Annotated in this window: 54 protein-coding genes and 5 pseudogenes (2 of these 59 only partly in view); 34 read left to right on the top strand and 25 right to left on the bottom strand. The window is 66.0% G+C overall.

Annotated features, from left to right (window positions below):
- Positions 1 to 163, top strand: partial view of a TetR/AcrR family transcriptional regulator gene (locus C5E41_RS19150; protein WP_104377176.1) — the 3' end only. Its footprint begins 488 nt before the window's first position; only the last 163 of its 651 coding nucleotides appear in the window; the start codon falls outside the window, past its left edge; it ends in the stop codon at positions 161 to 163.
- Positions 164 to 320: 157 nt separating this feature from the next.
- Here the strand turns inward: C5E41_RS19150 and C5E41_RS19145 are convergent, their stop codons facing one another.
- Complete coding sequence (locus C5E41_RS19145; RefSeq protein WP_104377175.1) at positions 321 to 500, bottom strand: hypothetical protein; 180 nt, start codon at positions 498 to 500, stop codon at positions 321 to 323.
- Positions 501 to 604: 104 nt separating this feature from the next.
- Here C5E41_RS19145 and C5E41_RS19140 point away from each other — a divergent pair, with 104 nt between their 5' ends.
- Positions 605 to 901 carry a putative quinol monooxygenase gene (locus tag C5E41_RS19140; RefSeq protein WP_104377174.1) on the top strand — a complete coding sequence of 99 codons (297 nt, stop codon included), beginning with the start codon at positions 605 to 607 and terminating at the stop codon, positions 899 to 901.
- A gap of 44 nt (positions 902 to 945) precedes the next feature.
- Here the strand turns inward: C5E41_RS19140 and C5E41_RS19135 are convergent, their stop codons facing one another.
- Positions 946 to 1716, bottom strand: coding sequence for an SDR family NAD(P)-dependent oxidoreductase (locus C5E41_RS19135; RefSeq protein ID WP_104377213.1), 771 nt, complete (start codon positions 1714 to 1716; stop codon positions 946 to 948).
- Between the two features lie 5 nt (positions 1717 to 1721).
- Positions 1722 to 2540 carry an enoyl-CoA hydratase/isomerase family protein gene (locus C5E41_RS19130; RefSeq protein ID WP_104377212.1) on the bottom strand — a complete coding sequence of 273 codons (819 nt, stop codon included), beginning with the start codon at positions 2538 to 2540 and terminating at the stop codon, positions 1722 to 1724.
- Positions 2541 to 2625: 85 nt separating this feature from the next.
- On the opposite strand from C5E41_RS19130, the gene C5E41_RS19125 reads away from it, so the two are divergent.
- From C5E41_RS19125 to C5E41_RS19115, 3 genes are all read left to right on the top strand, one after another.
- Positions 2626 to 3438, top strand: a complete 813-nt coding sequence (locus C5E41_RS19125; protein WP_258081072.1) for an enoyl-CoA hydratase — start codon at positions 2626 to 2628, stop codon at positions 3436 to 3438.
- A gap of 299 nt (positions 3439 to 3737) precedes the next feature.
- A complete protein-coding gene (locus C5E41_RS19120; RefSeq protein WP_104377173.1) occupies positions 3738 to 4979 on the top strand; it encodes an acyl-CoA dehydrogenase family protein in 1242 nt (413 codons plus the stop codon).
- Between the two features lie 48 nt (positions 4980 to 5027).
- Positions 5028 to 5654 (top strand): TetR/AcrR family transcriptional regulator, encoded by a 627-nt coding sequence (locus C5E41_RS19115; protein WP_258081071.1) that lies wholly within the window; start codon positions 5028 to 5030, stop codon positions 5652 to 5654.
- A 115-nt stretch (positions 5655 to 5769) separates the two neighbouring features.
- Here C5E41_RS19115 and C5E41_RS19110 read toward each other — a convergent pair whose 3' ends face one another.
- From C5E41_RS19110 to C5E41_RS19100, 3 genes are all read right to left on the bottom strand, one after another.
- A complete protein-coding gene (locus C5E41_RS19110) occupies positions 5770 to 6672 on the bottom strand; it encodes an acyl-CoA thioesterase (RefSeq protein WP_104377171.1) in 903 nt (300 codons plus the stop codon).
- A gap of 130 nt (positions 6673 to 6802) precedes the next feature.
- Positions 6803 to 8944, bottom strand: coding sequence for an acyl-CoA dehydrogenase (locus tag C5E41_RS19105; RefSeq protein ID WP_104377170.1), 2142 nt, complete (start codon positions 8942 to 8944; stop codon positions 6803 to 6805).
- Between the two features lie 32 nt (positions 8945 to 8976).
- A complete protein-coding gene (locus tag C5E41_RS19100) occupies positions 8977 to 9735 on the bottom strand; it encodes an SDR family NAD(P)-dependent oxidoreductase (RefSeq protein WP_104377169.1) in 759 nt (252 codons plus the stop codon).
- A 204-nt stretch (positions 9736 to 9939) separates the two neighbouring features.
- On the opposite strand from C5E41_RS19100, the gene C5E41_RS19095 reads away from it, so the two are divergent.
- The 3 genes from C5E41_RS19095 to C5E41_RS19085 all read left to right on the top strand — a co-directional run bounded on the left by C5E41_RS19095 (position 9940) and on the right by C5E41_RS19085 (position 13332).
- On the top strand, positions 9940 to 10248 hold the full coding sequence (locus C5E41_RS19095) for a hypothetical protein (protein ID WP_104377168.1): 309 nt from the start codon (positions 9940 to 9942) through the stop codon (positions 10246 to 10248).
- A 35-nt stretch (positions 10249 to 10283) separates the two neighbouring features.
- Positions 10284 to 11786 (top strand): class I adenylate-forming enzyme family protein, encoded by a 1503-nt coding sequence (locus C5E41_RS19090; RefSeq protein ID WP_104377167.1) that lies wholly within the window; start codon positions 10284 to 10286, stop codon positions 11784 to 11786.
- Positions 11787 to 12051: 265 nt separating this feature from the next.
- Positions 12052 to 13332, top strand: coding sequence for an FAS1-like dehydratase domain-containing protein (locus C5E41_RS19085; protein WP_104377166.1), 1281 nt, complete (start codon positions 12052 to 12054; stop codon positions 13330 to 13332).
- A gap of 500 nt (positions 13333 to 13832) precedes the next feature.
- Here C5E41_RS19085 and C5E41_RS19080 read toward each other — a convergent pair whose 3' ends face one another.
- From C5E41_RS19080 to C5E41_RS35755, 3 genes are all read right to left on the bottom strand, one after another.
- On the bottom strand, positions 13833 to 14030 hold the full coding sequence (locus C5E41_RS19080; protein WP_104377165.1) for a hypothetical protein: 198 nt from the start codon (positions 14028 to 14030) through the stop codon (positions 13833 to 13835).
- An 84-nt stretch (positions 14031 to 14114) separates the two neighbouring features.
- Positions 14115 to 14909 (bottom strand): FadR/GntR family transcriptional regulator, encoded by a 795-nt coding sequence (locus tag C5E41_RS19075; protein WP_258081070.1) that lies wholly within the window; start codon positions 14907 to 14909, stop codon positions 14115 to 14117.
- A 46-nt stretch (positions 14910 to 14955) separates the two neighbouring features.
- Complete coding sequence (locus C5E41_RS35755; protein WP_104377163.1) at positions 14956 to 15342, bottom strand: hypothetical protein; 387 nt, start codon at positions 15340 to 15342, stop codon at positions 14956 to 14958.
- A gap of 225 nt (positions 15343 to 15567) precedes the next feature.
- Here C5E41_RS35755 and C5E41_RS19065 point away from each other — a divergent pair, with 225 nt between their 5' ends.
- Genes C5E41_RS19065 through C5E41_RS19055 form a run of 3 tightly spaced genes read left to right on the top strand, consistent with a single transcriptional unit; the run spans position 15568 to position 18695 of the window.
- Positions 15568 to 16611, top strand: coding sequence for a phosphotransferase family protein (locus C5E41_RS19065; protein ID WP_258081069.1), 1044 nt, complete (start codon positions 15568 to 15570; stop codon positions 16609 to 16611).
- Positions 16612 to 16650: 39 nt separating this feature from the next.
- On the top strand, positions 16651 to 17955 hold the full coding sequence (locus C5E41_RS19060; RefSeq protein ID WP_104377161.1) for an acyl-CoA dehydrogenase family protein: 1305 nt from the start codon (positions 16651 to 16653) through the stop codon (positions 17953 to 17955).
- Entirely contained in the window at positions 17952 to 18695 is a 744-nt protein-coding gene (locus tag C5E41_RS19055) for an SDR family NAD(P)-dependent oxidoreductase (RefSeq protein ID WP_104377160.1), read from the top strand. Before C5E41_RS19060 ends, C5E41_RS19055 begins: the two co-directional genes overlap by 4 nt.
- On the opposite strand, the pseudogene C5E41_RS19050 reads toward C5E41_RS19055, so the two are convergent.
- Together C5E41_RS19050 and C5E41_RS19045 are read right to left on the bottom strand one after the other, a co-directional pair.
- Positions 18650 to 19036, bottom strand: a pseudogene (locus C5E41_RS19050) (SDR family NAD(P)-dependent oxidoreductase); the annotation flags it as partial. The gene C5E41_RS19055 and the pseudogene C5E41_RS19050 sit on opposite strands and share 46 nt — an antisense overlap.
- A gap of 37 nt (positions 19037 to 19073) precedes the next feature.
- Entirely contained in the window at positions 19074 to 19688 is a 615-nt protein-coding gene (locus C5E41_RS19045; protein WP_104377158.1) for a TetR/AcrR family transcriptional regulator, read from the bottom strand.
- 207 nt (positions 19689 to 19895) lie between these two features.
- On the opposite strand from C5E41_RS19045, the gene C5E41_RS33365 reads away from it, so the two are divergent.
- The 3 genes from C5E41_RS33365 to C5E41_RS19035 all read left to right on the top strand — a co-directional run bounded on the left by C5E41_RS33365 (position 19896) and on the right by C5E41_RS19035 (position 22691).
- Positions 19896 to 20126, top strand: coding sequence for a hypothetical protein (locus tag C5E41_RS33365; RefSeq protein WP_146097602.1), 231 nt, complete (start codon positions 19896 to 19898; stop codon positions 20124 to 20126).
- 26 nt (positions 20127 to 20152) lie between these two features.
- Positions 20153 to 21685, top strand: coding sequence for an AMP-binding protein (locus C5E41_RS19040; RefSeq protein WP_181063307.1), 1533 nt, complete (start codon positions 20153 to 20155; stop codon positions 21683 to 21685).
- 256 nt (positions 21686 to 21941) lie between these two features.
- Complete coding sequence (locus C5E41_RS19035; RefSeq protein WP_439956428.1) at positions 21942 to 22691, top strand: enoyl-CoA hydratase-related protein; 750 nt, start codon at positions 21942 to 21944, stop codon at positions 22689 to 22691.
- 38 nt (positions 22692 to 22729) lie between these two features.
- On the opposite strand, the gene C5E41_RS19030 is transcribed toward C5E41_RS19035, so the two are convergent.
- The 5 genes from C5E41_RS19030 to C5E41_RS19010 all read right to left on the bottom strand — a co-directional run bounded on the left by C5E41_RS19030 (position 22730) and on the right by C5E41_RS19010 (position 28258).
- On the bottom strand, positions 22730 to 23959 hold the full coding sequence (locus C5E41_RS19030; protein WP_104377155.1) for a CaiB/BaiF CoA transferase family protein: 1230 nt from the start codon (positions 23957 to 23959) through the stop codon (positions 22730 to 22732).
- A gap of 37 nt (positions 23960 to 23996) precedes the next feature.
- Positions 23997 to 25655 carry a thiolase C-terminal domain-containing protein gene (locus C5E41_RS19025; RefSeq protein ID WP_258081068.1) on the bottom strand — a complete coding sequence of 553 codons (1659 nt, stop codon included), beginning with the start codon at positions 25653 to 25655 and terminating at the stop codon, positions 23997 to 23999.
- Between the two features lie 37 nt (positions 25656 to 25692).
- Positions 25693 to 25929 (bottom strand): hypothetical protein, encoded by a 237-nt coding sequence (locus tag C5E41_RS19020; RefSeq protein ID WP_104377154.1) that lies wholly within the window; start codon positions 25927 to 25929, stop codon positions 25693 to 25695.
- A gap of 14 nt (positions 25930 to 25943) precedes the next feature.
- Positions 25944 to 27134, bottom strand: a complete 1191-nt coding sequence (locus C5E41_RS19015) for an amidohydrolase family protein (protein WP_104377153.1) — start codon at positions 27132 to 27134, stop codon at positions 25944 to 25946.
- 272 nt (positions 27135 to 27406) lie between these two features.
- On the bottom strand, positions 27407 to 28258 hold the full coding sequence (locus C5E41_RS19010) for a FadR/GntR family transcriptional regulator (protein WP_181063306.1): 852 nt from the start codon (positions 28256 to 28258) through the stop codon (positions 27407 to 27409).
- Between the two features lie 311 nt (positions 28259 to 28569).
- Between C5E41_RS19010 and C5E41_RS19005 the strand changes: the two genes are divergently transcribed.
- The 3 genes from C5E41_RS19005 to C5E41_RS18995 are packed head-to-tail and all read left to right on the top strand — an operon-like array spanning position 28570 to position 31720.
- Positions 28570 to 30039 carry an aldehyde dehydrogenase family protein gene (locus tag C5E41_RS19005; RefSeq protein ID WP_104377151.1) on the top strand — a complete coding sequence of 490 codons (1470 nt, stop codon included), beginning with the start codon at positions 28570 to 28572 and terminating at the stop codon, positions 30037 to 30039.
- A complete protein-coding gene (locus C5E41_RS19000) occupies positions 29970 to 30908 on the top strand; it encodes an NAD(P)-dependent oxidoreductase (protein ID WP_104377150.1) in 939 nt (312 codons plus the stop codon). Before C5E41_RS19005 ends, C5E41_RS19000 begins: the two co-directional genes overlap by 70 nt.
- A complete protein-coding gene (locus C5E41_RS18995) occupies positions 30905 to 31720 on the top strand; it encodes a mycofactocin-coupled SDR family oxidoreductase (protein ID WP_104377149.1) in 816 nt (271 codons plus the stop codon). The genes C5E41_RS19000 and C5E41_RS18995 overlap by 4 nt, the downstream gene beginning before the upstream one ends.
- A gap of 133 nt (positions 31721 to 31853) precedes the next feature.
- Here the strand turns inward: C5E41_RS18995 and C5E41_RS18990 are convergent, their stop codons facing one another.
- The gene (locus C5E41_RS18990; protein ID WP_104377148.1) at positions 31854 to 32939 is read right to left on the bottom strand and encodes an NADH:flavin oxidoreductase/NADH oxidase; all 1086 of its coding nucleotides are present in this window, start codon (positions 32937 to 32939) and stop codon (positions 31854 to 31856) included.
- Positions 32940 to 33051: 112 nt separating this feature from the next.
- On the opposite strand from C5E41_RS18990, the gene C5E41_RS18985 reads away from it, so the two are divergent.
- From C5E41_RS18985 to C5E41_RS18970, 4 genes are all read left to right on the top strand, one after another.
- Positions 33052 to 33834, top strand: a complete 783-nt coding sequence (locus tag C5E41_RS18985) for an enoyl-CoA hydratase/isomerase family protein (RefSeq protein WP_104377147.1) — start codon at positions 33052 to 33054, stop codon at positions 33832 to 33834.
- A gap of 43 nt (positions 33835 to 33877) precedes the next feature.
- Complete coding sequence (locus C5E41_RS18980; RefSeq protein WP_104377146.1) at positions 33878 to 35065, top strand: acyl-CoA dehydrogenase family protein; 1188 nt, start codon at positions 33878 to 33880, stop codon at positions 35063 to 35065.
- 84 nt (positions 35066 to 35149) lie between these two features.
- On the top strand, positions 35150 to 35572 hold the full coding sequence (locus C5E41_RS18975; protein ID WP_104377145.1) for a TetR/AcrR family transcriptional regulator: 423 nt from the start codon (positions 35150 to 35152) through the stop codon (positions 35570 to 35572).
- Between the two features lie 178 nt (positions 35573 to 35750).
- The gene (locus C5E41_RS18970; RefSeq protein ID WP_104377144.1) at positions 35751 to 35933 is read left to right on the top strand and encodes a helix-turn-helix domain-containing protein; all 183 of its coding nucleotides are present in this window, start codon (positions 35751 to 35753) and stop codon (positions 35931 to 35933) included.
- A 454-nt stretch (positions 35934 to 36387) separates the two neighbouring features.
- Here C5E41_RS18970 and C5E41_RS33955 read toward each other — a convergent pair whose 3' ends face one another.
- Positions 36388 to 36612, bottom strand: a complete 225-nt coding sequence (locus C5E41_RS33955) for a hypothetical protein (RefSeq protein ID WP_181063305.1) — start codon at positions 36610 to 36612, stop codon at positions 36388 to 36390.
- Between the two features lie 805 nt (positions 36613 to 37417).
- Between C5E41_RS33955 and C5E41_RS18960 the strand changes: the two genes are divergently transcribed.
- Entirely contained in the window at positions 37418 to 38044 is a 627-nt protein-coding gene (locus C5E41_RS18960) for a TetR/AcrR family transcriptional regulator (RefSeq protein WP_104377142.1), read from the top strand.
- Positions 38045 to 38113: 69 nt separating this feature from the next.
- Here the strand turns inward: C5E41_RS18960 and C5E41_RS18955 are convergent, their stop codons facing one another.
- The 3 genes from C5E41_RS18955 to C5E41_RS18945 all read right to left on the bottom strand — a co-directional run bounded on the left by C5E41_RS18955 (position 38114) and on the right by C5E41_RS18945 (position 42233).
- Positions 38114 to 38986, bottom strand: coding sequence for an IclR family transcriptional regulator (locus C5E41_RS18955; RefSeq protein ID WP_104377141.1), 873 nt, complete (start codon positions 38984 to 38986; stop codon positions 38114 to 38116).
- A 106-nt stretch (positions 38987 to 39092) separates the two neighbouring features.
- Positions 39093 to 40073, bottom strand: a complete 981-nt coding sequence (locus tag C5E41_RS18950; RefSeq protein WP_104377140.1) for an SGNH/GDSL hydrolase family protein — start codon at positions 40071 to 40073, stop codon at positions 39093 to 39095.
- A 105-nt stretch (positions 40074 to 40178) separates the two neighbouring features.
- A complete protein-coding gene (locus tag C5E41_RS18945) occupies positions 40179 to 42233 on the bottom strand; it encodes an NAD(P)/FAD-dependent oxidoreductase (protein ID WP_146097599.1) in 2055 nt (684 codons plus the stop codon).
- 112 nt (positions 42234 to 42345) lie between these two features.
- Here C5E41_RS18945 and C5E41_RS18940 point away from each other — a divergent pair, with 112 nt between their 5' ends.
- The 8 genes from C5E41_RS18940 (at position 42346) to C5E41_RS18900 (ending at position 48853) form a co-directional block, all read left to right on the top strand.
- Positions 42346 to 43122, top strand: a complete 777-nt coding sequence (locus C5E41_RS18940) for an SDR family NAD(P)-dependent oxidoreductase (protein WP_104377138.1) — start codon at positions 42346 to 42348, stop codon at positions 43120 to 43122.
- A gap of 483 nt (positions 43123 to 43605) precedes the next feature.
- The gene (locus tag C5E41_RS18930) at positions 43606 to 44379 is read left to right on the top strand and encodes an SDR family NAD(P)-dependent oxidoreductase (protein ID WP_104377137.1); all 774 of its coding nucleotides are present in this window, start codon (positions 43606 to 43608) and stop codon (positions 44377 to 44379) included.
- 61 nt (positions 44380 to 44440) lie between these two features.
- Complete coding sequence (locus C5E41_RS18925) at positions 44441 to 45235, top strand: SDR family NAD(P)-dependent oxidoreductase (protein WP_104377136.1); 795 nt, start codon at positions 44441 to 44443, stop codon at positions 45233 to 45235.
- Between the two features lie 45 nt (positions 45236 to 45280).
- Positions 45281 to 46267, top strand: coding sequence for a cyclase family protein (locus C5E41_RS18920; protein ID WP_104377135.1), 987 nt, complete (start codon positions 45281 to 45283; stop codon positions 46265 to 46267).
- Between the two features lie 298 nt (positions 46268 to 46565).
- A complete protein-coding gene (locus C5E41_RS18915; RefSeq protein WP_104377134.1) occupies positions 46566 to 46898 on the top strand; it encodes a lipoyl domain-containing protein in 333 nt (110 codons plus the stop codon).
- Between the two features lie 22 nt (positions 46899 to 46920).
- The gene (locus C5E41_RS18910; protein WP_104377133.1) at positions 46921 to 47514 is read left to right on the top strand and encodes a cupin domain-containing protein; all 594 of its coding nucleotides are present in this window, start codon (positions 46921 to 46923) and stop codon (positions 47512 to 47514) included.
- A gap of 285 nt (positions 47515 to 47799) precedes the next feature.
- Positions 47800 to 48300: an AMP-binding protein gene (locus C5E41_RS18905; RefSeq protein WP_104377132.1), complete on the top strand. Its 501-nt coding sequence runs from the start codon at positions 47800 to 47802 to the stop codon at positions 48298 to 48300.
- Positions 48206 to 48853, top strand: a complete 648-nt coding sequence (locus C5E41_RS18900) for an enoyl-CoA hydratase-related protein (protein ID WP_104377131.1) — start codon at positions 48206 to 48208, stop codon at positions 48851 to 48853. The genes C5E41_RS18905 and C5E41_RS18900 overlap by 95 nt, the downstream gene beginning before the upstream one ends.
- Positions 48854 to 48975: 122 nt before the next feature.
- Here C5E41_RS18900 and C5E41_RS18895 read toward each other — a convergent pair whose 3' ends face one another.
- From C5E41_RS18895 to C5E41_RS18880, 4 genes and pseudogenes are all read right to left on the bottom strand, one after another.
- Entirely contained in the window at positions 48976 to 50601 is a 1626-nt protein-coding gene (locus C5E41_RS18895; RefSeq protein WP_104377130.1) for an AMP-binding protein, read from the bottom strand.
- Between the two features lie 108 nt (positions 50602 to 50709).
- Positions 50710 to 51072, bottom strand: a pseudogene (locus C5E41_RS18890) (nuclear transport factor 2 family protein); the annotation flags it as partial.
- A gap of 395 nt (positions 51073 to 51467) precedes the next feature.
- Positions 51468 to 52082, bottom strand: a pseudogene (locus C5E41_RS35185) (transposase family protein); the annotation flags it as partial.
- A 659-nt stretch (positions 52083 to 52741) separates the two neighbouring features.
- A pseudogene (locus tag C5E41_RS18880) lies at positions 52742 to 53722 on the bottom strand (IS701 family transposase); the annotation flags it as partial.
- Between the two features lie 309 nt (positions 53723 to 54031).
- On the opposite strand from C5E41_RS18880, the pseudogene C5E41_RS35985 reads away from it, so the two are divergent.
- The 4 genes and pseudogenes from C5E41_RS35985 to C5E41_RS18865 form a co-directional block, all read left to right on the top strand.
- Positions 54032 to 54403 (top strand): annotated as a pseudogene (locus C5E41_RS35985) (aromatic ring-hydroxylating oxygenase subunit alpha); the annotation flags it as partial.
- Between the two features lie 18 nt (positions 54404 to 54421).
- Positions 54422 to 55378 carry an RHO alpha subunit C-terminal catalytic domain-containing protein gene (locus tag C5E41_RS18875; RefSeq protein WP_258081067.1) on the top strand — a complete coding sequence of 319 codons (957 nt, stop codon included), beginning with the start codon at positions 54422 to 54424 and terminating at the stop codon, positions 55376 to 55378.
- A gap of 2 nt (positions 55379 to 55380) precedes the next feature.
- Complete coding sequence (locus tag C5E41_RS18870) at positions 55381 to 55743, top strand: 2Fe-2S iron-sulfur cluster-binding protein (RefSeq protein ID WP_104377126.1); 363 nt, start codon at positions 55381 to 55383, stop codon at positions 55741 to 55743.
- A gap of 8 nt (positions 55744 to 55751) precedes the next feature.
- On the top strand, positions 55752 to 56470 hold the 5' portion of the coding sequence (locus tag C5E41_RS18865) for an FAD-binding protein (RefSeq protein ID WP_104377125.1). It continues 916 nt past the right edge of the window; only the first 719 of its 1635 coding nucleotides appear in the window; its start codon is at positions 55752 to 55754; its stop codon lies beyond the right edge, outside the window.

The following is a 56470-nucleotide window of genomic DNA, read 5'->3' as shown; positions in this document are numbered from 1 at the left end:
CCTGGCCGATGCCGGAATTGCCGACCACGAGCGCACCGCGCTGTTCGTGCAGACGCTGGTCCTCGGCATGACCTCGCGCTATCACGACAGCGGTACCGTGCCGACCGCGGCCGACCGCGAGCATCTGGTGCGATTCTGCCTGCGGGGCATCGCCATAGCGTGAGGGCGGCGCCGTCCGGCCTGGTCAGTGACGCCCGTCTGCGCGCAGGGCGCGCACCAGGATCGGAACCTCCGCGAGCGCACGCATCGCGAGTAGGCGAGTCCGGCGATGAGGGAGGCGCCCGCGACATCGTCGAGTAGCAGGTACGGGCGGGGTGCGCCTAGATATCCTCGATCGTGCGCGTCACGGAATTGACGCGGGCGCGCATGGCGTCCTCGCCCAGCACAACCGGTTCACCACCGTCGCTGGGCGTCAACAGGTCTCGTGCGCGCCCGAGCAGCCGGAGCTGGGTTCCGGGCCCGTCCGGCCACTGCATATCGATGGTCGAGGTGCGCCGCACGGACCCGGGGCGACGTGGAGGAGTGGGTTCGGCCGAGTTTCGGATCCTGGTCGGACTTACACTGTTTCGCGGTAAGCGGACAGATCGAGAGTCGAGGAAAGAACATGGCATTGATCGCAATTCTGGAGCTGGCGTTCGCGCCGGACAAGCTGGACGCCGCGCGTGAGGTGATGTCTCGGGTGATCGCCGAGACTCGGGCATACGAGGGGTGTCAGGGCGTGGACGTGGTGATCGACATCGCCGACGAAACCCGCTGGCGGTTCATCGAGACCTGGGCCTCACCCGAACACGACGCCGCCTATCGCGCGTGGCGGGCCGGAGAGGGCGCCATCGCCGACCTCGGCCCGCTGCTCGCCGGCGCACCGGTGCTGACCCGCGGAGCGGTCGACCCCACGATCTGATCGGTAGGGTCGTCTCCGGCGGCGCCTCTTGCCTCGGCCACGACTCAGGGGGCGACCTGCGCTCTGCCGCCGTGGATTTCGATGCGCTGGCCGGAGATCTGGGCCGCCCGCTCGGAGACCAGGAACGACACCAGATTTGCGACGTCGTCCGGTCGCGTGACCCGGCCGAACGGCATTCCGGCATCCAAGCTCGCGGCATCCTCGGTCCCGGCCACGGCATTCGCGAGGCGGTCGCCCATCTCAGTGGCGACCAGCCCGGGAGCCACGATGTTGACTCGGATACCGTGCTTCTGCTCTTCGAGTTCCAAGGTTCGGCCGAGTGCCTCGAGTGCGGCCTTGCCCATCATGTAGGGCGCGCCGCCGGCTGTCGGATTGGTGGTGGCGACACTGGACATCAGTACTACAGCGCTTCGTTCGTTCACCCGCAGCAGCGGTGTCAGGGCGGCGCACAGATAGAACGCGCCGAGTGCGTGCACGGACACGACGCGGATCACTTCGGCCGGATCGGTGTCGGCGACGAATTTGCCCCGGCTGGCGATGCCCGCGTTGTGAATCAGGGCGTCCGCCCGGCCGAAGTCTGCTCGCACCGATTCGGCGAACGACGCCGTCGCGGCTTGGTCGGCCGCGTCCACCCGGTACATGCGGCACCGTCGCCCCGACTGTTCGATCAACTGCGCCGTCGTATCGGCCGCCGCCTCGTTGCGGTTCCAGGTCCCCGCGACATCGAATCCATCGGCGGCCAAACGCAGTGCGATGGAGCGGCCGATGCCACGTCCGGCACCGGTGACCACCGCGACCTTGGTGTCGTTTACCATGGCGCTCAACGGTTTCCGTAGACAGGGGCCCGGCGTTCGACGTACGCGGTCATCGCCTCGGACTGGTCCGCCGTCGCGGTGGTGAGTACCTGCTGCCGGTTCTCCATTTCGATCGCGGTGTCCAGTGAGGGGATCTCCAGTGCCAGCCACATGCCACGCTTGGTCAGGGCCAGCGACATCGGTGGTGCGGCGAGTAGCGAGTCGATCGCCGTGTTCACTCGTTCGAGCAGTTGCTCGCCCGGCACGACGTCGGCGAGCAGGCCGATGTGCAGCGCCTCGGCCGCATCGAAACGCCGCCCGGTGAGCATCAGTTCGTGAGCTCGGCCGGCCCCGACGAGCCGGGGCAGCATCCACGAGGTGCCGATATCGCAGCCGGAGAAGCCGACGCGGATGAACGAGACCGCGAATATTGCGCTGTCGCTGGCGATTCGGATATCGCAAGCGCTCACGAGCGCGAGTCCGCCGCCTGCCGCCGCGCCGTTGACCGCCGCCACGAACACCTGCGGCAGGCGGCGGATCTTCTGCACGAGGGTGGCGATCCGGGTCTGCACCAACATCGAGGTCTGGACGGCGCCGAGCCCCTCCGATCCGGGAACCTCGCCGAACCCGCCGAGGTCGAGGCCCGCGCAGAAACCGCGGCCGGCTCCCGTCAGCACCACCACCCGGGTTCGGTTGTCGGTGGCGAGCCGGTCCAGTTCGGCATGCAGGGCGTCTACCAGCTCGACCGTCATAGCGTTGAGCCGGTCCGGGCGGTTGAGCTTCAGGACGATCACGCCGTCTCTGGGCTGCTCGACCTCGATCAGCGGTTCTGGTGCGGTGTGCATGCGATCACGATACATAGATAACCTAGATAAACAAGTAGAGGTAGGCTGGTCGAAGAACCCGGCCGGAGCTCATCGAGGAGTGCATATGATCCACGCCGAACCAGCGATGGAATCGATCCTGCTCACCGAACAGCATGGTGGTGTCCGCGTTCTCACCCTGCATCGTCCGGAGGCGCGAAATGCGTTGACCAGCAGTCTGATCGTTGCGTTGCGTCGCGAGCTCGCCGCTGCCGACGCCGATGATCGAGTGGACGTGGTCATCCTGACTGGGGCCGACCCCGCGTTCTGTGCGGGATTGGATCTGCGTGAGCTGGGCGCGACCGGGGGCAATGCCGCCCGGATCGCTGATGCGGAGGTGCCGGTCGGCCATCCCTGGCGTCCGCTGTCGAAACCGGTGATCGGCGCTGTCAATGGTGCGGCGATCACCGGGGGCTTGGAGCTGGCGCTCGCGTGCGACTTCCTCATCGCCTCGGAGCGTGCGCGGTTCGCCGACACCCATGCCAGGGTCGGAGTGCTGCCCGGCTGGGGTCTGACGTCCCGGCTGCCCGCGGCGGTGGGGCGCGGCTTCGCCCGCCGGATGAGTCTGTCGGGTGACTTCGTCGATGCCGCGACCGCGCTGCGCGTGGGCTTGGTGACCGAAGTGGTGTCGCATGACCAGTTGCTGCCGACGGCGATGGATGTGGCGGTCTCGGTGGTCGGCAATGATCAGGCCGGCGTCCGGACGCTGCTGGAGTCCTACCGGCGCGCCGAGGATCATCTCGTCGATCCGGCGCTGGTCGTGGAGGACGCGACCTCGCGCGCCTGGATGGCGGAGTTCGAGCCGTCGCGTGTCGCTGATCGCCGCACCGCCGTCATCGGCCGGGGGCGTGCGCAGAATCAGGGGGCGCAGCGCGTGTAGGGGTTCGCGGGATTGCTCGGGCGGGCCTGCGCATTCCCCGGTGGCGGCGTGAACGATCGGAGGTCCCCCGCTCGCCCGTCGCGGTGACACGTGAAGAAGTCAGATCGGACTGTTGAAAACTGCTGGCCTACCCCTCTGTTCGCAAACTGTTGCTTAACAGTTTGGTGCAAAGCGATGTATAGCGAATTGGAGAAGGCTCGAAAACAGTCACCATTGACTGATATGCTTCCAGGTATCTACGGTGGATAGGCATCGACTAGTTCGACCGCCACGAATTCCACCGAGCCGGAAGGCATCTCATGACCCAGAACGCCGCCCTGGAAACCACGGTTCGCCGCACGCAGGATTCGATGTGGCACGACACGTGGCTTCCCACCGAGACCGTCGCCCTGCGCGCGGAAGCGCGAGCGGCGGTGACTCGGGTGGTCGCGCCGGTGGCGCGCCGGATCGGGGAGCAGGTCGAGTCGGCGGACAGCTTCCCCTGGGACGCCTTTCGCGGACTTGCCGATGCCGGGCTGTTCGCTCTGCCGTTCGAGGCGAAATACGGTCGCGGCCTGGAATTTCCGATGCTCGGCACCTGCACCGCAACCGAGGAGATCGCCTACCACTCCTCGTCGATGGCGGGGGTTTACGACGGGCAGTGCATTCTGGTGCCCCAGGCCCTGAGCTTCGCGACCGAGGAACTGCGATCGCGGTTGCTTCCGGCGCTGGTCTCGGGATCGGAGGCCTTTTCGTTCGCGACCACCGAGCCCAATGCGAGCAGTGACCTGTCGGTGCAGGCACTCGAGACCGTGGCGACCCCGGCCGAGGGCGGATTCCGGGTGAACGGGCGCAAGCGATGGATCACCAACAGCGTGGTCGCATCCTGGGCGGCGGTGCTGTGCCGTAGCGGGGACCGGATGAACATGCTGATGATCGACCTGCGCAATTCCGCCGGAATTCGGATCGGCGCCCCCGACCTGAAAATGGGACATCGCGGCCAGCTCACCGCGGACATCGTCTTCGAGGATGTCTTCGTGCCCCGCGCGAACCTGCTCGGCGACCCCGGCGCCGGATTATCGGTAGCGCTGTCGTGCCTGACCCGCGGCCGGATCGGGATCGGTGCCGCCGGTGTCGGTGTCGCGCAAGCCGCGCTCGACCTGGCCGTGGACCGCTTGCGCACCCGTAATCTTTTCGGTGGGCCGCTCGGCAAGATGCAGTACTGGCAGTTCAAGATGGCCGAGCGTGCCACCGAGATCGAGATGGCCCGCAGCCTCTATCAGAAGGCCGCGATCCGGTTGGACCACGGGGACCGGTCGGCCGAACCGGAGGCGGCCATGGCCAAGGCATTCGGGACGCGGATCGCGGTGGACACCGTGCGTGATTCGATCCAGATCCACGGCGGCTACGGGTTCGCCCGCGAGGTGGCCGAGACCGGCGAGTCGGTGCGGCTCGAAGAGCTCTACCGGGACGCCAAGATTCTGGAGATCTTCGAAGGCGCCAACGAATTACAGCAGTGGGTGATCGCCCGCCGTTTGATCGGTCGCGACGTCACGGGATGATGATCGCTGATCGATGCCGAAGCGGGAGGCGGACGGGTGGACATTACGGTGCGCGAACAGGAACGTAGCCGGATCAGCAAGCTGCAGATTCTCGATGCCGCGGTCCGGGTCCTGGTCGACAGCGGATACTCCGGTGCCACCACCTTGGCCATCCAGAAGGCGGCCGGCGTCTCGCGGGGCCGGCTGCTGCATCACTTCCCGTCCCGGGACGGACTGTTGGTCGCGGCCGTGCACCATCTCGCCGCCGAGCGAGTCCGCCACCTCGGCTCGCGCACGGACTGGCCGGCCGAGGAGCATGCGCGCATCGCCGCCGCCGTGCGGACCATGTGGATGACGTATCAGCAGCCGTACTTCTGGGCCTCGATGGAGCTGTGGCTGGCGGCGCGCTCGAACGCGCGGCTCAGGGCCGCATTGGTTCCGGAGGAACATGTGATGGGGGCGATGGTGCGCTCGGCAACGGACAACTTCTTCGGGTCCGCGCTGGCCGCGACGCCCGGCTACGCCGCCGTCCGGGAGACGTTGAATACGAGCATGCGCGGGGTGGCGCTGACCTACGCGGTCGAGCCACGCGAGCCGCTCCAGGATCCGCACCTGGCCGAGTGGATCGCGTTCGCGCGCCGAATGTTGATCCCCGAGGAAGCTCAGCCGATCCCCGCCGCAGAACGCGATCGTTGAGCGAGTGCCGCGGTGCCGTCCGTCGGTCGACACGGCTGGGCGGGCCCTGGCTCTGCCCGATACGCGAAGTCCGCTGTGCGCCGGGACCTGGCACCCGGCAGTCGCAATCGTGCCGCTACTTCCGCAGGCGCAGCAGGCCCTCCTGCATGGTGCTGGCCACGAGGGTGCCATTGCGGTCGTAGAGGTGGCCGCGGGAAAGACCGCGGCCACCGCCGGTCCACAGTCCCTCCTGCTCGTAGAGGTGCCACTCGTCGGAGCGGAAGTCCTCGTGCAACCACACCGAGTGGTCGAGGCTGGCGAGCTGCATACCGGGCTCGTCGATGGTGACGGCGTGCGGCGGGAGGGCGGATGACAGTAGGAACAGGTCGGAGGTGTAGGCGAATCCTGCCGCCTGGATGAGCGGGTCCTCGGCGAGCCGCTCCGTGGTCCGGATCCAGGCCCGCTGCCGGGGTGGCCGGGATTCGCCGCGCGCGTTGGCGACCCGCGGATACTCCTCCGGGAACCGGAAGTCGACGGCGATGTTGGCCCGCAATTGTGGCAGCCACGTCGCGCCCTTCAGGTAGTCCGGATCGACGGAGTCCTCGAAGGGGGGTACCTCCTCAGGTGGGGGCGCGACAGTTTCCCGAGCTTGGTGGGAGAACCCGCGCTCGGGCCGCTGGAAGGATGCGGTCAGTAGGAAGATGGTCACCCCACCCTGGGTGGCTCGCACTGATCGGGTCGTGAAACTTCCACCGTCCCTGACTCTTTCGACGTGGTAGAGCACGGGCGCCTGAGGGTTGCCGGGATGGATGAAATGACCGTGCAGTGAATGAGCCCGGCGTTGCGGGTCGACGGTTCGGCCCGCTGCGATCAGAGCCTGTCCGACGGCCTGGCCGCCGTAGATGCGCAGCGCGGCGTCGGTGTAGGAACGGCCGATGTAGAGGTCGGTGTCGACCTCCTCGAGCTCGAGCAGGCGCCCGAGCGGTGGTCGGGGACCGTTCGGCGGGTCGATCACGCCTGCCTCGAGAGTGCTGGACATGAGCTGAGTATATAACTAGGTAATACTTGTCGGCGAATCGGTGGGGTTCCAGACGTGGGCCCCGGCATCGAATGATGCCGGGGCCCTTGCGCTATGCCCTTGCCGTATCGGAGGTGCGAGGGGGCAATGGTCAGCGTGCGATTTGCTCTCGAGGCAATCCCAGCAGCCGCTCGGCGATCACGTTGCGGTTGATCTCCGAGGTCCCGCCCGCGATAGTGTGCGCCCGGCCGAACAGGTAGTCGCGCCCGACCTCGGGGAGCTGCCCGAGCACCGCTGCCGGTCCCGCGAGCCGCATTCCCGCCTCGGCGGTGTGCTGCAGATGTTCGGCCGAGAGCAACTTGGTGACACTGCCCTCCGGGCCGGGCCCGGCGCCCGTGACAGCGCGGGCGACGTGACGCAGGTTCAACACCTGTAGCGCCTGTTCCATCGCGAGCAGGCGCGCGACCTCGCGCACCGCCGCGGCGTTGTCACCGCCGATGTGGACCAGGTCGATCAGATCGAACGGGGTGCGCCCGTGCGACATGCCGCCGATGGACACGCGCTCGTTGCCGAGGGTCGCGCGGGCAACGGTCCAGCCGTTGTTCACCTCGCCGACGACGTCTTCGTCCGGTACGAAGACGTCGTCGAAGAAGACCTCGTTGAATACCGCGTCGCCGGTGATCTCCCGCAGCGGGCGCACCTCGACGCCGGGAGCGTCGAGGTCGATCACCATCGCGGTGATGCCCTTGTGCTTCGGAGCGTCCCGGTTGGTCCGGATGGTCGCGAGACCGCGATTGCAGTACTGCGCGTTCGATGTCCACACCTTCTGCCCGGTCACCCGCCAGCCGCCCTCGACCCGCACGCCACGGGTACTCACGGCGGCCGCATCGGAACCGGCGCCGGGTTCGGAGAACAACTGGCACCAGACCAGTTCGCCCAGCAGGCTCGCCCTGATCCACCGGTCGATCTGCTCGGGTGTCCCGTGTTGGCTCAGGGTCAGCGTGACCCAGGCGCCGATGCCCAGGTTGGGCAAGTCCACATTCGCGAACTCCTCGTCGATGACGAGTTGTTCGACCGGGCCGGCCTCGCGGCCGAAAGGCTTGCGCCAGTGCGGCATCAGGTACCCGGAGTCGACCAGCATACGGCGGTGGTCGGACTCGGGCGCGGCGCCCAGTTCGGTCACGAACGCGGCCGCCTCGGTGCGGAATACCTCCGCTTCCGGTGGCAGGTCTACGGCATACTCGCGGCGCACCCCGTCGACCGCAGCGGCGTAGATCGCGTCGGCGGCGGTGTCCACCGAGCCGAACAGCGCCCGGATGCTCTGGGCCCGGCGCAGATACAGGTGGCAGTCGTGCTCCCAGGTGAAGCCGATGCCGCCGTGGAGCTGCACGCTCTTCTCGGCATTGTGAACGTACTCGTCGTAGGCGATCACGCCCGCGACGTTCGCCGCCAATGTGCCCTGTTCGCCGTGTACGCCCGCGCGGGCGGCATCCCACGCCGTGGCCACCGCGAGTTCGGAGCCGGCCAGCATATTCGCCAGGTGGTGCTTGACCGCTTGGAACGAGCCGATGGTGCGGCCGAACTGTTCGCGCACCTTCGCGTAGCCGAGTGCGTGCTCGAGGGTGGCTCGGGCGCCACCGGCAGCCTCGGCGGCACCGAGGATCTGGGCGATGCGAGCGGCCGTTGTCGCGGCGCCGGGTAGCACGACCTCGGGGGTGACGTCGCGCAGATTCACGCTGCGGATTCGGAGTGTGGGATCGAGCGCGTCGACGATCTGCGAATCGACTCCGTCGGCATCTGCCCGTACCAGGGCGATGTTGTCGCCGACTCGCACCGCGAACAACGTTGCCGCGCCCGCGCCGACGACGGGTCCAGCGTCGCCGCGCAACGCCCCGGAGGCGTCGACGACCAGCGCACCTCCCAGGCCGAGCCCCGCGATCTGCGAGCCGTCCGCGAAACCGGGCAGCAGTGCCGTTTTCGCGGCGTCCGCATCGGAGGCGGCGAGCAGGCATGAGGTGACAACGGTCGAGATGAACGGGACCGGCGCGAGCACGGCGCCGAGTTCCTCCGCGACGATCGCAAGTTCGGGCAGCCCGTAGCCGTCGCCACCGAATTCGGTCGGTAGATGCAGTCCGAGCCAGCCGAGACCGGCGAACTGTTTCCACACTCCGGTCGTGTCGGCGTCCGGATCGTCGAGGAAGCGGCGCGCGAGTTCGGGCGCCTTCTGGTCGGTGAGGAAGGACCGGACCGCTTCGGCGATTGCGAGGTGGTCGTCCGTCAGTGCCAACGGCATGGGGGGTGTCTCCTAGCTGGGTGCGAGTGGGATCAGCGGGGCGCGAACCGCTGACCGGCGTCCAGTCGCAAGCACTGGCCGTTCAGCATCTGGTTGTCGACGATGGCGAGCGCGAGTTTGGCGTACTCCTCCGGCCGCCCCATCCGCTTCGGGAACGCGGCGTCGGCCACCAGCGGTGCAACCTGCTCATCGGTGAAGGCGGCGGTGGCCCCGGTGGCGAACAGGCTCGGCGCGATGGCCAGTACCCGGATGCCCTGCGGCCCGAGGTCGCGGGCCATCACCAGCGCCATGCCCGCGATGCCGGCTTTCGACGCGGTGTAGGCGACCTGACCGATCTGCCCCTCGAACGCCGCGATGGAGGAGGTGTTGATGATGACGCCACGCTCGGAGTCCTCGGCCTCATTCTTGCTCATATGGAACGCCTGCAGGCGGTTGAGGTTGAAGGTCGAGACCAGGTTCAGGTCGATGACCTGCCGGAAGGATTCGAGGTCGTGCGGCCCGCTGCGACCGAGGGTCTTCTTCACGCTGCCGCCGCCGGCGGTGTTGACCGCGATGTGCAGGCTTCCCAGATCGGCGACCGCGGTCGCGAGGGTTTGTTCGGCACCCTCGAAGTCGGTGATGTCGATGGGGTGAAAGATGCCTCCGATCTCATCGGCGACCTTCTTGCCGTCGCTTGCTTCCCGGTCGAGGATCGCAACCTTCGCACCCGCCGCCGCGAGAGCCTGCGCAGTCGCTTTGCCCATCCCCGACGCGCCGCCGACGACGGTCGCATTCTTTCCCTGGATCTCCATATGTGCTTCCTGTTCGCTGTGTCCGCCGCCGGGCTGCGGAGGGTGCTCGACGGATGGCTTGTGCGATGCGCAAGCCTGTGCTCCGCTTCGCTCACTTATAGTACTATCTAAACTATGTGACATGGACCATGGATCGGTGAAGTATCGAGATCACCACCCTCGGGTAACGTGGATCGGTCCAGCAAGAGGAAAGATGGAGGCAGCGTGATTCTCAAGGTAGGCCAGTCGCTGGCAAGCACCACCGACGCGACCGCGCTCATCGTCGTGCGCGCACCCAAGGAGGACGTCGCTCTAACCTGTGGCGGCGCCGATATGGTGGCAGGCAAGGCGGGAGTCGGTGATGGCAGTGGCATCGACCCCGCACACCGCTCCGGCACCCTGCTCGGCAAGCGTTACGTCGACGAGGAAATCGGACTCGAGGTGCTGTGCACCAAGGCCGGTGAGGGGTCGTTGGCAGTGGGAAGCCGCCCGCTCGAGGTCAAGCAGGCCAAACCGCTTCCGTCTTCGGACTGACAACCGCCTCGATCCGTGAATTATTGGAGTTTCGAATGAATTTGACGATGCTGCTGGACATGGCGATCGACGGTTTCGGAGACCGCGTGGTGATCGGTCGCCGCGAGGGCGGCATCACCGCCGCACGGCTCGGTGAGATGGCCGAGGCAGGCGCGGCCGCGATTCGCGAGTCCGGTGCGGATTCGGTGGTCTACCTGGCGGTCAACGGCCCGGCCTTCCCGGTCGCCATGTTCTCCGCGGCGCGGGCGGGCGTTCCGCTGGTGCCGGTGAACTATCGGCTCGGTGCGGAGCAGTTGCAGTCGTTGTTGGCCAACCATCCACGCGCGATCGGCATCGCCGACGAGGCGCAGGTGCCGATCTTGCGCAACGCCGGGCTCAGCGTCCTGACGCCCGCGCAGTGGCTGGCCCGGACCGCGCAGCCCGTCGCTGCCGATGCGGCGCCGGATCCCGAGGAGACCGAAGCGCCGGCCGTCGTCATCTACACCAGCGGCACGACCTCGGCGCCCAAGGGTGTGCTGCTGCGGCACGAGAACCTCACCTCCTACGTATTCGGCTCGGTCGAGTTCGCGTCCGCCGAGCCGACCGATGCCGCGCTCATCAGTGTTCCCCCGTATCACATTGCGGCGGTGGCGAATGCGATCACCAGCCTGTATTCGGGCCGGCGCACCCTGGTGCTCGAACGGTTCACGCCCGCGCAGTGGTTGCAGCTGGCCCGCGAGGAGGAGATCACCAACGCGCTGGTCGTTCCGACGATGCTCGCGCGGATCGTCGAATCCGACGAGGACAAGTCGCTGCCGGCGCTGCGCAGTCTCGCCTACGGCGGAGCGCCGATGCCCGCCGTCGTCATCGAGAAGGCCCTGAAGATGTGGCCGGAAGTCGGCTTCGTCAACGCCTACGGACTCACCGAAACCAGCTCCACTGTCGCCGTGCTCGGCCCCGAGGATCATCGCGCCGCGCTCGCCAGTGACGAGCCGGCCGTGCGGGCCCGGCTGGCCTCGGTCGGCCGCGCGGTTCCGGGCATCGACCTGGAAATCCGGGATGCCAACGACGCGGTGGTGGGCCCCGGCGTCGCCGGGAGCATTTGGGTTCGCGGTGAGCAGGTGTCCGCCGAGTATGCCGGCATCGGCCGCGCCGTCGACGACCGCGGCTTCTTCAACACTCGCGACCAGGGCTACGTCGATGAGGACGGCTATCTATACATCGGCGGACGGGTGGACGACACGATCATCCGCGGCGCGGAGAACATCGCGCCGGCCGAAATCGAGGACGTCATCCTCCGGCACCCCGCGGTGGCGGACGCCGCCGTCGTGGGTGTGCCCGACGATGAGTGGGGCCAGAGGATCGAAGCGGCCGTCGTGGTGCGTCCCGGGATGACACTGGACCCCGAGGAATTGCGCGCCTACGTGCGGAATGTGTTGCGCGGCAGTAAGACGCCCGAGCGGATCCTCTACTGGGACGAGTTGCCCCGCACTGAGACCGGGAAGCTGGTCCGGCGCCACGTACTCGAGCGGATCGTCGCCGACGACATCGTCGTCTGAACGCGCGCACCCGGCGATGTCGATGTCCCTTCCGGAATTCGGGAGGGACATCGGTCTTTTCGGACCTGTGGTGGTTGGCGACGCATAACCAGAGCGGTCTGACATCGCTAACTTAGATATCTAACTCGCGCAGAAAAGGTCAGTAACCTCTTTCACTTAGTATACTTTCTAGGTAGGGTGAGATCTGCGCCCCTCGGGTACGGGGCCTCGGCTGCCTGAACACGGCACAGGCCCATACCGGCTCACGACCACGGAGGTAATACAGATGACAACGGCCGAAGAAAAGCAGAAGGACGCACCGCAGGTGTACACCTTCCGCGATGAGGACATTCAGCGCGCGCACGACCTGGTCGGCGTTTACCACGCGGTGACCCAGCGCGAGCAGTTCACCCGTGCCACCCCGGACGTCATGCGCAATTTCGCGCGCAGCTACGGCGACGACAATCCGCTGTTCGTCGACGAGGAATACGGCTACAACACCCGCTGGGGCGGCCAGATCGCGCCGCCGATGATCAACGTCGCCCTGACCCGGGACCTGTTGGCGGACCCGATTCCCAAGGAGCAGCGCCGCCCGTCGTTCCGCGGTATCCACGTGTTCGTGTCCGGCACCACCACCGACTGGTACCGCCCGGTGTACGACGGCGACACCCTGTATTCGTTCCAGGGTTTCAGTGATGTGGAGCTCAAGGAGTCCGAGTTCGCGGGCCGGTCGCTGATCGTCACTCGTTCGCACGTGCAGATGAACCAGCGTGCCGAGGTCGTGCAGGTGCAGAAGGTCATCACGATCCACACCGAGCGCCACGAGTCGAAGAAGCGCAAGAAGTATCAGGCCATCGAGCCGGCCACCTATACCCCCGAGGACATCGCGAAGATCGACGAGATCTATGCTGCCGAGCAGCGCCGGGGCGCGAATACCCGTTACTACGAAGACGTTTCGGTCGGCGAGAGCCTCGGCACCATGGCCAAGGGACCGCTGACCACCACCGATATGGTCGTCTTCCATTCCGGCGGTTACGGTTTCGCTCCCTACACGCCGTGCACCGGTCGGCTCGCCTACCAGAATCGGCAGCGCATCGCGCCGTTCTATATCCCGAACGAGCAGGGCATTCCCGATGTCGCACAGCGGATTCACTGGGACAGCGACTACGCGCGGTCGATCGGCCTGCCCGCCGCGTACGACTACGGCATGATGCGTGACTGCTGGCTCTCGCATTACCTGACCGACTGGATGGGTGACGACGCGTGGCTGGTGAGCATGTCGAGCCAGATGCGTAAGTTCAACTACCAGGGCGACACGCACACCATCACCGGCGAGGTCGTGGGCAAGCGGGTCGACGGTGACCGGTATCTGGTCGACGTCGAGTTCCGCGGTACCAGCCAGCGCGGCGAGATCACCTGCCCGGCAACCGCCACCATCGCTCTGCCGAGCCGCGAGGGCGGTCTGGTCACCCTGCCGACTCCGCCGAAGGATCTCGAGGTGATCGCCGCGCAGATGCTCGCGCGTCACGGCGAGTTGCGTGCGGAGGCGCGCGGTTCCAACCGCTGAATCCGGGTCGTTCCCACACTGGATTCCGAACGGACTCGCCGGGGCGTGTCGTGTCCACCCCGGCGAGTTCTCACCACGGATCGGTCGGCTGCGGTTCAGCGTTGCCAGGACCGTAGGCCGTGGGCAGGAAACCGGCCAGTGACAGCACTGCGGTCTGGATGTCGAGGACGCCGTTGTCGAGGTTCCAGCCGCCGAGAGCCTGGAATACCGAGTCGAGTCAGGGGAGTGCGCGCGGGCGCCCTGTTCCCCGTAGCTGAACATCACGTCGGGTCGACGACACGCAGGCCGACCCCGTCGATGCCGAGTTTTGCTGCTGCTGCTCTGGGCCTTGGTTGTGATGGACCGCGGCCCAGTGGAGCAGGCGGCGTAGCGCGTCGCGGCCCGAGTCGGAGGTGGGGGCGGCGGCGACGGCGCCTTCGACCTGCTTCGCCTGCCTCCGCTTTCGGCCGGCGTTCGTGTCGCCATGGCACCGGATAGTGCGCGGGTGAAGTCGATGATGCTCAGTCCACGCTCAGATCGGGCATCCGTGCCTGCGCACCTCCTAGCGCGCCGGGCAGGACTGTCAGCGGGCCTTCGCTCTCGCCCCGCGCGATCTGCCCGCGCAACTGCCGTGCGATCTGCTCGGTCGGGCTGAGTGCACGCAGGCTCGCACATGATCTGTCGTCCGGGCGCCGGGCCGCGTGATTATCCGTGCTCACCGTGGCAACCCCAGCCGACTCCGGTGTGCGGATCGAAAGTGCTCTGCCGCAACAGATCAAGGCATCCAGGTGTCCGGTCCGGGGTCAGTCGAGGATGTCGCGCACCTGAACGTTCTCCCGCCCCTCGAGCAATGACAGCCGGGCGTTGACCATATGCTTCTGCCAGTGCGCGAACGCGCCATCGGCGTCGCGGGCACGCAGCAGCTTGATCAGCCGTCGGCAGGACCGGATCTCGAGCCTGTACGAGGATTCGTAGCGCTCTTTGTCCGCGCGGGTCTCGAGCAGTACCGCGCCGGTGTGACGCTCGGTGATCTCGTGCAGCATGCCGGCGATGATGGCCAGCGTCGCGTTCCGGGACAACTGCACGATCCGAAGGTGGAAAGCCGAAGTTCCGGCCGCCATGTTGTCGGAGGCGAAGGCCGCGGGGATATCCTCGTCGACCATGCGTTCGAGCTCGTCGAAGTCTTCCTCGGAGCCGTCGGTCGCGAGAATCCGGGCCGCCTCGGGCTCGATGGCCTCGCGGGCGACGAAGACGTCGGCGACCGTGGCGCCGGACAGTTCGAGTAACAGCGACGCCGGTCGGGCGACGATCTCCGGACCGGGAACGCACACGCGGGCACCGGAACGGGATCCGCGGCGCACCTCGACGAGGCGTTCGGATTCCAGCACGCGCACAGCCTCGCGCAACGTGGGGCGGCTGACCGAGAAGTGCTCCATCAGCTCGGCCTCGTGCGGAAGGTGGTCGCCGTCCTTCAGTGTGCCGTCGATGATCATGCGGCGCAGGTTGCGGGCGACCAGTTGGGCAGTCTTGGGTGTCCTGATAGGGCGAGACGCGGCGCTGCGCGAATCGAAGATCGGTGCGAGGGCCCTGTCAGCCACGTGATTCCTCCCGGTAGATGTCATCGTCGGCCAAGTCGAGGCCGGCCTACCCGCGCGCCGGTGGTGGGTGGGTCGCCGCAGGCTCGGCGACTTCCTTGCACGCCTGGATATATCGTACTAGGTTGACTACGTTCTGCACGCCGGTGTGTCGCGGGAGTTGCCCGGCGTGCGTTCGCTGGTCCGGCGGCTGGTCGAGAATCTCTGACGCGCGGCGATGTCGGCCCGTATGGCCGCCGCGGCGACCGGGTTCGGCTGCCCTCATCGGATGTTGTATGTCAGCTGCCTTCCATTCGTGCACGATGGCCAGACCTTCGGGGGCGCGCATGTCGAGCGCGAGGGATTCCTTGCCCTGCATCACCGTTGCGCCCCCCGCTTCCGGGAATGGCACCAGGCCGCGAATGGTGTCGCGCTCGAGTCGTTCGACCTTGACCACCCGCGCCGAGGTCGGCGAGCAGCGTGGCGGCGAAAGGCCCGGCGAACATTGTTCCGTCCGGCTCGGGGGTGACGATCCGAGCGTTCTGAATTCGTCGATTGTGCGGTGCGGCGTTTACGGGTTGACAGAGGCGCTTGAAATCAGAATGATGTTCTGAGAATGAGAGTTCGGGTCTGTGTGCTGCCGATCGTGTGCCGCCGGACCCGCTCCGGAAGGAATATCGCTGTGCAACAGCCCGATTCAGCCGCGCCGTTCGACGCGGACACCTTCGCCGACCAGCTCCGGGCTCGTGCCGCCGCCGCGGCGGCTCGCACCCTGCCCGGCGCGGCGGTATCCGGTGTCCGGCCGCTGACCGGAGGGGCGTCGAGCCTGACTTTCGTGGCTGACTTGACCCACTCCGGCACGACCGCGCCGGTCGTGCTCAAGGTCGCTCCGCCCGGACTGGCGCCGGTGCGCAACCGGGATGTGCTGCGGCAGAGCCGGGTCATGGCCGCCTTGGCGCAGGCGCCCGGCGTGCGGGTGCCTGCGGTGCTGTTCGGTGACGAGGGGTGCCCGCCGCAGATTCCGCCGTTCGTGGCGATGGACCTGGTCGCCGGCGAATGTGTGGAGCCGCTGCTCGAGGAGGCGCGCGACGCCGCGGCGGCGCCGCGGGTCCGGGCCCGATACCTCGACGCCGCCCGGATGCTCGGGCACCTGCATCGGGTGCGTCCGGCGCGGGTCGGTCTCGGTACCGAACCGGTCGTCGGTCTCGGCGACGAAATCGACCGGTGGACAAGGGCATTCGAGACGGTTCCCGACGACCTGCGGGGCAACTACCGAGCCTGCGCGCGGGCATTGCACGAGTCCGCGCCGCAGCAGGCCGAACCGGTGGTCAATCACGGCGACTATCGGCTCGGCAACACGCTGTGCGAGGGCGAGCGGGTTACCGCGATCATCGACTGGGAGATCTGGTCGGTCGGCGATCCCCGTGTGGACCTGAGCTGGCTGACCTATTTCACCGACGAGGCCCGCCACCCGGCCGCGCCGAGCGACGAGCCGTGCGGGACGCCGACCAATGCGGAGGTGGTCCGTGAGTACGAGCGCGCGCTGGGCCGATCGGTGTCCGACCTGGCGTGGTTCGACGCGCTGACCCGGTACAAGGAGGCAGCCGCCACCGCACTGTTGATCAAGCGAGCCCGCAGGGCTGGCGCCATGCCCGCGGCGTTCTTGCGGATGGAGCCCGCACTACCCGGCTTGGTCGACGAGGCGATGACCTTGCTCGGGCACTGACCACGCACACTTCCCTCTGACACAAAAGGATTCGAGCACATGTGGGATTTCCGGACCGACCCCGACTTTCAGGCCCAACTGGATTGGATGGACACGTTCGTCCGGGAGGAATGCGAACCGCTGGACCTACTGTTCCCGCATATCGGCCAGCCCTACAACACCGGTAACGCCGCGGCTCGCGCGATCGTGAAGCCGCTGCAGCAGCGGGTGCGCGAGCGGGGCCTGTGGGCCTGCCACCTCGGCCCGGAGCTGGGCGGTCAAGGCTATGGTCAGCTGAAACTCGCCCTGATGAACGAGATCCTCGGCCGGTCGATGTGGGCGCCGACCGTCTTCGGCACCGCCGCTCCCGACACCGGAAACGCCGAGATCCTGGCCATGTTCGGCACCGCGGAACAGAAGTCGCGCTACCTGCGGCCGCTGCTCGACGGCGATATCGTCTCCTGCTTCTCGATGACCGAGCCGCAGGCGGGCGCCGACCCGAAGGAGTTCGTCTGTGCTGCCCGGCGTGACGGTGACGACTGGGTGATCAGCGGGGAGAAGTGGTTCTCCTCCAACGCGCGCTACGCGGCCTTCTTCATCGTCATGGCCGTCACCGACCCGGACGCATCGCCGTACCGCCGGATGTCGATGTTCGTCGTGCCCGCCGAGACGCCGGGAATCGAGATCATCCGCAACGTGGTGGTGATGCCCGATCGCGAGGAGCTCGACGAGGGCACCCACGGCTACATCCGCTACCACGATGTGCGGGTGCCCGGCGATGCGATCCTCGGCGGGCCCGGCCAGGGATTCGAGGTGGCGCAGGCCCGGCTCGGTGGCGGCCGGGTGCACCACGCGATGCGCACCGTCGGCAAATGTCAGCGCGCGTTCGACATGATGGCCGAGCGGGTGCTTTCCCGCCGCACCCAGGGCGAGCTGCTGGCCGATAAGCAGATGGTTCAGCAGTTCATCGCGGATTCGTGGATCGAACTGGCCCAGTTCCGGCTGCTGGTGTTGCAAACGGCGTGGATCATCGACAACGAGCCGCACGGCGCGGCGCGCACGAATATCGCGATGTGTAAGGTGGCGATGGCGAAGATCTTCCACGACATCGTCGGCCGGGCGGTGCAGATCCACGGCTCGCTCGGGGTCACCACCGAGCTGCCGCTCTACGAGTGGTGGACCAGCGTGCCCGCGCTGGCGCTGGCCGACGGTCCCACCGAGGTGCACAAGGCGACCGTCGCCAAGCAGGTGCTCAGGGGTTACCGTCCGGCCGCGGGACTGTTTCCCTCCGAACACATTCCGACGCGCCGCGCTGCCGCTCGCGCACGGCACGCCGACATTCTGAAGGAGCATGGACTCGCATGACGGATCTGTTTTCACTCGACGGCAAGGTCGCGCTCGTCACCGGTGGCAGTCGTGGTCTGGGCAGGCAGATGGTGCTGGCGTTCGCCATGGCCGGGGCCGATGTCGTCATCACCAGTCGCAAGGTCGACGCGTGTGAGGCGGTGGCGAAAGAGGTTGCGGCACTGGGCCGCCGAGCGCTCGCCGTGGGGTGCCACGTGGGCAAGTGGGCGGAGATCGATGCGCTGGTGGAGGCCGCGTACACGGAGTTCGGCAGGGTCGACGTGCTGGTCAACAATGCCGGTATGTCGCCGCTGGCCCCGTCGTCGGTACGGACGGGCGAGGACCTCTTCGACAAGATCGTCGACGTCAATTTCAAGGGCCCGTTCCGGCTGTGCGCACTGGTGGGGGAGCGGATGGCGGCCGGCGAGGGCGGCTCGATCATCAATGTCTCGTCGTCGGGGGCGATCATGCCCGAGCCGGGATTCGGTCCGTATTCCGGTGCGAAGGCCGGGCTCAACGCACTCACACAGGTATTCGCGCGCGAATACGCACCGAAGGTCCGCGTCAATACCATTTCCGCGGGACCGTTCCTCACCGATATCGCCAAGTCCTGGCCGGAGCAAGCGCGCCAGACCACCCGCAGCGCGGCGGGACGTCCCGGCGATCCGTCCGAAATCGTCACCACCGCACTGTATTTGGCCAGTCCAGCGTCGAGTTACACCACGGCATCGCTGATCCGGGTGGACGGCGGCCTGTACTGACCGCCGTCCGGGGGTGGGTTCAGCGAATGGAGAATCCCGCGTTCACCGGCAGGGAAACGCCGGTGATCCACTTCGCCTGATCGGCCCACTTGGACGGTGTGGGCCAGCGCGGCGGTATTGGGGTTCGCGGTCGGCCGCACGCCCGCGGTGGATCCGGTGAAAACGATCGAGCCGCCCCGCCCGCCGGAAATGAGGTGCGGGATCGCGGCGGTCACGCCGTGGAAGCCGCCGCTGAGGTTGGTCGACAGCACGTCCTGCCAGATCTGCGCGTAGTCGTCGGGACCGTCGCTGAGCCGGACGATGCCCGCATTCGACAGCACGACGTCGATGCGTCCGAACGCTTCATGGGCCCTGGTCCACTAGGTTATACATGTGCAGTCACTTCTTCGTCGGCCGGACCGCGCGCACGATCACGTCGACGAGCGGGGCGACATGCTCGCCGGGGCGGGTGCGCGCGTCGGCGCGCTCGGCTGCCGACTGTGACAGCGTGTGCATCAGGACCGCGCCGAGCAGTGACTCGATGAGTGGTTCGTGGGCGATCTCCGCGGGCATCTCGCCGCGTTCGACCGCGCGGGTGAACGCCCCGGTGGCCGACGTGCGCAGCGCCTTCACGATGCGTTGCTGGAAGGGGTGGAGATCGGTGAATTCCGCAGTGACATCGATCGTGATCCGTAAGGTCGCCCATCCGATCGGATCGAGGAAGTGTTCGAGCAATGCGGTGGCAAGGACGGTCAAATCGCCGGTCAGCGAGCCGGTATCCACATTGACACGCAAGGTCGGCGCCACCGACTCGACGCTGTCGAGCAGTAGTTGTTCCTTGTTCGCCCAGCGCAGGTAGAGCGCGGACTTGCCCACGCCGGCGCGGCGAGCCACGCCATGCATGGTGAATGCCCCCCAGCCCAGCTGGGCGTACTCGAGTAGTGCGGCCGTCATGAGCCGCTCGTCGAGCTCGGGGTCGCGCGGGCGTCCGAGTGGTGTGGCTTGCCGGCCCATGTCGGTTCTCTCCTCTCTCTCCTCGATGCGAATAGTCCGCGCTTTCGTTCGGAATCAACCGATCACAGTCAACTGCATCGGCCGTCCGGCGGTGGTCGAATTTTGCTACTTGCAGACACTTCGAGTCCGTAATACTGTGCGCTGCGCAACATCGCTAACTAAGATGGCGTCGTCATATCCGGTCGCGGCGAAGCGAGTGACGAATTCATGGCCAGTCAGACAGTTGACGCGACCAGGCCTGCCGTACACCTTCGGATCGGCGCCGAGCGGATCGAGACCAGACCCGGCGGCGTGCATCAGCACATCAATGCCGTCGACGGCCGGGTGGACGCCCGGGTGGACGCGCAGATTCCGCTGGCTGGCCCGGCCGAGGTCGACCGGGCGGCACGCACGGCGCACGAGGCCTTCGCCGGCCCGCCGAGCGGCGTGCGATGCTGATGAAGTACGAGAAGGAAGAGGCTGGAGTGTCCGCTGCATCGACGTTGGTATCCAAGGCAACCGACCCGGCATCGGTGCTGCCGGTGCAGCTGCGTTCGCGCGCGGCCTCGCAGCCGGATCGCCCATTTCTGCACGAGGTGACCGGCGACCACGCCGACTACGGCACGACGTGGCAGGGGGTGCGCGCCTGGGCCGAATACCTGCGCGGCCTCGGCGTACTGCCCGGTGATCGGGTCGCCACCGTCCTGCCGCCCTCGATCGACGCGGCGATGATCTGGATCGCGCTCGGTTGCCTCGGCGCGGTCGAGGTGCCGGTCAATCCCGAACTGAAGGGCGCCTTCCTCGACCATGTCCTCGACGACGCCGCGCCGATACTGTGCCTGGCCCGGCCCGAATTCGTCGACCACATCCGAAATGCGCGACCAGCTCTATCCATTCGTGCCGTCGAACGTGGTGCGTGGAAGAACTTGGGTGCCGCCACCATAGAATTCGATCCGCTGCCCGCACCGGCCGATATCGCCTGCGTGATCTATACCTCCGGCAGTACGGGACCAGCCAAGGGCGTGATACTCGATTGGGCCCAATTCACCACGATGGCCGGCCGAATCCCGTTGGGCCCCGACGATGTGACCTACAACTGCCATCCGATGTTCCACGTCACCGGCCGCAGTCCGCTCGTGGCAATGTGCGACACCGGCGGCCAGGTCGTCTTCCGCGAACGATTCTCGGCGAAGGCCACCATGGGCGATGTACGTGAATTCGGTTGCACCACAGCGACTCTGCTCGCACCGCTGTTGCTGGCACTGCCGCCCCGCGCCGACGACGCCGACAATCCGCTCGAAGCCGTCTTCGCAGGTCACAATGTTGCTCTCGCCGCCGAATTCGCCCGGCGATTCGACGTGACATGCTACGACCTCTACGGCTCCACAGAGGTCGGCTTTCCTCTGGTGCTCAGCGACCCGCCCGATCTCGCACATACATGGTGTGGCCGGGTACGCGAGGGCTATCGGGCACAGGTAGTCGACGAGGACGGACAACCCGTTGCCGACGGCGTCGCGGGCGAGCTCTGGATCCGGCCCGATGACCGGCTCATGATCATGGTCGGTTACCTCAATCAGCCGGAGGCGACCCAGCGGGCGCTGGCCGGCGACTGGTACCACACCGGCGACATCGTCATCCGGCACGGCGACGGCAACTTCGAATTTCTGCACCGAGCCGGGGACACCATTCGCCGGATGGGCGAGAACATCTCGACCACCGCCGTCGAAGCGGTGATAGACGAACATCCGCAACTCGTCGCTTGCGCCGTGATCGGCGTCCCCGATTCCATTGCCGGACATGAGATCCTGATCGCCGCGGAGGTCATCGAGAACTCCACCCTGGACGAACTTTCGCTCTACGAGTGGATGACCACCCGCCTGCCCAAACACACCCTCCCGAAATATCTCATCCTGACCGAGACGCTGCCGCGCACACCCACCAACAAGATCCTCAAGACCGGACTGCTGGACACCATCGACCTGAACGCCACCTGGACTCCGCCGGCGCGGCGACAGTGACTCGAGCTCGTCCCACGACGTGGGCACCGCATCAGGTTGAACCGCTGCATCAGGGACGCCGGATCCGCGACTCGCGCAACGTCTCTCGCGCGTCACAGCCTGCACGTACACAAGTGCAACTAGGTTGTATAGCATGGCCCGGGGCTTAATCGACCGGCCCCAGCATTCCGGGCGTGGTGCAATCGCGACTCCGGGACTGGAAACGTTCGAACCGCGTCGGTTGTCCCGGCCGCACGCGCCCGGAGAGGACAACACAGTGACTGTTCGCGAATCCGTGCATGGGCGAATCCTCGTCGTACACATGGAACGTGAGGCGAAGCGCAATGCCATCGATCGCGAGATGGCTCAGGGCATCAGCGCGGCTCTCGACCGGCTCGATGACGACGACCACCTGTGGGCCGGGATCATCACCGGCACCGATTCGGTGTTCTCGGCGGGCACCGATCTGTCCAGTGGCGGCGATGCGAAGACCGACCGTGGCGGCGAATACGGGCTCATCCGGCGTCGGCGCACGAAACCGCTGATCGCGGCGGTCGAGGGGCCCGCGCTGGGCGGGGGATTCGAGATCGTGCTCGCCTGTGATCTCGTGGTGGCCTCCACCACCGCCCGGTTCGCACTGCCCGAGACGCGGCGCGGCGTGATCGCGACATCGGGTGCGTTGTTCCGCGCGGTCCGGACCCTGCCCCTTCCGATCGCCAAACAACTACTCATCACCGGCGCCGGGTTGTCGGCCGAGCGGGCTCACCACTTCGGCGTGGTGAATACGGTCACCGAGCCCGGCGCCGCGCTGGAGCAGGCATTGGTGCTCGCCGAGGACATTTGCCTGTCGTCCCCCGTCGCGGTCCGCCAGACCCTTGCCGCGCTCGCGGATCAGTACGCGGGCGCGGACGAGACCGGCTGGGCGGCAACCGCGCGCGCGATCGAGGTGGTCACCGCCTCCGAGGATAGCGAGGAAGGGGTGCGAGCGTTCTTCGAACGCCGCACCCCGCAATGGAAAGCACGATGACCGCCGGATGAACCGCCGACATCGGGCCCGATCCATCGCTACGTGACCGCGCCGGCGATCTTCAACGCGATCAGCTGATCGTCGTCGAGGCCGATCTCTCGCAGAATGTCGTCGGTGTGCTCCGCGAACTGGGGTGCGCGGGTCATCTGGACCGGCTGGTTGTCGAACTTCACGGGATTCGCGACGAGTTTCTGCTGGGCCCCGTCGGCGTCGACGATGTCGACGATGCGCCCGTTGGCGAGCAGCGCCGAGTCGTTGGCGATATCCCAGCCGTCCTGCACCGGCGCCCACTGCCCGGTCATCTTCTTGAATTCGGTCAACCAGTGCGCGTATGGGAATTTCGCGATGGTTCCCGCGATCTCGGCGGCCACCAGATCCTTTGCGGCGGTGATCTTTTCCATCGTGTCGAAGCGCGGATCACCGACCAGGTCGCTGCGCCCGAGGACGCCGAAGAACTCGTCCCAGTACCGGGTCGGCTGCAGCATCGACAGCTGAATCCAACGGCCGTCGGAGGTGCGGTAGGTGCCGGTCAGGGGGTTTCCGGGGGCGGCGTTGGTCTGTTTGGCCTTGGCCTGCGGCCCGCCGTTCATCATCGCCAGGTTGACATTGAACTGCGTCGCCCAGGCGCCGACCGCGAGCAGCGAGACATCGATCTCGGACGGTTCGCCGGTGACCTTGCGCCCGTAGAGCGCCGCCGCGATACCGCCCGCGATGGTCATCCCGCCGATGTTGTCGCCGTAGGCGCCGGCCGGCATGAACGCCACCGAGTCCGCATCGGGCGGGGTGACACCGTCCGCACTGCCGCCGCGCGCCCAGAACGCGGTCGCGTCGTAGGCGCCGTTCTCCGAATCGGGTCCCTCGCTGCCGAATCCGCTGCCCGCCACGTAGATGATGTTGGGGTTGATCTTGCGGATCTCGTCGAGGGTGATGCCGAGGTGGCGGCGGGCTTTGGGCAGGAAATTGGTGAGGAACACGTCGCTGCGCCGGACCAGTTCCTCGAGGACCGGGCGGGCCTCGGGTTTGTCGAGCGCGAGCCCGAGGCTGCGCTTGCTTCGGTTGGGGCCCTCCATGATCGGCGCGAACGAGGAGCCTTCCCGGCCTGCCGCGAGCCCGAGGACCCGCACCAGCCCGCGCTGGGCGTCCCCGGTTTCGGCGTGTTCGACCTTGATGACGTCGGCACCCCAGTCGGCCAGGATCGCGCCCGCGGCCGGGACGAAGGTGAACTGGGCGACCTCGAGAATTCGGACGCCTTCCATCGGACGGTGCATCGCAAGCTCCTTGCAGAATGGTGCTGTAGAAATGAAATCAACTGTTGCGCAACAGGATTGCGCCGGAAGGGACGCCGCCGCCCGCGGTGACGACCGCGACCTTCGCATCGGCGACCTGGCGGCCTTGCGCTTCTCCACGCAGCTGTAGCACCGCCTCTCGGAAGAATCCGTAGCCGTGTGTGCGACCGGCGGACAGCTGCCCGCCGTGCGGGTTGAGCGGCAGTCGTCCGCCCAGCGCGATGGCGCTGCCGTCGCCGATGAACTCGCGTGCGCCCCCGAATTCGCAGAAGCCGAGGGCCTCGAGCCAGGACAGGGCGTTGAAGGTGAAGCCGTCGTAGAGCAGTGCCACATCGACGTTCTCGGGCCGCAGGTCGGTGCGGCTCCACAGGTGCGCGGCGGGTCCGAGCGACTGCGGCAGGTGGGTGAGCGTGCCCTGGTCCCAGGACAGGGTCTCCATGATCTGGGTGCCGACTGCCTCGACGAACACCGGCGGTTTGGCAAGATCGGCGGCGGTGTCGGCGGCGGAGACGATCACCGCGATGGCCCCGTCGACCGGGACGTCGCAGTCGTAGAGTCCGAACGGGCTCGACACCATCCGCGCCGACAGATAGTCGTCGAGGGTGATCGGATCCCGGTACACCGCGTCGGGATTGAGTCCCGCGTTGGTGCGGGCACCCACCGCGATCCGCCCGAGCACCTCGCGGTCGCCACCATAGCGGTGGAAGTAGTGCGAGGCCTGGCAGGCGATCCAGTTGGCGGCCGACATCGCCCCGAACGGCAACCGCCACTCCATCATGCCCGTAGCCCGGCCCGCCCCGTCGTGCCAGCGTCCCTCGCGCTGCAGTGCCTGATGGCTGGACTCCCACACGGTGCGGAAACACAACACATGCCGGCACAGTCCCGACGCCACCGCGAGCATGGCCGCGATGATGGAGCCGTTCTGCCCGGGGAGGTCACCGCCGCCGTTGACCCAGGTGGGCCGGATTCGCAGGGCTTCCTCGACCGGCATGATGCCGCCCTCGGACATGCCGCCCATCGCCGCACCGGGATAGGTGGACAGGCCGTCGATGTCGTCGAGGGTCAGGCCCGCGTCGGCCACGGCCGACAGGCAGGCGTCGACGGTCAGCGACAGCGGATCGACCATCAGCCGCCTCCCGATCCGGGACTGCCCCACACCGGTGATCGCCACCTTGTCCTCGAACTTGTCGGCCGAGGCCATCGGGCGCAGCCTGGACCGATAGTCTTCCGGCTCGGGTATCGGACCGGGTTCGTCGGGTGCCTCGGGGTCGGGCTCGAACAGCGGCAGCCAGACATCCTCGGCCGCCTGCTCGAACCGGACCCGCACTCGCATGCCTACCCGCACCTCGGCGGGATCGCAGCCGACGATATTGGTCGTCAGCCGGACCGCCGAATCCTCCTGCAGCGCGACGATTGCCACCACATACGGCGGCGGCAGTGCGGGCAGCCACTGCTGGCTGTTCACGGTGAAGCCGACCACCGTGGCGCGGCCGGACACGGGTTCCATGCCGATGTCGCGGCCACGGCAGTGCGGGCAGATCGCGCGCTGCGGATGCGTCCACCGCGCACATGTGCGGCAGTGCCCGATGCGCAGCGCGCCGTCGGCGCCCGATGCCCAGAACTCGGCACTGGCCAAGGTGGGCTGGGGCAGTGGGCGCCGGGCGGCGGTGATGGTCACGGATGGTGCTCCTGTGTGAGAGGTGTGCTGAGGGCGGTCAGGGTTGGCCGGAACTTCGCAGCCGGTCACGCGCGGCCACCATAGCGTCGAGCCGGCGCTGGAGGTCGGCTCGGGATGCGATGGCGTCGGCGGGATTCTCGCCGCGGTCGATTCGCGCGAGGCGGTCGCGTTCAGCGGCGATCTCGTCGTCGAGAAGTGACCGCGCGAGATCCTTGGTCAGCAGGTCCTGGTCCACCCAGTCGTCCTGGGGGAGCTGTTCGATCGGCTCTTCCATACCGGTGCCTCGGCTCAGCCGCGCGGGAAGTTGAACAGCTTACGGGCGTTGAGCTCGACCATCTTGTGCACTTCCTCGTCGGGCACGTCGATCATCATGTCGTGGACGACCTTTCGGCTGTTGGGCCAGTTGGAGTCCGAATGCGGGTAGTCGCATTCCCAGGTGATGTTGTCGATGCCGACCATGTGGCGCTGGTCGACGCCGAACTGGTCGTCGATGAAACAGCCGAAGATGTGGCGGGCGAACAGTTCCGAGGGGCGCACGGTCTTGTCGATGTTCTGGTAGTAGCGGTGCTTCTCCCAGGTCAGATCCATCCGTTCGAGCATGTAGGGCACCCAGCCGATGCCGCCCTCCGACAGGGCGAACTTCAGATCGGGGTGCTTGTGGAACACCGGCGAGAACAGCAGGTCGGCGCATGCGGACATGGAGTTGGTGCCGAACAGTGAAATCATCACGGCCATAGGGGCTTCCGGCGCGGTGACCGGCGCCTTGCCGGAAGTGCCGAAGTGCACGCACAGTGGCTGCCCGGTTTCCGCCGCCGCGGCGAAGACGGGATCCCAGTGGTCGGTGTGGAAGGACGGCAGCCCCAACGGAACCGGATTCTCCGGGAACGAAATGGCTTTGGAGCCTTTGGCGGCCGTGCGGTAGATCTCGCGGACCGACGCTTCGACCGACCACAGCGGCAGGATCACCATGGGAATCAGGCGGTCCGGCGCGGTGGGGCACCATTCGTCGAGGATGTAGTCGTTCCAGGCTTGCACCGACAGCAAGGCGAGCTCGCGGTCTTCGCCCTCGAGGAAGACCGTGCCGGCGAAGCGGGGGAACGAGGGGAACGACAGCGCCGCGTGCACGCCGTCGATGTCCATATCGGCGATGCGAGCCTTGGGGTCGTAGCAGCCGGGCAGCATATCGGAGTAGCGGGTGGGCTCGACGCCGTATTCTTCCGGCTTCTTCCCGGCGACGGCGTTGAGGCCGATGTAGGGGTAGATGCGCCCCTCGTACTGCCAGACCTGGGCCAGGCGAGTGCCGGTGTCGCCGATCGCCTTGTTGTCGTCGCCGACGTGAATGGCCCGGGGCAGTTCTTTCTCCACGATGCGCGGTCCGTGCTCGTGGAACTTGGCGGGCAGCCGGTCGGTCCAGAGCTTCGGGTGCTCGATCAGGTGGTCGTCGGTGGAGATCAATTGCATGTGATCTTGAAGTGGCATGGGAACGCTCCGGTGAGTTCGGGGCCATCGGCAAACGGTTGAACTTATTAAGATATGTTGGCGATGACGATAGCACGTTCGTGTTGCGCACGTCACTGCCTTCTTCGGGTGAATGTGAGCGAGGTTGACCGATTGTCGGCAAAATGCCTGGTAGGCGTGCTCGTGGATGGCGGCGGCGGAATTGCGGGAATGCGACGGAGCGCGTCCGAGGGGCCGGGTGCTGTCGGGTTCGACGCCGCGGCGTCGACTGTGGGGCCGGTTCGCGAGCGTGATCAGCCGAACAGGCAGATGGCCTCGTTCCGGTCCCGGGTTTCGAACATCAGTTCGGCGGCTCGGGAGAGGTGCCGGTGCCAATGCTGTTCGGCGCCCTCGGCGTCATGGGCGCGCACGAGGGTCAACAGCGTCTCGTAGTCGTCCACGGTGGGCGGGACGAAGCTCGGGGTGCTCGGTTCGCCGCCGTGGGTCCGGCGCCGTTCCAAACCCACTCGCCGGTGGAAAGCCAGGACGTCGCGCAGGGCCATCGCTTGTGCGGCCAGCGTCCGGTTACCGCAGTGCAGGGCGATGAGGTCGTGGAATTCGGCGGTGAGCATGACCCACTCGGCGAATTGCGCCTCGGACTCGATATCGCGGTCGAGCATCGCCCGCTGGGCGTCGACGCAGGACTGCAGCGCGGCCAATCCCTCGGCGGTGCACCGCTGGGCGAGCAGTCGTGCGCAGATCGGCTCGAACTCCGCGCGGGCTTCGAGGACGTCGGCCAGGGTGGTCCGCTGCGTCTGCAGATAGAGCCCGATCTGACGCGCCGCGACGCTCAGATCGGGCAGCCGCGCCTGTGGGCCCCCGCGGGAACCGGCCAGGACCTGAATCAGCCCTTCGCTCTCCAGGATCCGGAACGCCTCGCGTAATGTCGGTCTCGACACGGCGAAGTCCGCCATCAGGGCCTTTTCGGAAGGGAGCATCTCGCCGGGGGCGATATCGCCGCGTACGATGCGCCCGCGCAGCTGCTGTGCGATCACCTCCGCGACCTTGGGGGCTCGCACGGAGTCGGCGACGCGACCGGCGCGCCTGGTCTCCCGCTCCTCGCCCATCATTCCGGCAACTCTAGCCAGCGTCTCGGCTGGGGTCATGACGGCCTCGTTTCCCTGCGATATCGGCGACGTGTTCCCAAATTCCATCGCGTGCTCTACAGTGACATAGACCACATGGTAATACTAGTTAAATACTTGCCGCCCGATGGTGACGAGATATGCCGGGCGTGGGATATCGCCCAGATTCCACAACTCACGCACCCCTGGATATTGCGATGGCAGCGGGCCGATGTCGGCGTATCGCCACAATCGACCGGAGGAACGGCAATGGGAGAACTCGACAGAAAGGTCGCGGCGGTGACGGGTGCGGCCCGTGGGCAGACCCGTTCGCGCACGCCTAGGAGAGCGTCATGCTGAAGGAATACTCGAAGCTCTATATCGATGGCCAGTGGGTCGCCGGCGAATCCGGCGAGACCGTGCCGGTGATCAACCCGGCCACCGAGGAGGTCATCGGCCGGGCGCCGGTTGCCACCAGAGCTGATGTGGCGCGGGCGATTTCGGCTGCGCGCCGCGCCTTCGACGAGGGCCCGTGGCCCCGTATGTCGATGCGCGAACGCGCCGCGGTGCTGCTGCGCATGGCCGATGCGATGGAGAAGCGGTTCGAAGAACTGGTAGCGCTCAATATCGCGGAGACCGGCGGTACCCGGGCCGGCGCGGAGACCTTCCAGATCGCGATCCCGCTGCAGCATTTCCGCGATATGGCCGAACGGGTCATGCCGACATTCCCGATGCAGACGCCGTTGGCCCCCGATTTCGGTGTCGGCATCGGGCAGGGTGTCCTCGAGCGGGAACCGTATGGTGTGGCCGCGCTCATCTCGGCCTACAACTTCCCGTTCTTCCTCAACATCATGAAACTCGCGCCGGCCCTGGCCGCGGGATGCACCACCGTCCTCAAGCCGGCACCGACCACCCCACTGGAGGCCTTTGTGCTCGCGGGGATCAGCGAGGAGGCGGGCCTTCCGCCGGGTGTGCTCAATATCGTGCACGGCGATATCGACGCGGGCCTGGAACTCACCACCAATCCGATGGTGGATCTGGTCAGCTTCACCGGCTCGGACGCGGTGGGGCGCAAGGTGTACGAGCAAGCCGCGCCCACCATGAAGAAGGTCGTACTCGAGCTCGGTGGCAAATCGGCGAACATCATCTGCGAGGACGCCGACCTCGCCAAGGCGCTCCCGTCCATTCTGATGGGCATCGTCGTCCATGCCGGGCAGGGCTGCGCGCTGCTGAGCCGCACCCTCGTGCACCGGTCCCGGATGGACGAACTGGTCGAGATGATCAAGGGCGCCCTGACCGCCGTCACGGTCGGTGATCCGGCGAATCCGGACACCGTGATGGGCCCGCTCGGCAGTGCGGCACAGCGGGACAAGGTCGAAAACCTCATCCGTATCGGCGTCGAGGAGGGCGCGACCATCGCCTTCGGCGGCGGCCGGCCCGCGGGACTGGAGAAGGGCTTCTTCGTGGAGCCGACGCTGTTCGTCGACGTGGACAACGCGATGACCATCGCGCAGCAGGAGTTCTTCGGCCCGGTCGGTGTGGTCATCCCGTTCGACGACGATGACGACGCCGTCCGGATCGCCAACGACAGCGAGTTCGGCCTCGCCGGCGGGGTGTGGGCCAACGACCCGATCCGGGCGTACCGGATCGCCCAGCGGATCCGGACCGGATTCGTCACCGTCAACGGCGGTGGCGGGGGGATGAGTCCGCATGCGGCGTTCGGTGGCTACAAACAGAGCGGACTGGGCCGGGAATGGGGCGCGGCCGGACTCGACGAGTTCCTGCAGACCAAATCCATCGTGTGGGGCGTCGCGTCCGGTTAGCCCGCCCGCGAGATGAGGTAGACAGGTTGAGTGCCAGAAGGATTGGGTTCATCGGCGCCGGGAAGATCGGTGAGCCGATGGTGGAACGGCTGCTGGCCGCGCGGCTGCCTACCGCCGTCTACGCCCGGCGCAGCGAGGTCGGTGACCGGCTCGCCGACCGCGGTGGCGTGCCGGTCGAGTCGCCGGATGCCCTGGCGGGCAACGATGTTGTCATCGCGTGCTTGTTCGACGACCAGCAGGTAGCCGAGATCGCCACCCCGATAGTCGCGGCCATGCGGCCCGGCGCGGTCTTCGTCTCACACACCACCGGCAGTCCGAACGCGCTGCGTGCCCTCGACGCGATCGCCCGGCCCCGCGGGGTCGCGGTGGTCGAGGCGCCATTCAGCGGCACAGCGGAAGGGATCCGGGCCGGACGGCTCACGGTCCTGCTCGGCGGCGACGACGAGGCCGTCGACATCGCCGAGGAGGTCGTGTCCGCCTATGCCGATCGGATCATCCGCGCCGGCGCACTCGGTAGTGCGCTGTCGGTGAAGTTGATCAACAACGCGCTGTTCGCCGCGCACACCCAGCTGACGCTGACCGCGATCCGGATCGCCGACGGTTTGGGAGTCGCCGAGTCCACGCTGCTGGCGGCTCTGGCTGTCAGCAGCGGGGGAAGCGCTGCGGCGCAACACCTCTCGGACTCCGAGCTGGACGCGCGGGCCTACAGCGAACTCCTGCCGCACTATCTGCGTAAGGACGTCGCCTCGGCGCGCGCGGTCGCCGCCGAACTCGATGTCGATATAGCTCCCCTGGTGGCCGCCGTTCAACTCGGACCGATGCGTCTGATCGACGAGGAGCCACCGACCATTGGAAAGGAAGTGTCATGACCGGACGGTTGAACGGAAAGGTCGCATTCATCACCGGCGCCGCTCGCGGCCAGGGCCGAGCCCACGCGGTGCGGATGGCGCGCGAAGGCGCGGACATCATCGCGGTCGATCTCTGCGCCCCGCTGCCGGATGTCGGCTACGACTCCGCCACCCCGGAGGATCTGAAGGAGACCGCACGCCAGGTGGAGGCGCTCGGCCGGCGGATCGTCACCGCCGAGGCCGATGTGCGTGACCTGGAGGTGCTGACCACCGTAGTGGGGCAGGCGGTCGCCACCCTCGGCCGGCTCGATATCGTGGTGGCCAATGCGGGGATCTGCACCCCGCGCCCGTGGGATCAGGTCAGCCCGCAGGTCTTCGCGAACACCATCGACATCAACGTGACCGGAGTATGGAACACGGTGATGGCGAGCGCCTCTCATCTCGTCACCGCCGGTGGCGGCAGCATCATCATGATCAGTTCCGCCGCGGGGCTGAAGGTGCAGCCGTTCATGGTGCACTACACGACGAGCAAATTCGCGGTGCGCGGGATGGCGAAGGCATTCGCCGCGGAACTCGCTCAGCACCGGATCCGCGTGAACAGTGTCCACCCCACCGGCGTCAATACGCCCATGGGGTCAGGGGACATCCAGTCCGTCCTCGGGGCTGCGATCGCGGACAATCCCCGCCTCGGCGCGATGTTCACCAACCTGCTGCCCGTCGACTCGACCGAACCCGAGGACGTCGCCGACGCGGTGCTGTACCTGGCCTCCGACGAGAGCAAGTACGTCACCGCCCACGAACTGGCCGTCGACGCGGGCGTGACCCAGTTCTGAGCGCGGGCCCCGCGCACCGGGTGCCTGGACCGAGTGTATGGGCGCGCCGCTCGCGTTGTCGCTCGACAGGTAACCCGGTGACAGCCCGGATCGCATTCCGAAATAGTCCGCCGCACAGCGGATGTGACAGGAATCAGGGGATGCTGCCCCGGTAACGGGCCGAACGATAGGGTCCGGGCCAGCGCAGCTCCGACTTCAGCTCGACCGCCGCCCGGAAGGGCCAGTGCGGTTCGCGCAGGAGCTGGCGGCCGAACATGAGTGCGTCGGCCGCGCCGTCGACCAGGAGCTGTTCGGCCTGGACGGCCTCGGTGATCAGCCCGACCGCGATCACCGGGATGGAGGACGCGCCGCGCGCCGCGCGGGCGAAGGGGACCTGATATCCGGGACCGACAGTGATTTTCTGGTGCGCGACCATACCGCCGCTGGACACGTCGATCATGTCCACGCCGGTACCCTCGAGTGCCGCGCACAGTCGCACCGTGTCCTCGATGGTCCAGCCGCCCTCGGCCCAGTCGGTGGCCGACAGGCGCACGAACAGCGGCATCGATTCCGGGATCACGGCGCGGATGGCCGCGACGACCTCGTGCAGGATGCGGGTGCGCCCGGTGAAGTCGCCGCCGTACCGGTCGTCGCGCTGGTTGCCGAGTGGGGACAGGAACTCGTTGAGCAGATACCCGTGTGCGGCATGGATTTCCAGAACCTGGAAACCCGCGTCCACTGCCCGCTGCGCCGCGACGGCGTAGGCGGCGACGGTGTCCGCGATCTCCTCGACGGTCAGCGCATGCGGTTCCGGCAGCCCCTCGTAGGCGATCGCCGAGGGGGCGACGGTACGCCAGCCGCCCTCGGCCTCGGTGATCGCGTTGCGGCCCTGGGTCGGGACCTGGGTGCTGCCCTTGCGGCCCGCGTGGGCGAGTTGCATTGCGGGAATCGATCCTTGGCCGACGATGAATCGGGTGATGCGAGACCAGGCCTCGGCTTGTTCGTCGTTCCAGATCCCGGCGTCCGGGATGCAGATACGCCCTTCGGGCAGTACCGCGGTGGCCTCCGACATCACCAGTCCGGCGCCGCCGCGGGCCATGCCGCCCAGATGCGCGAGGTGCCAGTCGGTCGGAACGCCGGTATCGGTGGCGGAGTATTGGGCCATGGGCGCGACCCATAACCGGTTCTTGACCGTGACCCCGCGCAGGGTCAGCGGTGAGAATAGCAAGCTTTGCGTCATGGCTGTAGGTCTCCCGGCCTGGTTCTCGTCATCGTGCGTAGCCCCGGCTACTGACATTTGAAGGATAACTTAGTAAGCTTTGTTGATATCATAGGCGAATGCAGGAGGAAGAGTGGATCTGAACGAGTTGACTACGGTCATCGCGGAGCTGAAAGAGCACGTCCTGACCATTACGCTCAACCGCCCGGATCGGTTGAACTCCTTCAACGACGCGATGCGCGCGGAGTTCAAGGCACTCTGGCGATTCGCCGACGAGACCGACGACGTGCACGTGATCGTGCTGCAGGCCAACGGTGATCGCGCATTCTGCACCGGTGTCGACGTGAAGGAGGGGACCTTCATTGCCGACAACCCGTTCAGCAGGCAGGACCCCGGTGTCGATCTCTCACCCAAGCAGAACGGATGCTGGAAGCCGCTGATCTGCGCGGTGCACGGCATGGTGGCCGGTGGCGCCCTGTACTGGCTCAACGAAGCCGACATCATCATCGCGAGCGACGACGCCCAGTTCTTCGACCCGCACGTTACCTACGGCATGGTGGCGGCCCTCGAGCCGATCGGGCTCGCGCACCGCATCCCGATCGGCGAAGTACTGCGCATGGTTCTGCTCGGAATCGACGAACGGATGTCGGCCGAACGCGCGCATCAGATCGGTTTCGTCAGCGAGGTGCTGCCGCGCGCGCGGCTGCGCGATCGTGCGCAGGAGCTCGCCGGGCGGATCGCCGCCAAACCCGCGGCCGCGGTACAGGGGAGTATCCGGGCGATCTGGGAGTCCCGCGACACCGGGCGCTCGCATGCGCTCGCCACCGGTATGGCGTACACGGTGATCGGCAATCCGATCGGGCAGGCGCAAGTCGTGCGCTCGGACGTGCCCACCCGCGAGTACGAGGTCCGCTGATCATCGGGTCGCCGCAGGCGCATCCGCAGAAGGAGTAGCTGAGATGGACTACGGAATGAGCCCGGAGCTCGAGCGGTTCCGCCTGGAGGTGCGGGAATTCGTCGAGGCCAACGCCCCCGCGATCGTGCCGAAGGCCGGCGTGCGCAGTGCCGAGGATCGCGCCGAGCACACAGTGATCACCGAATGGATCGGTAAGCTGTTCGCCGCCGGCTACATGGGCGGCGATTGGCCGCAACAGTATGGCGGACAAGGTAGTGCGTACCCCGCTGAGCGTGACGTGGTGGTGGGGGAGGAGATCGCGCGGGCACGGGCCCCGCAGTTCGTGGGCGCGGGCCAACTGGTCTCGCATGCACTGATCGACTTCGGCACCGAGGAGCAGCGCCAGCGCTACCTTCCCGGTATTCGCTCGGGCAAGGACACCTGGTGCCAACTGTTCAGCGAACCCAGCTCCGGTAGTGACCTGGCATCGTTGCGCACCAAGGCCGTTCGCACGGAGAGCGGGGGATTCCGGGTCAGTGGGCAGAAGGTGTGGACCACCAACGGGCATTGGGCCGAATACGGCTACCTGCTGGCCCGCACCGATCCGGATGCGCCCAAGCACAAGGGCATCAGCGCCTTCATCGTCGATATGAGCCTGCCCGGTGTCGATGTGCGCCCGCTGCGTGAGATGACCGGCACGTCGGACTTCAACGAGGTCTTCCTCGACAACGTCGAACTGCCCGCAGACGCTCTGATCGGTGAGCTCAATTGTGGTTGGGCGATTGCCAATTCGAGTCTCGGGCACGAGCGCAGTAGCGTCGCCACGAGCGTGGTGCGGCTGCGCCAGAACGTGGATGCGCTGAAGGACCTGGCCACGCGGGTGACCCGCGGCGGGCGCCCGGCCATCGAGGACGGCGCGGTCCAGGAGACGCTGGGTAAGTTCAGCGCGGAGGTCGAGGCACTGTCCGCGCTGGTATACGCCAACATCAGCCGGTGGTCGCGCGGCACCGAGCGGGTTCAGGACGCACCGATGGCCAAGCTGATGTTCAGCGAACTGGGCGTGGAGATCTCGCGGTACGCACTGGAACTGAGTGGTGAGGCGGGCATCCTGGTCGAGGGCGACCCCGGTGCGGTCGACCACGGCCGGTGGCAGGACGAATTCCTCTATGCCCGCGCGTACACGATCGCGGGCGGCAGCTCCGAGATCATGCGGAACATCATCGCCGAGCGCGGGCTGAAGATGCCCCGCTGACCGCGCACCCGATCAGGCCGTCGCTTTTCCGTCCACGACGTCCACATGCGAAAGTAGGGATCCGCGAGTGGAGGGAGATTGGTAATGGGTGCGCCTGCGCATATAGGGCGCCCGACCGGCGCCGACGGAGATCGCACTCGAAGGCGCATCCAGACCGCCGCAATGAACCACATGGCGGACGTCGGCTACGCCAATGCCACGATGAAGGCGATCGCCGAACAGGCCAACGTGACCAGTGCGGCGATCTACCATCATTTTCGCTCGAAAGAGGCCCTCGTCGTCGATACCCTCGTATCGACGCTCGATGAAGTGATGCGCAGGCTCGAAGCCGCGGCGGCCATCGAATCGACGCTGGTCGGCGACGCACCGAGCGTTAACCCCCGAATGAACCACATTCACTGTCGTGCCGAGAACCGGCGACTCGAGATCGATACTCAATGTATTCGGCACGGCTCTGAACCGCTTCGGAACCGGGTTGCTCGCCCATTCGGCTGTGGTAGTCGTTGAAGCGTCTACTCAGGGGTGGGATTCAACATTTGCCGAACTGCCTGCGAAATGGCAGAACGCGTCAATTAGGTCTTGCCGAGAGATCTAGCTTGATTAGATAATAAGGAGTTCGTAAGTAAGTTGAGACTCGCCAGGGTAATTCCCGAGTTTCCTGGCGCGGTGCTGGGAGAATTTCGGGGTGCGCGACAACGACGGCCGGAAGCTGGATCACAAGACCCTCGAGGTGCTGCGGATGCGGGCGGTGGAGCAGGTTGCCGCGGGCGCGCATCCCGAAGAAGTGGCCGTCACGCTGGGATTTCACAAGAACACGGTGTACGGGTGGCTGGCCAAGGCGCGCGAGGGCGGTAAGGACGCTAACTGAGCCGCGATCACGCGGCCCCGGTAGACGATCCATCCCTTGCCCCGGGCGAATCGACCAAGCCGACCCGGCACACCGGCCCACCGTCTCAGCCCCGTACAGCGCGGTCTACGCGCAGCTCGAACCGCTGGTATCGCAGCTCGCCGATCCCACCCAGAACGCCTATCAACAGCTGATCGACAGCCCGGAATGGAGTTCGGCGGCCGACGGTGCGAACGACGTCGCGGAACGCGGACAGCCCTCGATCCCGTATCCCGATCGGGTGGCTGCCGAGGAAGGGATGAGCGCACGGTTACTCGACCTGTTCCATATCCAGGTTTCGCACGCGACCCGGACCGCCGACGAGGCGGCGAGCACCTCGGCGACGCGGACTCTCTGGGCCGGCCTCGCGGTTCTGCTCGTCACTGCGGCCACATTCGGACTCGCGGTGATCCTGGCGCGCCGGCTGGTGAAACGGCTACAGACACTGCGGTCCCGGAGTCTCGAGCTCGTCCACCGCACCTTGCCCTCGATGATCGAGCGGATCCAGAACGGGAAGCCGGTGGATCTGGATGCCGAGATCGGGCTCGTCCGCCCGGGGACCGATGAGATCGACCAAGTAGCAGAAGCTTTCGATATCGCCCAGCCGCACTGCGGTGTCCGCCGCGGTGGAGCAGGCACGAACCCGGTCTGGATTCGCCAAGGTGTTCCTCGATATCGCCTACCGAAACCAGGTTGTGGTCCGCAAGCAGTTGGAGGTGCTCGATCTCGCGGAATCACTGCAGAACGACCCCGTACATCTGCAACTCCTGTTCGATCTCGACCACCTGACCACACGCGCCCGACGCAATGCCGAGAAATCTGCTGATCCTCGGGGGCGGACAGCCGGGGCGGCGGTGGCGAGAGCCTGTCCTGCTGGAGGACATCGTGCGCAGCGCGGTGTCGGAGACCGAGCCTGGCCCGAGTGGGGGCAGTCCGCCTTCCCGAGGCGATGGTTTCCGGCACTGCCGTCGCCGACCTCATCCACCTGCTGGCCGAGCTCATCGACAATGCGGCGGTCTTCTCTCCACCGGAGGCGCCGGTATCCATCCACGGCAACATGGTCGGGCGCGGAGTCGTGGTGGAAGTCGAGGACCAGGGCTGGGCATCGCCTTCGCTCCGCGGACGGGCCAAACAGGTGCTCGTCTGCCTTCTGGAACACATCATGGCCGGCGCCGCGCCCGCGCCACGGCTGAGCTCCGGGCGGCTCGAATCGCCGCTTCCCGCCTTTCGAGCGGAGCCGGACGCTCGCGGCTCTTTCGCCGGGAATCCGGAATCGCAGCGGCTCCCGGCCCGTTCGTGCCCGACAGCGATCGCCGCCGGGCACACTGCCGTCGGCTTCGCAGAACAGATCGATCCCGCGCTCGCTCGGTGGGCAGGAGGCGGTCGTACGATCCGATTCCAGGGCATGCCGGGGCCGAGTGGGTGTGTCCATGGGACAATACGAGTCCACAGGACGGGAGGGACAGATGGGTGCGACCGCCCAAATAGGCCGCCCGATGGGCGCCGACGGGGACCAGACTCGCCGACGGATCAAGGCTGCCACCATAAAGCACGTCGCCGAGGTCGGCTACGCCAACGCCACCATGAAGGCGATCGCCCGCGAGGCGCAGCTCACCAGCGCCGCGATCTATCACTACTTCCCGTCCAAGGAATCTCTGGTCGTGGCGACATTGGAATCGGTGCAGGAAGAGGTGGTCGGGCAGCTCCGGGAAGCGGCCGATCGGGGAACCACTCTGGTCGGCCGACTCACCGCCGTCCTCGAGGAGGCGCTCGCCTCCGTGGCGAAATATCCCTCGATAACCAGATTCGAGGCGACACTGTCGTTCGAGACCAGCCACCTGTCGCAACTCGCCGCGTTGCGGTCTCGCCGCCGAGAGGCTGAAGAGGAACTGTACGGCCGGCTGGTCAACGATGCCGTCGCCCGGGGGGAGCTCGCCCCCGGCACCGACCCACAGGCCTTGGTCGATGTCGTCATATCGCTGTCGTCGGGATTGACATACCTGTCCGCGACAACGGCGCCGGAACGGCATCGGGCGGCGGTCCGGTCCATGGAAGCAATCCTGGCTACCGGACTACCGTTGGTCGGCACATAGCGGATTCCATGCGGAGCGGTTTCGGCTCCGGATACCGCCGCCGGATACGCCCATTACAGCGAAGCCCGGTCACCCGCCCAAGCCGTCGGGCATTCGCCCGTGAATACATCTGGTCACGCGACCCGCAGCCGCGACAACAGCTTCGGCCTCCGCTCGGACACTGCGACCGGAGATGACGGTGCCGGCGTAGGACGAGGCGATCGCCAAGGTGACCTGCCCGTGCGCGTCGAAGACCGGCGCGGCGGTCTGGATCATCGAGTAATATTGCTCATCGTCGATCTCGTTCAGGAAGTATTCGCCGGCCAGCAGTGTATCCAGGCCGGCGCCGAGTGCTTGCCCGGACTCTGCTCGCTGTTCGTTGTCTTCCGCTACATTCCGCGCGGCGGCATATCCCCGTCTGCGCACGCCCTCCAAAGCCTCGAGGCACCGGGCAATCGCCGCATCCGAGGCCACAGCGTCGACCTGCCGGAGCCATTTCTCGACGTCGGCGTTGTCGGACCAGGCCAAGAACACGGTGCCGATCGGCGGCCTGAATTCCACGCGGTGGCCGACCTGCACTGTCATGCTCCACGGTCCGACGTTGCCCGCCTGCTTGACGATGACAACGTGCCTGCCGATGACCCGGGTGGCAACGATATGCCGGCCGATTTCCTCGTTCAGCCTGTTGATCTCCGCTTGCGCGATCGCCTGCACGTCGTCGTCCCGGGCACCCGCGGCCCGGCCCAGCCGGACCAGAGTCGGCCCCAGGCCGTATTTTTTCGACGACGGATCCTTGATCAAAAGGCCCTCGTCGGCCAGGCCGTTGAGCATTGCGTGGGCCGTTGCCGCGCTCAGCCCGGCAGACCGGGAGATCTCCGAGAGGCTCATCAACTCCTCGGGATGGTCGGCCAGAAACTCGAGAATGGCTGCCACTCGCTTAACTGCCGGTGACTGGCGGGACATGGACGCTTCTTTCTATATCGCGAAACATCTTTCGCCGATTAGAATACATAGGCACCCGTGCCGCCGAGATGCCGGACCGCGGCGGCCGGCTCGCCCAAGCTTTCGATCAAGGACATCCGGCCAACTGCCGCGCCACCGTCGGCAGCACGGCGGCGGCGAGCGCAGCATGCCCCTTGTCTCCGGGATGGATACCGTCGACGAGATCCTCCGGAGTCAGCAGATCCAGCCCTCGAATCAGCGTAATCGGCGGAGAGCTGTCGATCGCCTCGACGGCGGCCTCCAGCGCGAAGCGCAACTGCGCCAGCGTGGCACCCAATCGGTTCTTCGCGGCTTCGGCACCCGGCCTGACGATCGGGCTCATCACTACGATGGGCACACCGGGAAGCCCCCGCCGTACTGTCGCCAGGAATACGCGCATAGTTTCGGCGATCAACCCGGGATCCATGGGGATCGTGGCCCATGAGTTCGTGCCCCACGCGATCGCCACAGCATCCGCGCCGGACGCTGCCACCACAGCTGCCGCCTCGAGCTCGCCCCGTGCGGATCCGGCGAACCCGAGGTTCACCGCGTCGATCGACAACCGTTCCGCCACCAGCGACGGCCACGCCAGGCCGGCCTCCGACACCGACCACCCCTGGCAAATCGAGTCACCGTAGACAACCCAGCGCCGTGAATATCGCACCGGAGCAATTACTCCGCTATTCGCCGAGATACCGAGAGGTTCGAAGGCATTCGTCTCCGGAAGGTAGATCCGGACCGTGGCATCCGCAGGACGCGAGGGTAGCGGAACCTCGATACGACCCTCCGGGGCCGCGATCGGCACGGCCGTCGAATGGGCCCCCACGACCCGAACGGTAAGCGCCGGCTTCAGCGCCGGTGCGGCAAATCCTACCTCGGTACCCATCCGGTATTCGAGTTCGATCGAATCAGCAGTACCGGCGAGGGCTATATGTACACCCGCCATGACCCGGCCGGCGGCGACTGTGTCGCCCGGCAGCCGGTTGATCGACGGCGCCGGGATACGATTCCCACTCGCCGGATCGCCCCCGGGCAACAGCCCCCGGACGAATTCGCTCATCTCACTCATATCTGCGGTCCTTCGGTAATCGGATGCATTTCTCTCGTCGTCTCTCCGGTCGAGTCCTGGCAGGCCGGCCGATATCCGGCACCGGCGCGCACCGAGCAGACCGGCTCAGCCGAACGAGAACTTGCCGAAGTCGGGACGCGACAGCATCCCGTAGTAGTCCGCGGCCCGCCACGGCGCACCGACGGATTGCCGGCCATTCCTGTCGACGTAGTAGTTTCGATCGCGTGAGGCCTCTTCGAGCCAGACCAGATTCACAGTGGCCTCGTCCATCGACTCGTTGTATTCGTCGCATGCCGCCGGGGTGACCTCGATACTTCGGTGCCCTCCCTCGACGACTCCTACGATGCATTGGGCGATGTAGGCGGCCCAACTCTCGATGTGGGTGATCAGTGAACCGACGCGGTTCTGTCCGTTCGGGCCGTACATGATGAACAGATTCGGGAAGTTGGGGACGGCCATTCCCAGGTATGCGCGTGGCCCTCGATCGGCCCACGTTTCCTCCAAAGTGGTGCCATCCGCTGCTCGATACTGGGCGGGCCAGACATATTTTTCGACACTGAAGCCCACCGCGGCCACCACCAGGTCCGCTTTGTACTCCCGGCGGGCGGACGTGAGAATCCCGCCGACGGTGAATCGCTCGATCGACTCGGTGACCAACTCGACATTGTCACGCAGCAGCGTGCGATACCACCCGTTGTCGACGATCAAGCGCCGGGCCATCGGTGCGTGGCGGGGCACCAGGCGCTCGACCAAATCCGTATCGGCCTTGAGTTGCCCGGAAATGTACTCGGTGAGATATTTGCGTATTCTATCGTTCGCCGCACTGATCAGCCCGCCCTGTGCCTGCCACTCCGGGTCGACTTCCTGGACGGCCTCCGCCATCAACCCCGGACGGATACTCGCGTAGTTGAACCAGTTTTCGTAATACGGCAGGTTGTTTATCAGCCAGCGTGTTTCCACGGGGATGGGCTCGCCGTAGCGCTCCCTTGGTGAAATCCACTGCGGCGTCCGGACGAATACATCGACATGCGCGGCACTTTCCGCGATCCTGGACAGCAACTGAACACCGGTCGACCCGTTGCCGATCACGGCGACCCGCCGTCCCGCAACGGCAATTTCGTCGCTCCAGTCCGTCGTGTGCACGACTCGGCCCGCAAAGTCCTCGATACCGTCGAACTCTATCTTCTTCGCGGTACTGAACAATCCCGATGCGCTGACAACGAAATCGGCGGTAACGGACTCCATGGCCCCGGGACCCGCCACCTCGAGGTTCCACGACTGCGTATGACCGTCGAACCGCGCCGAACGAATCTCGTGTTCGAAACATATATGGTCCGATACGTTGTACTTTTCGGCGACGTACTCCAAGTACCGCCGAACTTCTCCCTGCCGCGCAAAGTACTCCGACCACGGGTACTTCTTTTCGAAGCTGAACTGGTAGGACAGACTCGTGGTGTCGACGCGAGCGTCGGGGTAAGTGTTGATGCTCCATGTCCCGCCGATTTCGCTCCGACGCTCATAGATCGTATATCGGATGCCGAGCCGTTCGAGCTGCACGGCGGCCGCAATTCCGCTGAAACCCGCGCCCACGATCGCCACGTGGAACTCGGTCGCACGTTCCGGGATTCCATTCGACCATTCGACTGCTCTGGGATACGGCTCGAACGCGAGTTCGTCACGATGAAGCCGGTATTCGGCCTCCGTCATCTCGGCGCCATTGAACGAAGCCAGCATCGTGCGCAACTCGTCGTCGGCGGGGACGGCCTCGGCAACGTCATCTAGTCCGGCGGCCAGCAACTGTACAGCCAATCCCCGGATTCGCCTGGCGTTCTTGTCGGATTCAGCACTGCCTCCGGGGTCCGGGACAGCACGCATCCGCAAGGGGTCCCAGATCGGTTCGGTATCGGGCGGCAGTTCCAGAAGCCAGCGTTCGCCGGTGATCTGGAACAGCGACATCCGCAGCGCGTGCAGGTCGGCTCGCTCTACTGCCCGCCGAATAAAGACCTCGTTCACGGTCATCGCATCGCCATCTTTCACTATTGTGAATTTATTTTCGTCAGAGCGAAAGTGACGGTAGCAGCGACACCACACTCGGGCAAGGATCGATACCGAATCCGCCTGACATCCAGGCTCTTTCGAGTCTGCTGTTGCCTGCGCCACACCCGGAGAGGTACTGTCGCGACATTCCTGAATTCGAAAGGATTTTCCTCATTGTGAATACGCTCTTGGCTGCCTTCAGCAGCCAGGTGATCGGAACGAGGGAGTAACTACTGTGGAGTACATCGAGTCGACCCCCGACTACCGAGGTCTTTCGAGCCTCGCCGGACGACACGTCATCGTGCTGGGGGCCGGCCAGGGCATCGGCCGGCAGGCCGCACACGCGGCCGCATCCGTAGGCGGGAAGGTTTCGTGCGTAGATCTCGACGAAGATCGCGCGAGTTCGGTGGCAGACGAAATCGGTGGAGTCGCGATCAGCGGGGATGTGACGGATCGGAATTCGATGGAATCGATATTCGCCGAAGCCGTCGATCGGCTCGGGCCGGTGCGCGGCCTGGCCGATATCGTCGGTATCGCCGAATGGGCACCACTGGTCGATATCAGCGATGACAACTGGTCTCGCTCGCTCGACCTGAACCTTCGTCACCAGTTCCTGGCGATGCAGATCGGCTCACGGTACATGCCCGACGGCGGGGCGATGGCTTTCGTTGCCTCCGTGTCCGGCCAGCGATCGGCACCCAACCACGCGATCTACGGTGCGGCCAAGGCGGGCCTGACCAACCTCGTCCGCACGGCCGCACTGGAACTCGCCCCGAAGATCCGCGTCAACGCCGTGGCACCCGGTGTAACCCTGACCCCGAGAACGTCGGTGAATCTCGATGCGGACCGTCTCGCGGCGGCCGATGCCTGGGTACCCCTGGGCCGTATCGGGGAAGCGCGCGATATCGCTGCGGCACTGCTGTTCTTTCTGACCGACCAATCCGACTGGGTGACCGGTCAGACATTGACCGTCGACGGCGGGACGAGCCGCAAGTACCAGTACGACGTCTGAGCCGAACACCCTCATTGCACCACACTTGCCCGAAACCGCCCGCAGTCATCGACGACTCGGCGTCATCGTTTCGCGGCAGGTCCCCAGGGCCCGGGCGAGGTCGATCTTCGCGCGACCTCGGCCGGACCGGACAAGGAAACTCCCGTGCATCTCACCACACGATCCGGCAGCAGTGGATCCGGCCGTCTCGGCCTCCTCGCATTCATCCCCGCATTCGCTCTCGCCGCCGCGTGCGGCGACCCCGGCACCGGCGGCCCCACCGCCGTCATCGAAGCCCCGCGAGCGCTTTCCCCGACCGGCCGGCGACCGGCACACCGATCAGCATCGGACTGATCAATCCCGAGGGTGGTCCCCGCAACGTCGTTGCCCGAGTACCGCGAGACCGCCGAGGCGGCCGTCGCCTACGCGAACGCGAATCTCGCTGGTATCGCCGCGGAGACCGGGATACCGCTGCCCAGAGACGACCGATAGGAGAAACAGGACATGGGACGACTGGCCGGAAAAATCGTTCTGATCACCGGATCGGCACGGGGACAAGGCGAGGCCGAGGCTCGGCTGTTCGCCGCGGAGGGCGCCACGGTTGTGGTCACCGATATCGATCACGAGGACGGCGCCGCGGTCGCGAAATCGCTTCCCGGCGGGGCGGTCTATCGGCCGCTCGATGTCACCGACCGAGAGCAGTGGGACGACCTCGCGCACTATATCGACGAAACCTTCGGAGTCCTGGATGTTCTCGTCAACAATGCCGGTATCGCGCCCGCTACGGGACGTTTCGACCTGTTGCCGGTCGAGAACCACCATCGGCTGTTCGATGTACATGTGCACGGGGTGTTCTACGGGATGCGGTCGATGGTCGCGCTGCTGGAGCGGAGCCGCGCCGCCTCGATCATCAATATTTCGTCGATCGACGGGCTGGTGGGCATCGGCGGTCTGACAAGCTACACGGCGTCCAAGTTCGCGGTCACCGGGATGACGCGCTCCGCGGCCATCGACCTCGGGCCTTTGGGTATCCGGGTCAATTCGATCCATCCGGGCGTGATCGACTCACCCATGGTCCGCCACATCCAGGGGAAGGGGCGCGAACGCCTCGACAACACGGTGCGCCGACAACCTTTCCCCCGCCCCGGCGAGCCGAGCGAGATCGCGTACCTAGCCCTCTTCCTGGCCTCGGACGAATCCTCGTACTGCACCGGTGGTCAGTTCACCGCGGACGGCGGTCATCTCGCGGGCCCGTACCGCGACCCATACCAGGAATGAACCGACGGCGGCCACAGAACAGCTGCCACCGATCAACCACACAGAGGAGTGTGAAACTGCCATGGCTACCGTCTTCGACAAGTTCGATCTCACCGACCGGATAGCAATAGTCACCGGAGCGGGTAACGGGATCGGCGCAGCCATTGCCACCGTCCTCGCCGAAGCGGGTGCGCACGTCGCAGTCGCCGATATCGCCGCAGCCGCTGCCGAGGCCACCGCACGCCAGATCGTGGATCGTGGGTTCTCCGCGGAGCCGGCGGAACTCGATGTGCGAGTGCAGGCGGCCGTCGACGGTCTGGTCAGCGATACCGTCCGGACACGGGGCCGGTTGGACATCTTCGTCAACAATGCCGGCATCATCGCGGACCAGTCACCACTGACGGTATCGGCGGAGGAACTCGACCGGGTGCACGCGGTGAACTTCAAGGGGCTCGTGTTCGGTTCGCAGGCCGCCGCGCGGGTGATGATCGACCGAGGTTCCGGCTCGATCGTGAACATCACCAGTGCGGGAATCGACGGTCCCACACCCGCCTTGGCGGCGTACACGACCGCCAAGGCCGCGGCACACCAGTTCACACGTTCGCTCGCACTGGAAATAGCGCCGCGGGGCGTCCGCGTCAACGCTGTCGCGCCGGGTTGGGTCGAAACGCCGATGACGAGGCGACATGTCGATACCGGCAATGAGGCGAGCAGCTCCGAAGCCCTCCGCAGCTCCCGTGCGGCGGCGGCACCGCTCGGACTGGCGGGCGATCCACGCGATCCCGCCTACGCGGTGCTCTACCTCGTCGCCGACGCGGCGCGGTTCGTCACCGGAGCGGTCATGCGTCCCAACGGGGGAATGTCGATGCTGTGGTAGCCGCGTCGACTGCTGTTCGAAGAGGCCGCGTAAGAAAGGAATAACATGGCAACCGAAGCCGAGTTCGCCCGCGTTGCGGAAAAGGTGCGGAATTGGGGACGGTGGGGTGCCGACGACGAAATCGGAACACTCAACCACATCGCAAACGATCAGGTCGTCCGATCGGCCTCGTTGGTGCAGACCGGGCAAGTCTTCCCGCTCGGAATCCGGTTCGGTTCCGACGGACCGCAGGGCAGTCTTCCGTTCCGGTCCAATCCGGTGCATCTGATGTCCGTCGACGGCGGAGACGCTCGGTCGCTACTGCAGTACGGAACCGGCGACGGTGATCTCGTGGGTCGGACGATCGGCGGGATATTCGGGACGGGTTCCACCCGATTCAACGACGACATCATCATCATGCCGCTTCAGGCAGCCACCCAGTGGGACGCGCTGTCGCACGTCTACTACGACGACCAGTTGTACAACGGGTTTCCGTCGTCGTCGGTGACGAGCACCGGTGCCGCCTATTGCGGGATCGACAAAGTTCAGTCGAAGGGCATCATCTCCCGGGGCGTGTTGATCGATGTCGTCCGATATCGCGGGGAGGGCACATACCTGGCGCCGGGTAACCCGATCTCCCCGGAGGAACTCGAAGAAATTGCCGAGGCGCAGAATGTAAGCATCGAGGCCGGGGATATTCTGCTGTTCCGCACCGGCTGGTGGGCCCGCTACCTGGAAACACACAACGGCTCCGAACCGGGCTCGGGCGTCAGCTGGCGCTGTGCCGAATGGCTGAACGAAAAGAAAGTGGCCGCGATCGCCGCCGACAACGCGATGGTAGAGAGCACCGAATCCGAGGTCGAGGGCGTTTTCCTGCCGCTGCATCTGCTCACGCTCCGGGAAATGGGACTCATGCTCGGAGAATTCTGGGATCTCGAAGATCTCGCCGAAGATTGCGCTCGCGACGGAAGGTACGAGTTTCAGTTGATCGCCGCACCACTCAAAGTCACCGGCGGCGTAGGCTCACCGATCAACCCCGTCGCCGTGAAATAGGCGACACGCTCGCAGATCTCTCCCCGTTGCCGCCGCGCCTGCGCTGCCGGGAAGCCCACGCGCGGCGGTCAGGCTGGCTGATCCACGTTGCGATGGCCGGCGAGACGCCGTACCGAGCCGAATCGCCAGGTCGGGGGCTTGCGCGGGGTATCACCACCAGCGCCTTCCAGATAGGTAACCCAGTGCACCCATTGACAGAAAGGAGTCCTGCACCACAAACTAACTCTACAATCAGTTAGTGATTTGGGACACTTCTCGCATCTACCGATCTGATGTCAGCCCACATCTGGAGGCATCCATGACCACTGTCGAGGAGCCGGTTCAGGCACCCACTGCGGCGATCCCCCATGCGATCATCGACCCGTCGCGGGTACCCGCCGAGCGGTATTACTCGCCGGAGTTCGCCCGGCTGGAGAAGGAGAAGCTCGGCGTGACCATGACAGAAGGCGAGATCACCGAGTGGCTGGTAGCGGACGGGGCCTCGGTCACCGAAGGGGAACCGATCTACAACCTGGCCATGGACAAAACCGAAACCGAGATCGAATCCCCGGGTGCGGGCACCCTCGAGATCCTCGGCGAGACCGACAAGACCTACGAGGTGGGGACCGTCGTCGGGATCATCCGCCAGTAGCTGCGCGTGAAGGAGAAGTCAAATGTCCGACTCCAGCGACACCCAGGACAACGAAGCCGGTTCCCCCGGGCCTGCGCCGACCGGCCAGGGCACCCGGGCAGACTTCCGGATATTCACCGGCGAACCGGTGGTCGATCTCATGCAGATCATGGACTTCCCGGGCTATCCCGAGGAAGTGGTGAATTCGATCCCGCCGGACGAATTCGCACGCATGGCAGGTGGGGCCCTCACCGAAGTGGTGTTCTGCCAGAACGACCCGGACGGGTACAGCCTGGTGAAGGTGTCGCTGGCCGCGGATGTGATACTGCCCGCGCATACGCACAATGTGGATTGCCTGTATTACGTGATCGCCGGCCGGCTCCACCTGGGGCGGCGGTGCTTGGGACCGGGTGCGGGGTTCTATGTGCCCCGCGGGGCCCGGTACGGCTACCGGGCCGGCCCCGACGGTGTGACGGTCCTGGAATTCCGGCATGCCACATCCTTCGATATCGACGTCACCGACAAACGCCCCTCCACGTGGAACGATTTACGCGAGGCCGCACGGAAACACGACGGCTGGCCGGGCTTCTTCGAGACAGCCGGCTATCGGAACACGAGTATCGAGCCGGATCATTAGCACAACGCCCAGCCGGTAGGCCCCGACCCGAGTTCGCCATGAACTTCCGGGCGGGTGCCCACCGGATCGGAATCCTGCGGCTGGCAGGGGCCGCGCGGAAAACACGTCTGTTCCGCTCAGCTTCCATACCGCCGCGGTCGAGACGACCATCGGCGAAGTGCACCAGCGGGCGCAGGCACTCGCGGGCTGGATACAACAGCAGGGCCACGGTCCCGGGTCCGCGTACGACAGCCGACTGTGTCCTCCGGGACTCCCGCGGACCTCTCGACAAACGGCAGTTCACGGATGGCCGGCCCTGCGCCGACGGCGAAATCCGCGTCGTCGACCCGCAGCCCGGAGACATTCGCCGGTTACCGCGATGCCGCGCTCGACGCGGAGGTCTGGTTCGACGCGAAGGGTGGCGGGCGGCCGTGGCTACGGACCGGCGATATCGGCCGCCTCGAACGGCACACTCGAGATCAAGGGCAGGTCCACCGCGACGACGAGGGCTGTCTGACGATCACCGACCGGGCGAAGGATGTGATCATCCGCGCCGGTGAGACCATTTCCTTCGGTGAGGTCGAGGACGCCCTGCTGGCCTGCCCGGGGGTCGGGGACGAGGCCGCCGTCGCGGTGCCCGACCGGCGGCGAGAAAGTCCTGATCCCCGGCGGATCGACGAGTTCCCGCCGTTCAGCGGCGGACACTCCGCGGATGGACGCACCGATCGGCCCGGCCACCGGGCCGGGATTCGAGGAGAACGAGATCGGGACCGATTCGGTATTCTCGGCCGGCACGGACCTGACTAGCGGCGGTGACGCGAAGACAGACCACGGAGGCGAGTACGGTCTGATCCGGCGTCGGCGCCGGAAGCCACTGATCGCAGTCGTCGAAGGTCCCGCGCTGGGCGGAGGATTCGAGATCGCTCTCGCGTGCGATTTGGTGGTGGCCTCGACCACCGCCCGATTCGCCCTGCCGGAGACCCGGCGCGGTGTGGTCGCGACGTCGGGAGCATTGTTCCGGGCAGTGCGGGCACTGCCGCTCCCTGTCGCGAAAGAACTACTCATCACCGGCGCCGGCCTATCCGCCGAACGAGCCCACCGCTTCGGCCTCGTCAACACGATCACGGAACCGGGCGCGGCACTCCGCGAAGCGCTGGTTCTGGCAGCGGACATCTGCGAATCTTCGCCCGTCGCGGTCCGCCAGACCCTCGCAGCGCTCGCGGACCAGTACGTGGCAGCGGACGAAATCGGCTGGGCGGCAACCGCACGAGCAATCGACGGGGTCATGGGCTCAGAAGACCTACAAGAAGGAATACAGGCGTTCTTCGAGCGCCGCAGGCCCGAATGGCGAGGACGATGACGGAGTCCGACACGGGATCGGTGTCGCGGATCCGATCCGGACCACGGCCTCGCCGCAGCCGAGTGGGCATTGGCCCGGCCGGAGACCGACCGGGCGCAACCGCGGATCCTCCCGGCGCGCACTTACCGGCTGACGCCCTTCGGAAAGTGTTCGGCGCGGAGTTCGGCCTTGCGGATCTTGCCCAGCGCCGTGCGTGGCAGCGTATCGACCACGACGAGCCGCTCGGGCGTCTTCTGTTTCGCGAGACCGGATTTCGCGAAGTGCGCGCGAATACCGTCCAGATCGATCTCGGCGCCCGGCACCGGAACCACGACCGCCGCGACAACTTCGCCGTAGCGAGGATCGGGAGCGGCGACGACCGCAGCCTCGGCCACTGCGGGATGGGCCATCAGGACATCCTCGAGCTGGCCCGATGAGATGGTCTCACCCGCGCGGATCACGACATCCTTGATGCGATCGGTGATGGTGAGCCGCCCGTCGGCGTCGAGATGGCCGAGGTCGCCGGTGCGCATCCAGCCGTCGGCGGTGAACGCCGAGGCGTTGAGGGTTTCGTCGCGGTACCCGACGAACTGATCGGGCCCGCGGGTGACGACCTCACCGTCGGCACCCGGCGGCACATCGGTGCCCGATTCGTCGACGATCCGCACCCGCACGCCGGGAAGTGGCGAGCCGTCCGTGCCGAGGCGCGCGGCCTCGGGGTCGCTCGCGGCGCCGGAAGTGATGGTGGGTTGTTCGGTCGATCCGTAGCATCGGTACGTGCTGATGCCTGCAGCCGCCGCCCGGCGGACCAGATCCTCCGGCACCGTCGCCGCACCGATGAGGAATTCCCGCAACGTCGCGAGCTTGCCGGTGACGTCCCCGAGATCGAGCATACCCATGAGGTGGAAGGGAGTGCCCGACGTCGCGGTGACGCGGTGCCGGGCGACCAGTTCGACGGCCAGAGCCGGATCCCACGTATCCATGTAGACGGTGTCCTGGCCGTGCAGCAGCGGCCGCAGCACACTGCCGACACCCGCGATATGCCCGGGCGGGAACGATACGAGCTGGACGGCATCGTCGCCGGACCCCAGATACTGCGGCGCCGACCACTGCTCGGCGAGCAGCGAATTGTGGCTGTGCTGTACGCCCTTCGGAGCGGAGGTGGTGCCGGAGGTATAGATCAGCAGCGCGATATCGTCGGAATGAACGGCCGGGCGGGTGTACACCGCCGTGGTGGCGATGAGTTCGTCCCATCCGATCGCGCCAAGGGGAACCGTATCGCCGACCACGACGACCTGTTCGAGCCCCGGTATCCCAGTGTACGAGGCGACGCGGTCGCCGTAATCGACCGAACGCCAGCGGTCGGGCTGGACGAGGACCTTGGCGCCCGACTGTTCGAGGATGAAGCGGACCTCGTTCGGCCCGTAGATGTGCACGATCGGGACGAGGACCGCACCGGCGAGCAGCACCGCCGCGTAGGCGATCGAGGCCTCGATCCGGTTGGGAAGCTGTACCGCGACGGTATCGCCGGGGCGGACGCCACGCTCCTGTAATGCCGCGGCGACCCGCCGCGCCAGCGTGTGGATCTCACCGACCGTCGTCACGAATTGCGTGCCGCCGGAACCGGCATATGCGACGGTTGTCGCCGCTCCGGCGGCACAGCTCTCGGCGAGCACGTCGGGCCACGTGCGGTCGCTGTAGAAACCCTCGCGGTACCACAACGCGCGTAACGCGGCGGGGTCGTAGGTGGTGATCTCGGATATTGTCATCGCTGGCGCCTCGGTTCCTTCGGGGTCATGATCTGCCTTCTCCGGACTGCCGCCCACCGGCGCTGCGACGCCGTGCGAGCGAGCCCACTCTGTCGTTGTGCGCGCGCTCTACTGCGACCACCGCGCCGCGAGGAACGAACCCGGGGCTGTCGTATCGACCGCCACCAAGCGGTGTGCAAGGAGCCAGCGGTCGCCGACCGGGACGAACGCGTCCCGATACCGGCCCCAGTGGTCCGCACCATCGGGCCCGAACACCACGAAATAGGCGCGGGTTCCGATGCGCTCGGGGGTGATCGAGTCGAACACCGGATCGGTGACGAAATGGCGCTGGAAGAACTTCGCTCCCGAACGCGTGCGCCGCGGTTCGGCAGGGGCGGCGCCTGCGCCGAGCATCGCGACGATCGCGTCCCGTCCCGTCGCGGTGGACCTGCCCTTGATCTCGAGTGTGCCGTCCGGAGCAAAACATTCGGCGAGTTCGGTGAGCGCGGCTCCGGCGCGGAAGTATTGCCAGTTCGGGTGTCGATGGGGTCCACTTCAGCTCTGCTTCGCTCGAGTTCTGCCGTTCTCGGACAGAGGTGTTGCCGGGCCAACACCACAAGTATTACCTATATAACTAGGTAGTCGGCAAGGATTCGATAGAAAGTGGCCACATCTTCACGGCCGGTACCACCCGAATGGAGGGCAGCATGAAGATTCTTGTGTACGGCGCGGGCGGGTTCCTCGGTTCCGCACTCATCCGCCGTTTCGTCGCCGGTGGACACACCGTGCGGGGGCTGGTCCGCAACAACACCGCCGCGGACGCTCTCCCTCGATGAACCACGCGGTCCCGGTCCAAGTGTTGGCGATCTCCCGCAACTCGGTGTGACACCCAAGTAGCCCAGATCGGCCAGCACCTTGCGGTCATCGGCGGTCCACTCGGTCAGCAGCGGCACCATGTACTGGTCGGCGCGCAGCGCGGTGATGTCGTGGGTCCGGCCCGGCGCCACCGCCGACACCCACAGTGGCCACCCGTCCGGAGCGGTCACGACCTGCACGTTCCCGCCGTGCCCGTGATGTTTCCCCGACCACCACAGATCGATGCGAGCACGGTTCGGGCCGGACGTGCGCTTGCCGGCCGGCGTGGGACCCGGTTCGCTACACCGGTCGATGTGAACGAGCATGCCGTCGACATCGAGGTGTTCGTAGCCGGCCGCCCGGGCGGCCAGCAGCGCCCCGCGCAGTCCTGGCGCCCGCGCGGCGAATACGTCGATCGCCTCGTGCAACGCGTCATAGCAGGTGGTCAGCCCGATCGCATTGTCCAGTGCGAGCTGTTCGACACGGGTGCCGTCGGTGAACCACCGCAGCACCAGCACCGCGTGCTCCATGCAGGTCAGAGCCCTCCACCGGGTTCCGAGGTCGCGGCGGCGCAGGGCCAGCCACTCCTCGACGGCGAAAACTGTCCGCTCCGGGATGGCAAGAACGGCAACGTATGACACACTCATCGGGCGCGGGACCTCTGTGAAGTTGATCTTTAGTCGGACCTACTTCATACCAGGGGTTCCGCGTTTCTCGTTACGCTGCAACCAGTCTCAACGGTCAGCATACCGCCAGCAAGTGGCAGCCCAGGGGCGGCTACCCGGAAAGGCTCACTGGGCATCGCACCACATTCCGGAGGTTGCACCGGCCGCGAAAGAAATACTGGTGCAGGGTGTGGCGTCGGTTTTCAGACGTCTTTCCGACGGATGGACATTTGCATCAACTGGAGATTGGGATTCAGGCAGTATAGCTTTCACCGTATTACGCGAATCGCGCGACGCACTGCTCCGTACGCCTGGACACAGTCGCCGCTTTCCTGACATGCTCTTATCCCTCAACATCCTTTCGGACCGAGGTAAGTCATCCGATTCAAGAACATTCCTCCGAGTTCTTCCCGACCCCGCCGGGAATACGACAAAGTGCCTCGCGGCGCAACTTCACCATGTCGCGCGGGTCTCCCAGCGCACCGTCCCTGACATCTGGACCCGGCCGCTGGTTTCACATGGCATGCTCTTGTCCCCCTTAACCTTTCGGTACGGGGTAAGCCATCAGACCCAGGAATCCTCCTTCCAGTTCCTCCCGGCTGAACCGGGGATATGACGGAGCGCCTCGTGGCGCACAACGCCTCTTCCACGTGCCAGCGGGACCCCGCGACCCAGGCCAGGTCGACCAGCCGCGAACGGGCCGGGCCGTGACAGAGGTAGTAGGCGATCTCGAGTTCGCCCTTACTGTTGGGAGTCAGCGAGCGACGCGCCAACAACCAATGCCCGCGCCCGCGTTTCCAGGTCCCGTCGATCTGCCGGTACGCCCAGTCGTATTCGCGTGGCCCGTGCGCGCCGGCGCCCACCGACAACCGCTGCCACCGGCTCGCGGGCAGCTCCGCGATCAGCGCCTCGGCGCGCGCGGCGCGGTCGGCGCGGGTGGTCATCACGTGGTCACAGCGCGTGGCCATCACATACGACACACCATGGCCCTCCAGCCACTCACGCAGGTACCCGGCCTGACCGTAGGCCTCGTCGGCGGTGAACCACGAAAACGGCACCCCCGCCGCCAACGCCCGCTCCAGCATGGCGATGGCCTGACGCGGCTTGGTCGCGAACTCGACCTCGTCGGGGATACCCGCGTCCCGGCACCGGTCGCGGTCATCGATCCAGGACTGCGGAATATACAGCTCTCGGTCGATCAGCGCATGCCCGCGTGGCGATGCATAGGCCAGGAACGTGCCGATCTGACAATTCTCGGTGCGCCCGGCCGTGCCCGAGTACTGCCGCTGCACCCCCGCCGAACGCCTGCCCTTCTTGAGGAAACCCGTTTCGTCGCAGATCAACACCCCCTCGGGATCACCCAGATGCTCGACCACATACGCGCGCACGTCGTCGCGGACACCGTCCACATCCCACCCACCCGTACGCAACAGCCGCTGAATCCCATCCGGGCACACCGCACCGGCATGCTCGGACACCGTCCACCCGTTCTTGCGCTCCAGACCCGCCACCAGGCCCGACACATACTCCCGCGCCCGCGCCCGCGGCTCCACACGCCCGAACCGGCCCCCGATCCGCGACATCAACGAATCCAACTCGGCCACAACACGATCCAACACCACACGCAAGATCAACCAGAACCCCACCACCGAAACGCCGTTGCAGTACTAACCTACCTTTCGGCGACATCGTCCAGCGAGCGGCATCGTGCGGCCGTCCGCGCGTTCGAATCGATCCTCGCCGGAGGACTCCCAGTTCTCGGGGGTTGACCCGGCTTCCTGGCCCTTCGTGCCTGCTCTCTCGCCGCTTCGTCTACGCGGACGTAGTTATCTTGGTGCACCTATTGACAACAGTGCTGGCCGCGCGGCAAACTAACTGAGCGATCAGTTAGTGATTCGAGTCACATATCTTGGTCGCTCATCTATTTTCGTATGGAGGCACGAGTGACTACGTTCGCCGACCAAACCCAGACATCTACCGAGTCCGTTCCGTACGCGATCGTCGACCCGACGCAAATTCCGGTCGAGCGGTATTTCTCTGCTGAATTCGCCGAGCTGGAGAAGAAGAAGCTGTGGCCACGCGTATGGCAGGCGGCCTGCCGCTTGGAGGAGATCCCTGAAGTCGGTGACTTCACGGAGTACCAGGTCGTGGGCCAATCGATCGTCGTCGTGCGCGAGAGCGAGACATCGATCAAGGCGTACTTCAATGCCTGCCGGCACCGCGCGACCGCACTCGCTGACGGAACCGGAACGTTTCACGGCGGGCAGATCGTATGCCCATACCACGGATGGCGGTGGAACCTCGACGGTAGCAATTCGTATGTGTATGCCGAACGCGGTTTCGCGCCCGCGTGTCTGAATCCCGAGAACCTCGCATTGCGAGAGTGCCGGGTGGGCACCATGTTCGGGATGGTCTTCATCAATATGGACCCGGAAGCCGAGCCGCTGGAAGTCGCGATGGCCGGCATTCGGGAGAAATTCGATCTGATCGGATTCGACCGAATGAAAGTGCGGTGGTGGAAACACCTGATTCTTCCAGCAAATTGGAAGATGGCACAGGAGGCATTCATGGAGGCCTATCACGTGATGCAGGCCCATCCGTCGCTGAGCATGGGTGCCGCCGACGAGGATTACAACATCGACGCCCTCGGTGGTGACTTCGAGTGTTTCGAAGGGGGACATGGGCATTCGCTCCTGGGCAGCAGCACCGAGGCGCCTGTGGCGGGAATGTCGATGGCTGATTACCTCATTCAGTTCAACAATGCGCTGTATGTCGGTACCGACGCGTATGCGACCGATCGGGAGATGTTCATTCAGCAAGGACTGCTCGAGCGAGATATCGCCGACGAGGACTTTCCGATGGCGTTCTTCCAGGCGCTGTACGAGTATGCTGGAGGCGCGGGAATCCCGCTGCCCCCGCCCACTACCGAAACCAGCGGATACGGGCACATTTTCCCGAACATCACCGTATTGCCCGCCTATGGAAACTCGATCATCTACCGGGTACGTCCCAACGGAGACGATCCCGAGTCGTGCATTTTCGAGGTGTGGGCGGTACAGATTCCCAGGGCCGAGGACGCGGAACCTGATCGCCCCGAGTTGCAGGGCCCTGTGCCGATCGAGGACTGGCCGCAGATCTTCAAGGAAGACTTCCTGAACATCGATCGTCAGCAGCGGGGAATCCACACGATGGGACTGCCCCACCTGACGATGTCCGAAAAGTACGAAGCCATGATTGTCAACAGCCACAGGACAATCGACAAATATCTCGCTCGCTGATCATGGCGAAAGTGCGGATAGAACCTGCCGGTATCGACCTCGATATCCGTGCCGGTCAAACTGTGTTCGACGCTGCGATATCTGCCGGAATGACCTGGCCGACAATATGTTATGGCCAAGCACGATGCACGGCGTGCGCGCTGCGTGTCGTTGACGGAAGGCAGAACGCCGGCCCCATCGAGGCCCAGGAGCGCGATGCGCTGAAACAGATGGCCGCCCGCCGGCGCCGGAACACCATGCGAGACACGCGTCTTGCCTGCCGGATGACCGTGAGCGGAGATCTCACCGTCGAAAAGCCCGGCGTCGCACAACAGGCAGGATCATTCGATCGGCCGGAGCAGCGCAGATCAATACAGGAAAGTTGACAATTGGTATGAACAGTGCCGAAAACGAGGATCCGACCTTCGACGTCATTGTGGTCGGATTCGGCGGCGCGGGAGCCTGCGCCGCCATCGCGGCAGCCGATGCGGGCGCATCCGTGCTCGTTTTGGATCGCGCCTACGGCGGCGGGTCGACATATCACTCCGGCGGCGTCGTGTACGCAGGGGGAGGGACCAGAACCCAACGCGAAGCCGATGTCCCGGACACACCGGACAACATGTTCGCCTATTTGAAACAGGAGACCGCAGGTGTAGTCACCGACGAGACACTGCGGCGGTTCGCCGACGGCAGTCCGGAAATGATCGAGTGGCTCGAAGCACAGGGCCTCGAGTTCGAGGGCAGTGTATGCCCCTACAAGACGTCGTATCCCACCAACCGGCATTATCTCTATTATTCGGGGAACGAACTGGCCACCGGATATTCGGAGGTTGCCACCCCGGCCCCGCGTGGTCACCGCACGAGGGCGAAGAACTTCTCGGGCGCCACGTATTACGGGAAACTGCGTGACTCGGCGCTCGCGAAGGGGGTGACCTTCCGGCCCCTGGCGCAAGCCAAACGACTCATCGTCGAGGACGACACGGTCGTCGGTGTGGAATTTCTCGCGCCTGACCTCACCGACATGCCCACCGCACGCTTCAGGAATTTCTCCGTGTTCGCCGCGAAGATGGCGATCTGGTATCCGCCGCTGGGGGATCGGCTGAATCGGATCGT

The organism is Nocardia nova, assembly GCF_002933465.1.
Classification (GTDB): Bacteria; Actinomycetota; Actinomycetes; order Mycobacteriales; family Mycobacteriaceae; genus Nocardia; species Nocardia nova_B.
Note: the sequence above shows the minus strand (reverse complement) of the source record. Positions and strands in the feature narration are given on the sequence as shown.

What these genes read in the sequence shown, in the direction of transcription:
- C5E41_RS19140 (WP_104377174.1), top strand. Translation starts at nt 605, where the DNA reads ATGGCATTGATCGCAATTCTGGAGCTGGCGTTCGCGCCGGACAAGCTG.
- C5E41_RS19135 (WP_104377213.1), bottom strand. Translation starts at nt 1,716, where the DNA reads ATGGTAAACGACACCAAGGTCGCGGTGGTCACCGGTGCCGGACGTGGC.
- C5E41_RS19130 (WP_104377212.1), bottom strand. Translation starts at nt 2,540, where the DNA reads ATGCACACCGCACCAGAACCGCTGATCGAGGTCGAGCAGCCCAGAGAC.
- C5E41_RS19125 (WP_258081072.1), top strand. Translation starts at nt 2,626, where the DNA reads ATGATCCACGCCGAACCAGCGATGGAATCGATCCTGCTCACCGAACAG.
- C5E41_RS19120 (WP_104377173.1), top strand. Translation starts at nt 3,738, where the DNA reads ATGACCCAGAACGCCGCCCTGGAAACCACGGTTCGCCGCACGCAGGAT.
- C5E41_RS19110 (WP_104377171.1), bottom strand. Translation starts at nt 6,672, where the DNA reads ATGTCCAGCACTCTCGAGGCAGGCGTGATCGACCCGCCGAACGGTCCC.
- C5E41_RS19105 (WP_104377170.1), bottom strand. Translation starts at nt 8,944, where the DNA reads ATGCCGTTGGCACTGACGGACGACCACCTCGCAATCGCCGAAGCGGTC.
- C5E41_RS19100 (WP_104377169.1), bottom strand. Translation starts at nt 9,735, where the DNA reads ATGGAGATCCAGGGAAAGAATGCGACCGTCGTCGGCGGCGCGTCGGGG.
- C5E41_RS19090 (WP_104377167.1), top strand. Translation starts at nt 10,284, where the DNA reads ATGAATTTGACGATGCTGCTGGACATGGCGATCGACGGTTTCGGAGAC.
- C5E41_RS19085 (WP_104377166.1), top strand. Translation starts at nt 12,052, where the DNA reads ATGACAACGGCCGAAGAAAAGCAGAAGGACGCACCGCAGGTGTACACC.
- C5E41_RS19060 (WP_104377161.1), top strand. Translation starts at nt 16,651, where the DNA reads ATGTGGGATTTCCGGACCGACCCCGACTTTCAGGCCCAACTGGATTGG.
- C5E41_RS19055 (WP_104377160.1), top strand. Translation starts at nt 17,952, where the DNA reads ATGACGGATCTGTTTTCACTCGACGGCAAGGTCGCGCTCGTCACCGGT.
- C5E41_RS19045 (WP_104377158.1), bottom strand. Translation starts at nt 19,688, where the DNA reads ATGGGCCGGCAAGCCACACCACTCGGACGCCCGCGCGACCCCGAGCTC.
- C5E41_RS33365 (WP_146097602.1), top strand. Translation starts at nt 19,896, where the DNA reads ATGGCCAGTCAGACAGTTGACGCGACCAGGCCTGCCGTACACCTTCGG.
- C5E41_RS19030 (WP_104377155.1), bottom strand. Translation starts at nt 23,959, where the DNA reads ATGCACCGTCCGATGGAAGGCGTCCGAATTCTCGAGGTCGCCCAGTTC.
- C5E41_RS19020 (WP_104377154.1), bottom strand. Translation starts at nt 25,929, where the DNA reads ATGGAAGAGCCGATCGAACAGCTCCCCCAGGACGACTGGGTGGACCAG.
- C5E41_RS19015 (WP_104377153.1), bottom strand. Translation starts at nt 27,134, where the DNA reads ATGCCACTTCAAGATCACATGCAATTGATCTCCACCGACGACCACCTG.
- C5E41_RS19010 (WP_181063306.1), bottom strand. Translation starts at nt 28,258, where the DNA reads ATGACCCCAGCCGAGACGCTGGCTAGAGTTGCCGGAATGATGGGCGAG.
- C5E41_RS19005 (WP_104377151.1), top strand. Translation starts at nt 28,570, where the DNA reads ATGCTGAAGGAATACTCGAAGCTCTATATCGATGGCCAGTGGGTCGCC.
- C5E41_RS19000 (WP_104377150.1), top strand. Translation starts at nt 29,970, where the DNA reads ATGGGGCGCGGCCGGACTCGACGAGTTCCTGCAGACCAAATCCATCGT.
- C5E41_RS18995 (WP_104377149.1), top strand. Translation starts at nt 30,905, where the DNA reads ATGACCGGACGGTTGAACGGAAAGGTCGCATTCATCACCGGCGCCGCT.
- C5E41_RS18990 (WP_104377148.1), bottom strand. Translation starts at nt 32,939, where the DNA reads ATGACGCAAAGCTTGCTATTCTCACCGCTGACCCTGCGCGGGGTCACG.
- C5E41_RS18980 (WP_104377146.1), top strand. Translation starts at nt 33,878, where the DNA reads ATGGACTACGGAATGAGCCCGGAGCTCGAGCGGTTCCGCCTGGAGGTG.
- C5E41_RS18975 (WP_104377145.1), top strand. Translation starts at nt 35,150, where the DNA reads ATGGGTGCGCCTGCGCATATAGGGCGCCCGACCGGCGCCGACGGAGAT.
- C5E41_RS18960 (WP_104377142.1), top strand. Translation starts at nt 37,418, where the DNA reads ATGGGTGCGACCGCCCAAATAGGCCGCCCGATGGGCGCCGACGGGGAC.
- C5E41_RS18955 (WP_104377141.1), bottom strand. Translation starts at nt 38,986, where the DNA reads ATGTCCCGCCAGTCACCGGCAGTTAAGCGAGTGGCAGCCATTCTCGAG.
- C5E41_RS18950 (WP_104377140.1), bottom strand. Translation starts at nt 40,073, where the DNA reads ATGAGTGAGATGAGCGAATTCGTCCGGGGGCTGTTGCCCGGGGGCGAT.
- C5E41_RS18930 (WP_104377137.1), top strand. Translation starts at nt 43,606, where the DNA reads ATGGGACGACTGGCCGGAAAAATCGTTCTGATCACCGGATCGGCACGG.
- C5E41_RS18925 (WP_104377136.1), top strand. Translation starts at nt 44,441, where the DNA reads ATGGCTACCGTCTTCGACAAGTTCGATCTCACCGACCGGATAGCAATA.
- C5E41_RS18920 (WP_104377135.1), top strand. Translation starts at nt 45,281, where the DNA reads ATGGCAACCGAAGCCGAGTTCGCCCGCGTTGCGGAAAAGGTGCGGAAT.
- C5E41_RS18915 (WP_104377134.1), top strand. Translation starts at nt 46,566, where the DNA reads ATGACCACTGTCGAGGAGCCGGTTCAGGCACCCACTGCGGCGATCCCC.
- C5E41_RS18910 (WP_104377133.1), top strand. Translation starts at nt 46,921, where the DNA reads ATGTCCGACTCCAGCGACACCCAGGACAACGAAGCCGGTTCCCCCGGG.
- C5E41_RS18905 (WP_104377132.1), top strand. Translation starts at nt 47,800, where the DNA reads ATGGCCGGCCCTGCGCCGACGGCGAAATCCGCGTCGTCGACCCGCAGC.
- C5E41_RS18900 (WP_104377131.1), top strand. Translation starts at nt 48,206, where the DNA reads ATGGACGCACCGATCGGCCCGGCCACCGGGCCGGGATTCGAGGAGAAC.
- C5E41_RS18895 (WP_104377130.1), bottom strand. Translation starts at nt 50,601, where the DNA reads ATGACAATATCCGAGATCACCACCTACGACCCCGCCGCGTTACGCGCG.
- C5E41_RS18870 (WP_104377126.1), top strand. Translation starts at nt 55,381, where the DNA reads ATGGCGAAAGTGCGGATAGAACCTGCCGGTATCGACCTCGATATCCGT.